Source organism: Shewanella sp. 10N.286.51.B8, assembly GCF_041469325.1.
In the GTDB taxonomy this organism is placed as follows: Bacteria; Pseudomonadota; Gammaproteobacteria; order Enterobacterales; family Shewanellaceae; genus Shewanella.
The window spans coordinates 57,672-115,342 of record NZ_JBFRKG010000049.1 but is presented as its reverse complement, the minus strand read 5'-3'; the positions used below and the strand labels follow the sequence as shown (position 1 = coordinate 115,342).

At 41.1% G+C, this 57,671-nt stretch carries 39 protein-coding genes, 1 tRNA gene and 1 pseudogene (2 of these 41 cut by a window edge); 27 read left to right on the top strand and 14 right to left on the bottom strand.

Going from position 1 to position 57,671, the window contains the following annotated elements:
• The 6 genes from AB4160_RS17365 to AB4160_RS17340 form a co-directional block, all read left to right on the top strand.
• A protein-coding gene (locus AB4160_RS17365; RefSeq protein WP_102440274.1) for a leucine-rich repeat-containing protein kinase family protein crosses the window boundary here: on the top strand, nt 1–162 show its end. Its footprint begins 1,218 nt before the window's first position; only the last 162 of its 1,380 coding nucleotides appear in the window; the start codon falls outside the window, past its left edge; its stop codon occupies nt 160–162.
• 60 nt (nt 163–222) lie between these two features.
• The gene (locus AB4160_RS17360; protein ID WP_102531537.1) at nt 223–810 is read left to right on the top strand and encodes a uracil-DNA glycosylase family protein; all 588 of its coding nucleotides are present in this window, start codon (nt 223–225) and stop codon (nt 808–810) included.
• A gap of 203 nt (nt 811–1,013) precedes the next feature.
• Nucleotides 1,014–1,099: transfer RNA gene (locus tag AB4160_RS17355), tRNA-Leu, on the top strand.
• A 676-nt stretch (nt 1,100–1,775) separates the two neighbouring features.
• Nucleotides 1,776–2,459 (top strand): hypothetical protein, encoded by a 684-nt coding sequence (locus AB4160_RS17350; protein ID WP_372005661.1) that lies wholly within the window; start codon nt 1,776–1,778, stop codon nt 2,457–2,459.
• A gap of 11 nt (nt 2,460–2,470) precedes the next feature.
• Nucleotides 2,471–3,064 carry a hypothetical protein gene (locus AB4160_RS17345; protein ID WP_372005660.1) on the top strand — a complete coding sequence of 198 codons (594 nt, stop codon included), beginning with the start codon at nt 2,471–2,473 and terminating at the stop codon, nt 3,062–3,064.
• Between the two features lie 183 nt (nt 3,065–3,247).
• A complete protein-coding gene (locus tag AB4160_RS17340; RefSeq protein ID WP_372005658.1) occupies nt 3,248–4,213 on the top strand; it encodes a hypothetical protein in 966 nt (321 codons plus the stop codon).
• A gap of 322 nt (nt 4,214–4,535) precedes the next feature.
• Here the strand turns inward: AB4160_RS17340 and AB4160_RS17335 are convergent, their stop codons facing one another.
• Nucleotides 4,536–6,419 (bottom strand): metallophosphoesterase, encoded by a 1,884-nt coding sequence (locus AB4160_RS17335; RefSeq protein ID WP_372005655.1) that lies wholly within the window; start codon nt 6,417–6,419, stop codon nt 4,536–4,538.
• A 129-nt stretch (nt 6,420–6,548) separates the two neighbouring features.
• A complete protein-coding gene (locus AB4160_RS17330; RefSeq protein WP_076539954.1) occupies nt 6,549–6,824 on the bottom strand; it encodes an HU family DNA-binding protein in 276 nt (91 codons plus the stop codon).
• Between the two features lie 239 nt (nt 6,825–7,063).
• Between AB4160_RS17330 and AB4160_RS17325 the strand changes: the two genes are divergently transcribed.
• The 3 genes from AB4160_RS17325 to rplY all read left to right on the top strand — a co-directional run bounded on the left by AB4160_RS17325 (nt 7,064) and on the right by rplY (nt 9,665).
• Nucleotides 7,064–8,491: a murein L,D-transpeptidase gene (locus tag AB4160_RS17325; RefSeq protein ID WP_372005653.1), complete on the top strand. Its 1,428-nt coding sequence runs from the start codon at nt 7,064–7,066 to the stop codon at nt 8,489–8,491.
• 150 nt (nt 8,492–8,641) lie between these two features.
• Nucleotides 8,642–9,190: a DUF882 domain-containing protein gene (locus tag AB4160_RS17320; protein ID WP_102439896.1), complete on the top strand. Its 549-nt coding sequence runs from the start codon at nt 8,642–8,644 to the stop codon at nt 9,188–9,190.
• Nucleotides 9,191–9,377: 187 nt separating this feature from the next.
• Entirely contained in the window at nt 9,378–9,665 is a 288-nt protein-coding gene (gene rplY, locus AB4160_RS17315; RefSeq protein ID WP_076539958.1) for a 50S ribosomal protein L25, read from the top strand.
• Nucleotides 9,666–9,732: 67 nt separating this feature from the next.
• Here the strand turns inward: rplY and AB4160_RS17310 are convergent, their stop codons facing one another.
• The 3 genes from AB4160_RS17310 to AB4160_RS17300 all read right to left on the bottom strand — a co-directional run bounded on the left by AB4160_RS17310 (nt 9,733) and on the right by AB4160_RS17300 (nt 15,945).
• Nucleotides 9,733–13,677: a translocation/assembly module TamB domain-containing protein gene (locus tag AB4160_RS17310; RefSeq protein ID WP_303411298.1), complete on the bottom strand. Its 3,945-nt coding sequence runs from the start codon at nt 13,675–13,677 to the stop codon at nt 9,733–9,735.
• The gene (locus AB4160_RS17305; protein WP_372005669.1) at nt 13,677–15,473 is read right to left on the bottom strand and encodes an autotransporter assembly complex family protein; all 1,797 of its coding nucleotides are present in this window, start codon (nt 15,471–15,473) and stop codon (nt 13,677–13,679) included. Before AB4160_RS17305 ends, AB4160_RS17310 begins: the two co-directional genes overlap by 1 nt.
• A gap of 352 nt (nt 15,474–15,825) precedes the next feature.
• The gene (locus tag AB4160_RS17300; protein WP_368389880.1) at nt 15,826–15,945 is read right to left on the bottom strand and encodes a hypothetical protein; all 120 of its coding nucleotides are present in this window, start codon (nt 15,943–15,945) and stop codon (nt 15,826–15,828) included.
• Nucleotides 15,946–16,173: 228 nt separating this feature from the next.
• Between AB4160_RS17300 and AB4160_RS17295 the strand changes: the two genes are divergently transcribed.
• The 9 genes from AB4160_RS17295 to hrpA all read left to right on the top strand — a co-directional run bounded on the left by AB4160_RS17295 (nt 16,174) and on the right by hrpA (nt 29,657).
• On the top strand, nt 16,174–16,320 hold the full coding sequence (locus AB4160_RS17295; protein ID WP_157936132.1) for a hypothetical protein: 147 nt from the start codon (nt 16,174–16,176) through the stop codon (nt 16,318–16,320).
• 243 nt (nt 16,321–16,563) lie between these two features.
• Nucleotides 16,564–17,592, top strand: a complete 1,029-nt coding sequence (locus AB4160_RS17290) for an isoaspartyl peptidase/L-asparaginase family protein (RefSeq protein ID WP_372005650.1) — start codon at nt 16,564–16,566, stop codon at nt 17,590–17,592.
• A gap of 773 nt (nt 17,593–18,365) precedes the next feature.
• Nucleotides 18,366–18,959 carry a hypothetical protein gene (locus AB4160_RS17285; RefSeq protein ID WP_102439886.1) on the top strand — a complete coding sequence of 198 codons (594 nt, stop codon included), beginning with the start codon at nt 18,366–18,368 and terminating at the stop codon, nt 18,957–18,959.
• Between the two features lie 80 nt (nt 18,960–19,039).
• Nucleotides 19,040–19,435 (top strand): ACT domain-containing protein, encoded by a 396-nt coding sequence (locus AB4160_RS17280; RefSeq protein ID WP_372005648.1) that lies wholly within the window; start codon nt 19,040–19,042, stop codon nt 19,433–19,435.
• A 288-nt stretch (nt 19,436–19,723) separates the two neighbouring features.
• Nucleotides 19,724–20,968 carry an NADH:flavin oxidoreductase/NADH oxidase family protein gene (locus tag AB4160_RS17275; RefSeq protein ID WP_372005646.1) on the top strand — a complete coding sequence of 415 codons (1,245 nt, stop codon included), beginning with the start codon at nt 19,724–19,726 and terminating at the stop codon, nt 20,966–20,968.
• Between the two features lie 598 nt (nt 20,969–21,566).
• Nucleotides 21,567–22,490, top strand: a complete 924-nt coding sequence (locus AB4160_RS17270; RefSeq protein ID WP_102439883.1) for a transporter substrate-binding domain-containing protein — start codon at nt 21,567–21,569, stop codon at nt 22,488–22,490.
• A 6-nt stretch (nt 22,491–22,496) separates the two neighbouring features.
• Nucleotides 22,497–24,827: a putative bifunctional diguanylate cyclase/phosphodiesterase gene (locus AB4160_RS17265; RefSeq protein WP_372005644.1), complete on the top strand. Its 2,331-nt coding sequence runs from the start codon at nt 22,497–22,499 to the stop codon at nt 24,825–24,827.
• A 455-nt stretch (nt 24,828–25,282) separates the two neighbouring features.
• The gene (locus AB4160_RS17260) at nt 25,283–25,699 is read left to right on the top strand and encodes a CBS domain-containing protein (RefSeq protein WP_372005642.1); all 417 of its coding nucleotides are present in this window, start codon (nt 25,283–25,285) and stop codon (nt 25,697–25,699) included.
• An 82-nt stretch (nt 25,700–25,781) separates the two neighbouring features.
• Nucleotides 25,782–29,657, top strand: coding sequence for an ATP-dependent RNA helicase HrpA (gene hrpA, locus AB4160_RS17255; RefSeq protein ID WP_372005640.1), 3,876 nt, complete (start codon nt 25,782–25,784; stop codon nt 29,655–29,657).
• Between the two features lie 607 nt (nt 29,658–30,264).
• On the opposite strand, the gene AB4160_RS17250 is transcribed toward hrpA, so the two are convergent.
• The 3 genes from AB4160_RS17250 to ackA all read right to left on the bottom strand — a co-directional run bounded on the left by AB4160_RS17250 (nt 30,265) and on the right by ackA (nt 34,939).
• A complete protein-coding gene (locus AB4160_RS17250; RefSeq protein ID WP_102439878.1) occupies nt 30,265–30,714 on the bottom strand; it encodes a hypothetical protein in 450 nt (149 codons plus the stop codon).
• A gap of 806 nt (nt 30,715–31,520) precedes the next feature.
• Nucleotides 31,521–33,668, bottom strand: coding sequence for a phosphate acetyltransferase (gene pta / locus AB4160_RS17245; protein WP_102439877.1), 2,148 nt, complete (start codon nt 33,666–33,668; stop codon nt 31,521–31,523).
• A 71-nt stretch (nt 33,669–33,739) separates the two neighbouring features.
• Nucleotides 33,740–34,939 carry an acetate kinase gene (ackA, locus tag AB4160_RS17240; RefSeq protein WP_102439876.1) on the bottom strand — a complete coding sequence of 400 codons (1,200 nt, stop codon included), beginning with the start codon at nt 34,937–34,939 and terminating at the stop codon, nt 33,740–33,742.
• A gap of 177 nt (nt 34,940–35,116) precedes the next feature.
• On the opposite strand from ackA, the gene yfbV reads away from it, so the two are divergent.
• On the top strand, nt 35,117–35,560 hold the full coding sequence (yfbV, locus tag AB4160_RS17235) for a terminus macrodomain insulation protein YfbV (protein ID WP_102439875.1): 444 nt from the start codon (nt 35,117–35,119) through the stop codon (nt 35,558–35,560).
• Nucleotides 35,561–35,615: 55 nt separating this feature from the next.
• Here yfbV and pflA read toward each other — a convergent pair whose 3' ends face one another.
• Together pflA and pflB are read right to left on the bottom strand one after the other, a co-directional pair.
• Nucleotides 35,616–36,347 (bottom strand): pyruvate formate lyase 1-activating protein, encoded by a 732-nt coding sequence (pflA, locus tag AB4160_RS17230; RefSeq protein WP_102519459.1) that lies wholly within the window; start codon nt 36,345–36,347, stop codon nt 35,616–35,618.
• Between the two features lie 88 nt (nt 36,348–36,435).
• Nucleotides 36,436–38,718, bottom strand: a complete 2,283-nt coding sequence (gene pflB / locus AB4160_RS17225; protein WP_303502716.1) for a formate C-acetyltransferase — start codon at nt 38,716–38,718, stop codon at nt 36,436–36,438.
• Between the two features lie 531 nt (nt 38,719–39,249).
• Here pflB and focA point away from each other — a divergent pair.
• The gene (focA, locus tag AB4160_RS17220) at nt 39,250–40,164 is read left to right on the top strand and encodes a formate transporter FocA (RefSeq protein ID WP_102439872.1); all 915 of its coding nucleotides are present in this window, start codon (nt 39,250–39,252) and stop codon (nt 40,162–40,164) included.
• A 352-nt stretch (nt 40,165–40,516) separates the two neighbouring features.
• A complete protein-coding gene (gene yfcC, locus AB4160_RS17215; protein WP_102439871.1) occupies nt 40,517–42,043 on the top strand; it encodes a putative basic amino acid antiporter YfcC in 1,527 nt (508 codons plus the stop codon).
• A 114-nt stretch (nt 42,044–42,157) separates the two neighbouring features.
• On the opposite strand, the gene AB4160_RS17210 is transcribed toward yfcC, so the two are convergent.
• Both AB4160_RS17210 and cysK read right to left on the bottom strand, forming a co-directional pair.
• Nucleotides 42,158–43,234 (bottom strand): methyltransferase, encoded by a 1,077-nt coding sequence (locus AB4160_RS17210; RefSeq protein ID WP_372005637.1) that lies wholly within the window; start codon nt 43,232–43,234, stop codon nt 42,158–42,160.
• Nucleotides 43,235–43,512: 278 nt separating this feature from the next.
• Entirely contained in the window at nt 43,513–44,478 is a 966-nt protein-coding gene (gene cysK, locus AB4160_RS17205; RefSeq protein WP_102439869.1) for a cysteine synthase A, read from the bottom strand.
• Between the two features lie 357 nt (nt 44,479–44,835).
• On the opposite strand from cysK, the gene AB4160_RS17200 reads away from it, so the two are divergent.
• Nucleotides 44,836–45,957 (top strand): beta-ketoacyl-ACP synthase III, encoded by a 1,122-nt coding sequence (locus AB4160_RS17200; protein WP_372005634.1) that lies wholly within the window; start codon nt 44,836–44,838, stop codon nt 45,955–45,957.
• A 130-nt stretch (nt 45,958–46,087) separates the two neighbouring features.
• On the opposite strand, the gene AB4160_RS17195 is transcribed toward AB4160_RS17200, so the two are convergent.
• Together AB4160_RS17195 and cysZ are read right to left on the bottom strand one after the other, a co-directional pair.
• Nucleotides 46,088–48,403 (bottom strand): DUF5916 domain-containing protein, encoded by a 2,316-nt coding sequence (locus tag AB4160_RS17195; protein ID WP_372005667.1) that lies wholly within the window; start codon nt 48,401–48,403, stop codon nt 46,088–46,090.
• A gap of 423 nt (nt 48,404–48,826) precedes the next feature.
• Nucleotides 48,827–49,591, bottom strand: a complete 765-nt coding sequence (gene cysZ / locus AB4160_RS17190) for a sulfate transporter CysZ (protein ID WP_076540003.1) — start codon at nt 49,589–49,591, stop codon at nt 48,827–48,829.
• Nucleotides 49,592–49,795: 204 nt separating this feature from the next.
• Here cysZ and AB4160_RS17185 point away from each other — a divergent pair, with 204 nt between their 5' ends.
• The 5 genes and pseudogenes from AB4160_RS17185 to AB4160_RS17165 all read left to right on the top strand — a co-directional run.
• Nucleotides 49,796–53,221, top strand: a complete 3,426-nt coding sequence (locus AB4160_RS17185) for a chromosome segregation protein SMC (RefSeq protein ID WP_102440421.1) — start codon at nt 49,796–49,798, stop codon at nt 53,219–53,221.
• A 29-nt stretch (nt 53,222–53,250) separates the two neighbouring features.
• Nucleotides 53,251–54,315: a cell division protein ZipA gene (zipA, locus tag AB4160_RS17180; RefSeq protein ID WP_102440420.1), complete on the top strand. Its 1,065-nt coding sequence runs from the start codon at nt 53,251–53,253 to the stop codon at nt 54,313–54,315.
• A gap of 65 nt (nt 54,316–54,380) precedes the next feature.
• Nucleotides 54,381–56,387 carry an NAD-dependent DNA ligase LigA gene (ligA, locus tag AB4160_RS17175; protein WP_303445935.1) on the top strand — a complete coding sequence of 669 codons (2,007 nt, stop codon included), beginning with the start codon at nt 54,381–54,383 and terminating at the stop codon, nt 56,385–56,387.
• Between the two features lie 149 nt (nt 56,388–56,536).
• Nucleotides 56,537–56,998 (top strand): annotated as a pseudogene (locus tag AB4160_RS17170) (DUF2919 domain-containing protein); the annotation flags it as partial.
• 273 nt (nt 56,999–57,271) lie between these two features.
• Nucleotides 57,272–57,671: the 5' portion of an HD-GYP domain-containing protein gene (locus tag AB4160_RS17165; RefSeq protein ID WP_372005632.1), read on the top strand. The gene runs 806 nt beyond the window's last position; only the first 400 of its 1,206 coding nucleotides appear in the window; the start codon lies at nt 57,272–57,274; the stop codon falls past the right edge of the window.

Sequence of the window (57,671 nt, the reverse complement as noted above, 5' to 3'; positions counted from 1 at the left end):
CATGATAATAACCAGCTAAGGTTAGCAACTGCAGATAGTCAGATCATTAGCCAATTAAGCCAAATAGTGTCTAGTTGTTTGCAGGCTGACGTAGCGATGCGACCTCAGTTTATTCATATCCAGCAGCAATTAGCCACCATTCAACAGCAGTTATTGGATTAACAATCGTCGCTTATATTTAGGCCCAGATAGTTAAATTTATAAACAGGATAGGGGAGCGTTATGCCTGCAGCGTCATTAACGTCGTTAGTTGCACAAGTACGTCAATGCCAGCTTTGCCAGCATGCGTTGCCCCATGGCGTTAACCCAGTGATTCAAATTGATCCGCTAGCGCGTATTCTTATTGCTGGGCAAGCTCCAGGCCTTGCGGTGCATAAGTCTGGCATCCCGTTTGATGATAAAAGTGGTGACAGGTTACGAGATTGGTTAGGCATCGACAAAGACACCCTTTACGACCCTAAACAGATTGCGATTTTACCCATGGGCTTTTGTTATCCCGGTAAGGGGAAAAACGGTGATTTAGCGCCAATGAAAATGTGCGCCCAAACGTGGCGGCAACCCTTACTTAACCACTTAACTGATGTGAAGTTAACTTTGCTTATAGGCAAGTATGCTCAAGACTATCACTTGCCAAACAGGCAACAAACGCTGACAGAAACTGTTAAACATTGGCGTAATTTACCTTCGGGCATCATTGCATTGCCTCATCCAAGTCCTCGCAACAATATTTGGTTAGCAAAAAATCCATGGTTTGCTGAAGATTTATTACCAGTAATAAAATCGACAGTGCAGAATATTTTGCATGCTTAAGTGAAATATTTAATTGAAAGGGCTAATTTAGCTATGTTTTTAGACGAATTGATTGCAAAGTCAGCACTTGAACAATAAGTTTCATTTTTTTATTGATCCATTCTGAAAAACCAGTAAAGTATGCACCAAGTTCAGCGGCAGCAAGCAATTGCAGCAATTGAAAACAGATTCCGTAGCTTGTTTCGACAAGTTACAACAAGTTTGCCCGAGTGGTGGAATCGGTAGACACAAGGGATTTAAAATCCCTCGCTTAATAGGCGTGCCAGTTCAAGTCTGGCCTCGGGTACCATATTACATACGTAAGTATGGTGCAAAAAAGCCTCGACATTAGTCGGGGCTTTTTTGTGTCTGAAATTTGCTCAATGAATGACAAGATATAACAATCCCTCATCGTTTTAAAATAGGGCGTGCCGGTTCAAGTCCGGCCTCGGGTACCATCAGTTTTATTATCAAAAATATACGTCAGTATGGTGCCAAAATGCCTCAACATTAGTTGAGGCTTTTTTGTATCTGAAATTTGCTCAATGAATGACAAGATATAACAATCCCTCATCGTTTTAAAATAGGGCGTGCCGGTTCAAGTCTGACCTTTTTGTATCTGAAGTTTGTGAAATAGCGATATTTGCTCGTTCAAGTCTGGCGAGTACCACGAGTGAACACAGCAAATTTAGCCGCGTTACATTGAAACTTTGTGTTGAAATCCTGATCCGTATCAGGTGTGTTAAAACGACGAAATCAATCAGATTCATCGACTATTGTTGACGGACTTATTTGAATTGTTCTTGCTAAATTAATGTATTAAATCAATTAGCCATATCGGATTTTTAGACGATAAAAAATCCTCTCAATCAATATCTTTACGTCGCTGGGATGAGTGTTGCCTTTAGCTTTACATATTTGACAGTACACATGCCTCTGCTAAGCTTTTCGATACCCTGAAAGTAAACAAGGTATTATTTACAGGTATGGAAGCAAACAGCAGGAACGACTTAAGTTACCTAGAACGCTTAATGAGGTTGTTTACTCATGTGCAACCGGGAGAAGGTAAGTCAACCTTGATGCTCTCCGCTAACGCCTGTTTGCTACTGTTGCTGTATTACATTTTAAAGCCTATCCGTGAAGCACTCATCCTCTCTGAACACACCGCTGAAATACGCACTTACACGATAGCGATTCAAGCATTGGTGTTAATGATATTGGTGCCTTTATACGCTAGCTGGATAAGGACTCAGGGAACGAATGAAATATTGCCCCGAGTCACCTTAGCTGTGGCTGTGAGCTTGTTATTATTCTGGGGGCTTTATTTGTTTAAGGTGCCTATTTCAATCCCTTTCTTCGTTTGGCTAGGTGTGATCAATGTGCTGTTAATTGCCCAGTTCTGGGCCTATGCTGCAGATATTTACAGTCCAGATGAGGGTAAACGCTTGTTTGCTTTTATTGCAGCAGGGGCATCTTTAGGATCATTATTAGGTGCGCAAATTAGCAAACATCTATTTAAGCTTGTTGGCGCTGAAGGCTTGATGCTCGTCGCTGCGGTTTTACTTATCGCGACTATGTGGTTACCCAAATTAATTGGACTGAAATCAAAAAAAAACAAACAAATGACTACCATGGTCATTCATTCAAAGCAGGTTTTGATACCGTACTGAATAATCGTTACTTGTTGGTGATTGCTGGGTTTGTAGTGTTACTCAACTGTGTGAATACTACAGGAGAATACATTCTGGCCAAATGGGTGCAAATTCATGCGCAGCAGGGAGCCGATGTCAAACTGATTATAGGTGAGTTTTACAGTGACTTTTACACTTGGGTAAACTTATTCAGCATGATAATTCAGTTATTACTGGTTTCTCGAATATTCCAGTGGATCCATATACATGGTGCCATTCTAATTTTACCCTTTGTCGCTTTTGTGGGCTATGGATTAGCGACTTTTATCCCTATATTCACCCTATTTAAGCTAATAAAGATTGCTGAAAATAGCATAGATTATTCATTACAAAATACTGCCCGGCATGCACTGTTTCTGCCTTTAAATCAGCAACAAATTTTTGAAGGGAAGACTGTGATCGATGCATTTTGTTGGCGTTTGGGAGATTTGGCTCATGTGGTGATCATCTTTATTGGCCTTAAAGTATTCAAGCTTGATCATTATGAGTTTGCGGCGGTTAATCTGGTGCTTTCCCTGCTTTGGATAATATTGGCATTTAACCTTGCTCGCAAGCATAAGCAATTGGTCAATGAGCATGATTAATACCTGTTTTAATTCTGATGTCTTGCTAAGCGCTAACTAATTTTAAGTAGTTGCATTGTCATAAACGGATTTATTATCTGTGGCTTAAAGAGCCTAAATATATCGATATAAGTGAAATCCATCGCCCTTTAAAATAGACTTTACCAGCGTGATATCTCATCGATTGAATAGAAGGAGCGCAATATGCAATATTTGAAGATGGCTTTTTTTCTGACGATATATTTAGTCGCTTTCTTGTCTCACGCTGTAACCGTTCCTTTAATCCGAGATGAAACGGTTATCTTTGACTTATTAAATGATGGCGATATTAATCTTTCTAAAAGTGTTGCTAAAGCGTTCACGACAAAAGAAAGTATTATGGAAATTCGCAGGGTAGGTTTAGTCAAAAATAGTGTACAGATACGTGCCGCCTTTCGAGATAAAACAGTAAAAGATTATGCTAGAGGTAACGTTGGTTTAATGTATTACGATAGCTACTACAATGAATTAGCAGCATATATTATTTCAAAATACCTTGGCCTTAATATTATTCCTGCGACAGTGCTTCGAAGTATACCAATAGGGAAAAAAGGGCTAAAACCGAGTAAAAAATTGAGAAAAGGCAGTTTGCAATTATGGGTAGAGAATAGTGTCGTGCTTTACGATTTAACTGCTCTTAGCCTGCCTTACCCGGGATCCGCCGAATATAAAAATCACCAAATAAAAGAAATCAAAACATTCGATTGTATTATTGGCAATGTTGACAGGCATGCTGGCAACCTTTTAGTCGATCTGAATGAAAGATTTGAAGACCCAAATGAAGTGACGGACAGGAAAAAAGCTTATCTTGGTAAAATTTGGGCCATCGATCACTCTAGATCTTTTTATCGAGGGCCTCGGCTAGACATCCGAACTTGTAAGCTAAGTAAGTTAAAGTCAGATGCTATTAGCATGCTGTTTATGCAAGGGATGAGAGATTGGAAAATTGAAGAACTAGAAAAAAGACTCCGAGCGAGTGGTCTATCTGAGCAACAATTAGCTCACCTCAGATTGGAATCTATTGAGCATCGCTTTCAAAAAGTAAAACAACATTTTGAGGAACAGCAGCGAAAGAGTGGCATGACTGATGAAGAATATTACAGCTCGGGGCTTTGGCATCGGGTTTGGTGAAGGTTAAGCGATTAAGTTCGAAGACGGCTTAAAAGATGACATGTCAAACCCGCTGTAATATAGCGCTATTTACAGGGGCTTACAATCTCTTGGTTACAGCCTCAGTAAATCTACAATCATTTAAGTCAATATCAGTATCTTGCCTGTTATCCTCTCTATGAGTTTGGTTAACTCTTTATCTTAATTAGAGTATTTGGCGTTTATGGGCTAGTACAGCGCTTTTGCTTAAGCTCTTATATTGAAAATAAACACGGAATTACTGACAGGTATGGCATAAATCACTTAAGCGGCTTAAGGTAGCGAGCGTAGTTAATGAGGATTTTTACTCATGTTCTGCCAGCTTTTTTAATAACAGATCACGACGTTTGAGTAACGCCTTGATTTGTTTTCTCTTGAGTAGGCCATTAGTGAGTTTATCTAGGCTTTGATAGTCTAAGTTTTTTAATTGATGTTCAATTTTTAGCGAGTGACGCAAACGTGCCGCCTTTAAATATTTTGGTGCGTGTTTGCCAGTTCTAAAGCTTCGAGAGTGGTCTATCATCCACATCATCCAATCCGCTTCTGTATAGAGAATATTGCTTTGGGTTCTATCTACATTGAAAATTAAAATATCAAACATATTCATCAGGCTGGCTTGGTATGACAGAACGCAATACTCGCTTGGATAACGTTCATCCTCGATGCGATTTTTTTCGTTAAAAGTGTCATCTATCCACAATTGTAGCGAGCCCTGTTTATTTTTGATGGTTCGAAGTACCGTTGGCGGGATCATATTCAATCCAAGGTGACGGGCTATCCTGTACGCTGCTATTTCGTATTTATAACTGTCGGTATTGCGATATTTATCTTTAGAGGCATTTCTGGGGATGATATTTTCAGTTTTAAAAATAGCTTTGAAACGCAGTCCGTTATGTTCCAAATAAGCTTTTTTCGACTGTGTCACACCAGTCCCTATAGGCTCAAGTTTAGTGATAATTGCCTGTGTTAATAACTGTTCCCAGTCCTGATAGCTGTGGCCTTGGTAAATCTCACGGTATTGACCATCGTCAACCTCAAAAGGACGCCATTGATTACCATCAAATTGTTGAAGTTCATCTTTGTTAATGGCTAATAACATTGGATTGCCCTGATAATATTTTCGGTACAGTCCAGTGTCAGTATTGATCACCTTGCCCTTCATTCTGCTTTCAAAAACGCGGCTATTCGTGGTTGTGTGACCAATCACCAATTGTTTGGCCTTATAGTGTTGCAAAACGCGATCAAGTATCTCTTCCTCAAAGATTGGATGGCAAAGAGCTGAGCCTCTATACCAGAATTGACTTTCTCCATCGAGGTAAAAAGACTGGCTGAGATTAACAAAGCTTTGGTACAAGGATTTATGTTCGTCAGAGCCTGCAGATAGTAACCGCCGTGCTATTTTTTCTTGGCGACTAAAGAAATCATCAAGGTGACTTAATGCGCCTTGGAGTTTTAATTGCTCAAAAGCTTCCATGTAATCATGTATTACTTTTGCTGATTCGTTGTTTACTTCGGCTAAGGTTGACAGAGGGAACTTGGCAGAAAGTCCACCATGGAGAAATAGCACCTCATTGATCTTTAATATACTGGGCTTGCTCAACAGCCAACGGCCATATTTACCCTTGGTAGAAAAGAGCTGCATATGGCCAAAGTAGCCGGGAGGGTATTCAGTGTTAAAGGTCGATAATAGCGATTGCTGACTCATTCCGGCACTGGTTTCAGTTGCATATGAAAGGTATTGCTGCCAGTAATTTTCGCGTACGTCCGCAGATTCATCATCCAGGTAGTGTTTATATTCATCAGTGGGTACGTAGTTAAGTTCACGGATAAGGTTCATCAATTCATGATTACCCAACACAAGATGTACTGCGCCTCCTGCTGCGGTGGCCTGTTGCTCTAAACGCATAAACAAGTCCATTACTTTGCGGGAGTCAGGGCCTCTATCCAGCAGATCGCCGACACTGACTAGCTGAGTGTCGCCAGCTTGCCAGTTCAGTTGGTCATCGATAATGCCTGCTGCACGAATTAATGTTTCAAATTCACCATAGTCGCCATGGATGTCACCAACAACAATAATTTTTGCTGTTGTTGATAGCTCAAAGCTCTCGTAGGAGGCTGAGGTTTCCTGTAATGGAATAAAAGTGCATAGCAGTAGAACAACACTTATCACAGCATGGTTAAGGTTCATGGTTGAGCGCTGGGTAAGGTGACTTTGACTTTAAGTTTAGAAGATGATTATGAAATGGTGTAGTTATTGGTAAAAGCCTTGCTGCTATTACTAGTAAAACAAGGCCTTTGAAATGGGATTATGGCTTTATTACTGATTGATGAGTTTTTTCAATCCAGGCGCAGCTTTAAAGCTTGGTTGGTTAAATCCTGGAATTTCCATTGCTTCACCGGTTTGTGGGTTGTAGCCATTTTTCGCTAAATGGTAGCGTAATTCAAATGTGCCAAATTGCGGAATGTAAACTTTTTCACCTTCGGTAAGTGCTTTATGGATCTGAGAAACAATTTGATCGATTTGAATTTTCGCTTGAGATTGTGAGATACCGATGTCCGAGGCCATCACTTGCATGAGTTGTTTTTTATTCATATTAACTGCTGTGAAATTAACGTAATAAGTATTGCGGAGTTTGTTTATAGCAGTTATGCCCATCGTTTAACAGAACTCGACTTATCACAGCTCTACCACTGTCGAATTGCTGCGCTAAATCCGCTATCTATCTCCAACTTTCGTATTATCTTTTAACAGTGTCATATTTTATGTAACACAAGGATGGTATTTCTTTGCCATACTCAAAAGCTCGTAGTCAGTATTTAGGAGGATAATTCATGGTGAAATGCTGTTTTCATCGAGTTGCGTTATCTTTTGCAGTGATATTATTCTTGTATTTTACGCCAATGACTAAGATTGCGGCTTCGGATGCGGTTTATAACACCCTTGCGCAACATGTATTATTGATTTCGTTGACTGACTCCAGTGTTCAATGGCAAGCATATTTAACGATTCTGCGCCAGGGTACAGAGGCTGAAAAGCTTGAATATATCGACACAATACAAAATGAAGTTGATAGGTTTTGGGCTGATAAGTCTGTTGAACTGCAGTATCGCAATCTTGCTTCCAACGCTTCACTTCAAAAGAAAGTTTTTTCTTTAGAGCCTCCGGTAGATGATTACTTGAGAGTTCTTAACCATATTAGACGATTAATGTGGCTTGATAACCGCCATGAATGGCAGCCAATTGTCCCCGGCGGTTTTTTACGGCCTGGCGATAGCCATCAGACTATCAGTGCTATTTCACAGCGTTTATGGTTACTTGGGGACTTATCATCTCGTTCAGAAGCGCAACATATTTATGATGACACTATAGCGAACGCGGTGGTGTCATTTCAGCAGCGTCATGGCTTAAAAGCCGATGCTGTTATTGGTCCCAATACCTTACATTGGTTAAACCAAACACCTAAACAGCGCGCCATATTACTTGCCAGTAATTTTGTGGCTAAAACCAGTTATCAACATCAACTGTCAGAGCGTTATTTATTGGTAAATATTCCCGCCTTTGAAATGGTGCTAGTCAATGATAGTCAAATCGCCATGACCTCTCGAGTAATTGTCGGCAAGGCCTATCGAAGAACCCCTGTGATGTCAGGACAAATATCCAATGTGGTCATTAATCCTACTTGGACAGTACCTAAAAAGCTGTTACGACGGGATATCTTGCCTAAAGTGGCTAAAGATGGTGATTATTTTCGCGATCGACAATTTGATGTTTTTGATCGAGCTGGGATTAAAATTGATAAAACCGCTGATGAATGGCAAATGGCCGCAACTGCAGCCTTTCCATATCGTTTGGTGCAGCGACCCGGGGAAATTAATGCGTTGGGGCGTTATAAATTTCATTTTAAAAATGATCTGAATATATACTTACATGACACACCAGATAAATGGCTTTTTAATAAGGCAAATCGAGCGCTTTCATCGGGCTGTATTCGCATTGAAAAAGTGCAGCAATTGGCTGAGTGGTTCGCGGATAATGTGGTAATAGATAAACGCACTTGGGCGCGTATGCAGTCTAATCAAAAAAATACTCAATGGTTTTCGCTGTCACAGACCATTCCTGTGCATATAGTGTATTGGAATGCTTGGGTTGGTGAAGATAACTTGGCCCAATATCGAAATGATATTTATCATTTAAATAACACAGGTAAAACAGTAGTGGCAAATAATGCAACAAGCCCATTACAGTTGGCGTCACGTTAAGTGTCTGACCTTATTAGAAGTTGCTAAACTGCACATGATTTATACATAACTTATGTTCTTTTAGAGTTGCTATTGTTTGCCATAAGCTTTAAATTCATCCTCGTTTGTGCAAAAAGTGCACAGTTTGAATTTTTAAAAAGTGGTGAGTTAATGTCGTTAGTTTGTCCTTCGCGTAGGCAGTTAATCCTTGGAATTAGTGGGGTGGCTGTCGCTTCAATGTTTTCTAATTCCGCTCAAGCAAGCCGATCTACAATAGGGCAGCGTGATCTGAGCTTTTACAACCGTCATACTGGTGAGCGCGGGCAAGGCAGTTTTTGGGTTGATGGTGAATATCGCAGTGATACCTTAACGCTTTTTAGCAATGTATTACGTGACCATAGACAAAACCAAGCGGCGCCGATGGATAAGCGTTTATATGAAATCCTGTATAAGCTTCAACAGACACTGAATAACTCAGATGAAATTCATGTGATTTCTGGTTATCGCTCTCCGATCACCAATAATATGTTAGCGGCCAACAGTAATGGTGTTGCCAAGAAAAGTTATCATATGAAGGGAATGGCAATGGATTTAGCCATACCCGGCATTGCTCTTAAAACCTTACGTGATGCAGCAATGTCGTTAAAAATGGGCGGGGTTGGTTATTACCCTCGTTCTGGTTTTATTCACCTTGATACTGGCCCGGTAAGAAGCTGGTAAAACCCACGGCCTGATATTTAGCATGATTTAAAGGCTATATAGTTAGTTCATGTGGATAAAATACCGGCGTGATGCTTGTTGACGCTATTTAGCTGTGTTAGAATCCGCGCGCTTAGTTTTATAACGAGCACGAGTTGTTATTGGTCGAAAATAACAACAAAAATTATTTTATATAAGTGAGAATTACATGTCTTATACTATCAATGCTGAAATCCGTACTGAAATCGGGAAAGGTTCGAGCCGCCGCCTACGTCATGCGAATTTAGTTCCTGCTGTAATCTACGGTCCAGGTAAAGAGCCTATTTCTATCAAATTCGCTCAAAAAGATATCATCAACCAACAGTTGAATGAAGATTTCTACACAAGCGAGTTAACTATCGTAATCGATGGCAAAGAAATTAAAGTTCGTGCACAAGCTGTACAGCGTCACGCGTACAAAATGCTTATCGAACACATCGATTTCAAATTTGCTTAATTGCTAATTTGAATGAAAAAAGCGCCTTAAGGCGCTTTTTTTGTGACTAAAATTTGGTTTATAACGCTTAATCAATATCAAAGCTATAGTAAATATCTAAGGATTGATTTAAGTTGCCTGATACGGTTTCTAGGTAAAGCTGTGAAAAAATATAATACCTTACCGTCATTTCATAGCCGGGGTTAAAAACACCAATACCGTATTTCACCATCAAGTCTTCGCCAATATAACCGCTAATGGCAAAGCGTCCTTCATCGTTGGCATCAAGTTGTACATTAGAAAAGCCCATTTTTTCAATTAAGCCCGTCGCTGTTGAGCCAATGTTGTTCATTGCGCCGCCGCCAAACTGTGAGCCTAAGCTTAACGCCGCGCTCATCATTAAAGCATTATTTTGATCATTACCAGAGTTCGCAAAGCCTGTGCCGGTGACTATGTAGGATAGAATTTCGGCTTGCTCTTTGGCAGGGTTTGAAAACAAGGTCACTACTGGCTGCATGGCTGTGCCTGTGACTCTCACGCCTGCGGTGAGATCTTCATCTTTGATTTCTTTTACTGCTTCAATATTTAAGTTGGGTACTGAGCTTGGGCCAACAAACTGCACTTCACCAGTACTGATGGTTAGGGTTTGCCCCATAAATTTATAACTGCCATTATTCACTTTAATATCACCAAATAACAGCGGTGGTTTGAAGGCTTGTTGCTGTAGCAATAATGTTCCTTCTAACTTGCCGTTTAAGCCCATGCCATCAATGTTAAGGTTCTTGCCCACATTAATATTGAGATCGGCGACGATAGCGTAAGGGCTGACTTTTTCTTCTTGTTCTGAAATCGAGTCTTTAAATACCACATCGCTAGATATCGCTACACCACCCTCAGCTAGTTGAACTAATGTAATTTCCCCGCTAGGAATATCGACAGTGCCCGTGATCGCCAGCTGATTTTTACTAAAGTTAATTTTTACATCAGGAGTAATATCCAATATTGCGATAGGGGGCTGAATAAAGGCGAGCTTTTTACCTTTTATATCAATTTCACCATTAAAGTTACCCTCTGGCCAAGCCAACTTACCATTGATATTTGCCTGGCCTTTCCCCATGGTTAAATCGCCTGTTACATTACCTTGTTGGCCAGCGAGCTCCATTATTAAATTGATATTTTCAATCAAAGTCGGGTTGTTTGTAGTGGCAATAGCTGCTTTTGATAGTGTCATTTTGCCACCGACTTCAGGCTCATTTAAAGTGCCTAATAAGGTTAAATCAGTGGAAAACAGTCCTTGTAATGTCGCCAGCTCAGGGAAGAAGCCCTGTAAGCCAGTTAAATCTAACTCGTCAATATTGATATGCCCTGATAGCTCTCTTGAAGGCTGGGTGCTGATGTTAACTTGGCTGCTGATATCTGAGATGCTATCTGCTTGCACTGATAATTGACCCGTTAGTTGCTGCTCATCTAATGTGACATGTAAGTTAACTAAGTCGTAAATGATATCGATGCGATCATTCTCTGAGCGCTTTAATTCTAATTTGCCCTCAGATAAGGTTAAATCAACATCTGCTTGTAACTTTTCAACCTCAGACCAATTCAGTTTGGCATCAAGGCTAGAGTCACCAATCCATACCAAGCGTTCGGGTAATATTGGCTGCAGTAGGCGGCCAGGTGTGCCTTGTGCAAGAATATGAATATCCCCTTGGGTACCAAAATTTGCAGGTTCAATCAGGCACAGGCTATTGCTGGGGTGATTAATGCAAAAAGGACTGGCGCTGCCAAGTTGATTGAGTTGATCCCAAACGATCGTGATGGGCTTATCTAACTGCCAATCTCCGAGCATATTGGTTAAGGATAAGGCGTTAACTTCAGTATCAAAGCGTTGTTTATCTGCCGTGTATATATTGCTCAATTGGGTGTTAATGGCTAGCTCTCCACCCGTAGACAGTTGCAATGTTTGCTGGCCAAGATCTCCTGAGGCGATTAGCTCTACGTCAGTTAAGTCCAGTTCGCTCCAGCTAAAAGCAGTACTGGCGAGATTCACGCTAAATTGATGCTCATTTAACGGTAAGTAGTGACCCGTTAATGTCAGTCTGTCGAGCTTCATATCGGCAAAATCAAAATCGGCCACTTGGCCGTTAATATCAACGATAGGTTGTTTGGCATCGCCAGTGACATCGATTTTTGCGGTAATTGACCCTTTACTATCTGGTAGCCACTGGCTGATGTCAGGTACATCAAGTAATGCATCTACATCCCATACTGTATCTGCTTGACCATTGATAAGTAGGGTTGTGCCGAGGGCTTGTGCTTGTAGGTCTTTGGCATTGATGGCGAAGTTATTATCAAATTGTACCTGACCTTTAACGCTAAGAGGGTACTGATTTAAACTGCCGCTTAAATCACTGTCTACAATATTTACTTCCCAGCTAGTATCAGAAACCTTACCTGTGGTGGTTAATATCCCACTGATGTGGCTGCTAAGCTCGGTGAGTTCATAAAGATAATCGATTTTTTCTAGCTGTAAATCAGTGGTGTCGAGTTTGGCTTGCCAGCTAAAATCATTGCCCCAATCAAGACTCGCTTGACCTGCGATATCCCCCGCATCTGAGCTAATGACAATATCTGCAATATCCACATTGGTATGTGATAGCTGCATTGCGCTATTAACTTCAAGCTGCGGGTGATAGGGGCTGAGGAATTGCCCATCAAGGACAACATGTTGTTGGTTGAAGTCACCGGTACTTGATAATGTTTTGATATCAGTGACATAGTCAGGCTTAATCAAAGGCCACTGAATTTGGGCTTTGCTTATATCAATTCGATAAGGCATTTCGGGCTTACTCAAAGTGATATTTGAGTCAAAATTAATGGTAAAGTCACCTTCAGCGGCAAGGGTAACGGCTAAATCATCAAAGCCGTTGTGTGCACTGAGTTTGATTTTTTGCTGGGTTAATTCAGGAATTTCGGCCACATTGTTAAGGCTAAAATCGGCGTTAATATTCATTGGGTAATCGTGATTTAAACGGATATCGCCTTCTAATGTTGCCTCACCGTAATCATGAGTGATGGCTAATTGCTGCACATCAATTAAGTCATCAACATAGCTGCCTGCTAAGGTTATTTTTGCGAAATCATCGGTTCTTGCTCCCAAGACCATCACGCTGTTATTACTAATCAGTTGTTCAAGGTAAATAGGGAATGACATATAAACCACTGGTAATGCTGCCATAGCCCAGTCGTCATTTACCTCAGTGGTATTGTTCGGCGCTGCAACATCATCACTGGCAAGAGGAATATCAACCAGCAAACCGTCACTATAAAGGTAATTAACTCTTAAGCCTTTGCTATTCCATAGTGCTTTGCCTTGCAAGCGGCTGGCGTTATAGCGCATGTCATTTACGCTGACCTCAACTGAGTTTAAGTCTAATTCGTTAAGGCCAATAACTACAGGTAAAATCAGCGGTTCAGGTACTTCATCTTTACTTTCATTAGTTTTATCAGTGTTAGCTGGCTGATTATCTGCTAATGCAGCTTGAGTTGTTCGAGCGTTTGCAACGGTACTTTCACTAGGCACATCATCGGCAAACTCATCAGTAGCTACTCGTACCCGCACGCCACTTGCGTGTAACTTATCGACACAAATTTGCTTGTTAAACAAACAGGTTGGCAGCCAAGATAAGCTTAAGTCATCAACCTCTACCGCTACGCCATCCATTGACCAGCTTGCATGGTTAAATTCGAGTTGCTTATTGATGGTGCCAGAGCGTAAGTCTAATGCGAGATTGGGCACAAATTGATTGGCTAACATCACTGACATACGTGCGCCGAAAGGCGTGCCAATGAGCACTGCTAGCAAAATTAAAATCAGCAGTGGAATATAGATAATCACTCGAGTGGTATGTTTGAAGTATTTCCATAATCGCGCCCAAAGCGTTAATGGCGGCTTTGCTGGCACTTTATCTAGTGGTGTAGCGTCATGGGCTTCATGGTCGTTATGATGCTGAGGTAGCTTGGATTTTTCTGTCATTACAAATCCGTCCCCATGGTTAAATGAATTCGCCAAGATCTATCGACCGTTTCTGTTTCTTTCAAGCCGACACCTAAATCGAATCTAATGGGTCCGATAGGAGAGATCCAGTGAACGCCGCCGCCGACGGAGGCAATAGGTTCAAATTTTTCTGTATCAAAAGCGTTACCCGCATCCACAAAGCTGGCAAGTCGCCATGTGTCAGTTAAATAAAATTGATACTCTAAACTGCCCACCATCAAATAACGACCGCCGACAACCTGACGTGACGTGCTACCGTCTTCGTTGGTGTATTCAATGAATGGCCCTAGCTCTTGGTAGCCATAACCGCGAATACTCTGATCGCCACCGGTAAAATAACGTAGCGAAGGTGATATTTGGGCGATATCGTCACTATCAGCAATGTTGGCGCCTAAGTCGAGTCGGGCTACAAAACGATGCCGCTCGAAAAAGGTATCAATCCATTTAAAGTTAGCTTCAAATTTTAACAGTCGAATTTCAGAGCCTAAATTAGGGTCACCATATTGCATACTGTAAATATGACGGTAGCCCGACTTGGGGTCTAAGGTGTTATCGCCGCGAACGGTTTTGCCAATACCAAAGCCTGCAAGAAGGAATTTTGAATCGTAATCAATATTGGATTGATTATAAAGCTCTTGGCTATATTCAAGTGAATAACCAAATAGCCATTGGTCGGCTAGGGTTTGTTGTCTGATCACCCCGAGTAAACGTTTCTCTGACTCTAGCTGGCCAGTGTAATCGTAGCTTCTATCTTCTTCATTATAATCTTGGGTAACGCCATATTTATCTCGCAGTAATCCAATCTTAAATTGTAGCTGATCATCTAACGGGTGCTTTAACGGAATAGTATAGGTGGTTAAAAACTTAGGCCTGTCAGGTGACCATTCCATAGTAGTTTCTTGAGTATGGCCATAGCTGTTAATTTGCGGCATCCGCCAAGTGAGCCTGACCCTTGGCTCAATGGTTTTTTCGGCATTGGTACCAATATCGGCACCCAAACCTAATTCAAATGAGTGTGTTGGTCTTGGGCTTAAGTCAACTCTGATGGGGACATCGACGTCGGTCATGGCATCAACTTGTGGTAACACTTTGATATTACTAAAGTAGCCAGTATCGATAAGGTTGCGGTTCAATCGATTTAACCGCCGGGTTGAATAATTTGAATTGGGTTTAAACGGGATGAGTTTTTTCATGAACTCATCATTGAGAGTATGACCATGAAACTCGACGTTACCCAGTTGATAGCGTCTACCTGAGTCATAATGCAAGTGGATTTTAGCGGTATTCACATCCCGATTAACCACCACTTCAGCCCGTGAGAATTTTCCATCGAAGTAGCCTCTGGCCATAGCTAATGTAACCAGCTGATTTTTTAACTCTTGGTATACGCCGTGATCTAACACATCACCAGGTTTGATAGTTAACTGATCAAGCCAACGATTAAAGCTGTTATCTTCAATCATTTGCTCACTGAATTTAATGTCTATCCACTGAACAATGGTAGGCGCACCTTCATCGATATCGATGTTAAGTTTCCAGGGGCCCTTGGTCGCTTCTTCAACGTTAATCGATACTTTTGCGTGATAATGGCCGATGGATTCCAGCGCGGCGTTAACATTGTCTTCTACAGTAAATAAATAGGCTCTGCGTTGTACTTCAGAATCGGGGTTATTGCCTAAATGCGCTTGGATATTTTTGGTTAACCGTCCTGATGCGCCCGTTACCTTGACCGTTAACCAGTTATCTTTTGCCCAAGCGAAATTAGGTACCATCATGACAATGGCAGCAAAGGCGACAACGCAATATTGAAAAGATTTAAATAACAATTATAGGATGCTTATAAAGGCCATAAACTCATACTGTATTGTCGCTAGAATATGTGAAACAGGCAAGTTGTGGATTGAAATTAACCTTTGAAATGCATAGAAAGAATCGTCTGATTAAAGCATTAATATAAAAACCAGTCATTCCAGTGCTCGGCTTAAGATAGGTTTTGGCCATGCAAGGTCAAAGCTACCTTGATTTTACCTTAATGTTGGAGTGATTTAATCGTCCAAATAAAAAAGCAGAACTAATTACTGTTCTGCTTTGTTGTTTAGTGTTGGTGAAGCTATTAAATTAAGGTTTTTAGAGTTGTCTTAACAAAGAGAATGCTTGTTGAGTACAATCTCGAGTCACCACAAATCCCACCATGTTATCGGCGCTGTCATAGCCTTTAGCGACAATCCCTTGTGATTGAACATCAATATTCCAACGTGATACTGAGGCTGCATCAGTTTTACCACCAATTTGAATCGGGTAATTAGGGGGGGAACCTTGACCATCATATTGGGCAGTTTCACGCTAGTCACTTCACCCAATAAGGTTTTTGCTAATGCAGACGCACTGATTAAGGTCGGTTGTAAATACGCTTTTACTTGCCCTTCAAATTCAGCGCAATCCCCTAAAGCGTAAATATTAGCATTAGACGTTTGCATGAACTCGTTAACACATATGCCGCGGTTAACCTCAAGCTTGGCAAGTTATTTAGCTAATAGTGAAAAACTGACTGCGATCGCCAAACCGCTGGGCTTGAGTGCAGGTAAATTACATCGATTAATGAAGCGGCTTAATTTAAAGTAAATAATGCCTTCATTAATCTAAAACGATTTAAGGATTTCTGTGGGTTCAAAATTACCCGTAGGGTGGAATATGGCGCATTTGTGCTGGCTGGGCTTATTATCATGGCTTCGTCACTATCACTATCTCAAAGTGATGAGTTGCAGCTTTGATTAATATTACTTTTCCCATAGAATCAATTCACTTAGAGTATAATTTAGGGCTATAACTTAGACTGTAAGCCCCTTGATAAATATGAGAATAACAATGAATAAATTAACCATGTTGTCATGTATCACCTTGCTGGTTTCGTCTTTTGGCAGTGTTGCCAATGACAAGCCGTTTGCCATTGCGATCCATGGCGGAGCAGGCACGATAAACCCCAGTAGTTTTACTCCTGAGCAAGAACAAGCCTATCGCGCTAAATTAAAAGAGGCCGTTGATACGGGTTATGTGGTGTTAGAAAAGGGCGGTTCAAGCCTTGAAGCAGTAACTCAAGCTATTAATGTTTTAGAGGATTCGCCATACTTTAATGCAGGCAAAGGGGCGGTTTATACCCACAATGAACAGCATGAAATGGACGCCTCTATTATGGATGGAAAAACCATGAATGCAGGCGCTGTATCGGGGGTTAAGCACGTTAAAAATCCCATTGATTTGGCGCGTTTGGTGATGGATAAATCAGTACATGTGATGCTCTATGGCGAAGGCGCTGAAGAGTTTGCCTTAACCCAAGGGGTGCCGCTGGTTGCCAATGAGACTTTTAATACTCAACACCGCTATGAATCATTGCAACGGGCTAAAGCTAAAATGGAGCAAGCAAAATTAGATAATAAAGACTATATCGCTTCCCATAATGCACTCGATGTCGAATTTAAAGTGGGCACAGTGGGCGCGGTAGCTCTGGATAAAAGTGGCAATATTAGTGCGGGTACATCAACAGGAGGCATGACCAATAAGCGTTATGGTCGTATTGGTGACGCACCCGTTATTGGCGCAGGCACTTATGCTGAAAACGGTGTCTGTGCAGTATCAGCAACTGGCCATGGTGAATATTTTATTCGCTACCATGTGGCTGGGGATATTTGCGCCAAAGTGAAATACCAAGGTAAATCCATTATTCAAGCTGCCGATGAAGTGATTAATCAGCGCCTTATCACTGCGGGTGGCACCGGCGGGGTTATCGCTATTGATCATCGCGGCAATATTGCCACACCATTTAATACCGAAGGTATGTACCGTGCGACCCGTAAAAAGGGTGAACAAGCCCAAGTGATGATTTGGCGAGATAAGTAAGCCCTTTAGTGCGTTTTTTAATACAAGTATTAAGCACTAGCTAAAAAGGCATCAAGTATTCACTTGGTGCCTTTTTTCTTTTAAGCCTTGTTTAAAACTGTTTAAAACTGTTTAATGTGATTGTGCTTGATTATTAATCACTTGAGGCGGGCAAATATTCCCTTTATCTTAATAGGGTTATTCAAATGTTGAGCTTGTAGTGAATTGTATTAGCAAGATCAATGCTAATAGGTATTACATAAGCGTGAGTCAGCGGTAAGCGATTAAAGTTTCTATAGTGCAAATAGAAAGTGATTGATGGTAACTCGTTAGCTGTTGTTGGACTATAGTTAATAATTCTATTTTTGAAATAAAATGGTCGTTGCTTTGTGTTTTTGTTGCAAAGTTTACAGCTTGTTTTGTTACTGCTTTATGGCTGTTGTACATAAGTATAAAAGTCGAGTTTATATGAGCTAAGCCTCTAAATTATCCGTGAGTTAGATACACAAAACCGTATAGTTATACTGAATTATGATTATGTACCAGCCTCAATAACAAGCTAGCTAAGCACAACACTAAACATAGGTTGTGAGACACAAGCTAAGTAAATGAATATTGAAGGTAGGCGATTAATGGGAAAGTCATTTTTCACATTGAATTTGAATGAATACACGCAAGTTGTGATTTGAAGTAAAAAGGCTACAAATACCTAAACGGCGCTGTTAGCCAGTAATGCAAAGACGATATGTAGTATTTAGGAATTTCTTTAAGATTAAGTATTATTAAGGCTAGTTATGAAAGTGGTTAAAGATGGTGTTTACGAGACGGCAAAAATGAACGTTGTGATTGAGGCTAGCTCTGTCATTAAAACATTCAAAAAGGTGAAGGATTACAAGAAGCGCTACTTCAGAGAAAAAATAGCCTTACAACGATTAATCGGGCTCGATAATTTCCCAAAACTACTTCATTTCGACGATGAAAATACCACGCTGACCATGAGTCGTTTAAAAGGTACTGCACCAGAAACCTTATCAGTGAAACAAATTATCCTGTTACGGGAAATGGTTGCCAATATGCTCGCTCAAGGTGTCGCGCGCCATGCAATGCCTGTGCGAGATTTATTAGCAGACAGTGATGAGAACCTGGGCATGGTTGATTTCGAAAGAATTACATTTCGAAGCTTTGAATGGTCGCCAATTTGGTTGATTGCCAAAAAGGTCAGTCATTACCATTTATATCGTTTAATACGAACTTATCAGCCGCAACAATTAACTGAACAAGAATATGCTTTTCTTGCAAAAACTGACACTATTCGTGATTATCTAATGAAGCTAAAACCATTAAAATTAAAACTAAAAAACATGTTTAAAAACCGCAGTAATAAGTAAGTATTAACTTGCCCCGTGATATAGCGATTTATGCCAAGCTTTAGGTTTAATAATAGCGTGTCAGCAATAGAGCGGTCATCATGTCAGGTATTACAGAATTAAATGCACTATTAAAGTCGATGGAGCCACAACTGCTGCCAGCAGAATTTGTGTTCTGTAAGGTTTCAGGTACGTTAGTTGATTATATTTCCCTTAATCCTGTCGCCACATTTTGTGAAGCAGAAGGATTAACGTTAGTGTTGGAAAAAACTGCCGCCCAACAAGCAGGTTTAGGGTTTGAAGGCTCATTTCGCCAAATAACCTTAACAGTGCATTCAAGTCTTGAAGCTGTAGGGTTAACCGCGGCGGTATCTGCCAAATTAACGGCTTATGGTATTAGTGCTAACGTCATTGCGGCTTATTATCACGATCATATCTTTGTTCCATCAGCTAAGGCCGAGTTGGCTCTTTTAGCCTTAAAAGAGTTTAATGCATAAGGATAAATTCTTTTATCAGCCTGCTTGCGTGGGCTAATACCTCGCTTACTTTTACCTCTCTTACTTTAATTTAGTCGTCATTTTGAAGCGCATCTAAACACCAATCGAGTTTGTTCTATCTGAACTGTTCTACATCTGTCCAGTTTTGCTGGTCACCCAGCCTGTTAATATTTTTTGAATCAAAAACAGCGCTTAAATGGGTCATAAAGGCGCTAAATACTCGGAACTATTGGTAAAATAGCGCATAATCACTCATCAAATAAAAATAATATAACAGTAAGAGTTAGTATGAATTCGATAAATCTCAGTGAACCTTTTTCTCTCAAAAATGGCCAAGTCATTAAAAATCGTCTGTTTAAATCGGCGATGAGTGAGCAGCTCGGCGATAAGCAGCATAATCCAACTACTGGTTTAGTCACTCTTTATCAAAGCTGGGCTGAAGGTGGTATTGGTTTATCTATAACCGGTAATGTCATGGTGGATAGAAGTGCACTTGGTGAACCTAAAAATGTCGCTTTAGATGAGCAAAGTGACTTAGCATTATTTAGTCAGTGGGCTAGTGCAGGAAAGCAAAATAGCTCACAAATATGGATGCAACTTAATCATCCAGGTAAACAAATCCCTAAATTCTTATGCGCTGAGCCCGTCGCTCCTTCTGCAATATCTTTAGGGCGTGGATTAGAAAAAGGCTTTAATACGCCGCGCGCACTCAATGAAACCGAAATTCATCAAATCATAAATAAATTCGTCACTAGCGCCAAGCTTGCAAAACAAGCGGGTTTTACTGGAGTACAAATTCACGGTGCTCATGGTTATCTTGTCAGCCAATTTTTATCAGCAAGGCACAATCAAAGAGATGATAAATGGGGCGGCTCATTAGAAAACCGACTTCGATTTGTACTCGAAGTCTATCGCGCAATACGTAAAGAAGTGGGTGATGATTTTCCTGTTGGAATTAAGCTTAATAGCGCCGACTTTATGAAAGGCGGCTTCACCGAAGAAGAGTCGATGCAGGTTGTGCAAACACTGAGTGATCAGGGTATCGATTTAATCGAAATATCGGGTGGTACTTACGAAAGCCCGTCGATGATGGGCTCTAAAAATAAAACTGAACCTGTAAAGGCAAGCACAATAAAGCGTGAAGCTTATTTTATGGATTACATGGTACAAGTGAGAACGCTGGTTAGTACTCCGCTGGTGGTAACGGGTGGCTTTCGAAGTGCGCCGGCGATGAATGAAGCACTAAATACTTCGGCTACAGACTTTATTGGCATTGCACGAACTATGGCGGTAGACCCTGATTTTCCCAATAAGTTAATTGAAAATCCAAACTATGGCATGCCGCTAACTGTTCCAACTACTGGCAAACCTGCGCTAGACAAAATAGGCATGGTTGGACTGGTGTGGTATGAACACCAAATGTGGCGTATCGCCGCAGGTAAAAAAGCCGACCCCAAATTAAGTGCCCTTGGTGTGGTGTTCAAAACTATTCTAAGTGCTGGTTTACATGCGTTTAAAAAGCGCCGGGCATAGGCAGAAAGCACATAAAAGAACAGGGCTTTATTCATCGATGTCGTGACTCTACCCTCAACGAAAATGTTGCTCGGACATGTTGTAACGTCGATGAGTTCAGCTCACATTTATGTAAGCGGGGCATGTTAAATTCTAAACATCGACCCTAAACTCTAAACATTAGCTGAGATAGGTAATGGATTAGATTAAAGCAAGAACAATTAAGTACAGCTTTGGCTAGCCTCGAGCATAATCATCGAGCTTTCCATTTCGGGAAGCAAAGCCCTTTATAATGATGTGCTAATCAAATCTCTGATAAATTTTATTTTGAATATCTTGTATTAGCTTTTTATCTCCTGTCTGTATACATCCTAAGTAACCTTCTGTTTTTAAGTTATTTAATTAATTTTAAATGAGCCTAAATTAATATTTTTTGTCAAGAAAGCATGAAGCTAAAATAAGTTTTTGTTACTCCGGGAATAGAAAATAATTGACTGATGAACCATAATGTCATTTGAAGTGACATTGTTATCAAAGATAACAAGATGAATATCGTCTATATTGATGTGGTGAGTATCTATTTGTATTAAGTGGGTAGTTTAAATTAGTTGGAAGTAAAATGTTAAATAAAAGAAGCCATATAAACTTATTAAATACATTATGGTTGTTTTGTATTGTTATTTTTAGTCCTCAGTCTCTTGCGTATGATCTTCAAGAGGTTAAGGAATCAGGGGTGCTCAGGCATATTGGCGTTCCCTATGCAAACTTTGTCATTCAATACCCACAAAACGAGAAAACAGTCCTAACAGGTCTCGATGTGGAGCTTATGCAAGGCTTTGCAGAATATTTAGATGTTGAATATCAATTTGTTGAAGCATCTTGGAGCAACCTAATTGGTAAAATTAATGGCCAAAATGCAATCTTTGTAGACAAAAATATTCAGTTAGGATCAAAAGAAGCAATACAAGGCGATGTTATTTCTAATGGATATACCATTCTTGATTGGAGGACTCAACTTGTCGATTTTTCCGAAGTGTATTTTCCATCGGCAGTATGGCTAGTCGCGCGGACAGATTCTAGCTTACAGCCAATTAAGCCTAGTGGTTCGATTACTACTGATATTCAAACGGTAAAATCAAAGCTTTTGGGAAGAGATGTTTTGGCAATGAAGCAATCTTGCTTAGATCCAGATTTATATAATATGGCGCAAACAGGGGCCAATATTATCTTGCCAGTAAAGGCGCGCAAGCTAAATGAAATGGTTCCCGCTATTCTAAATCAAGATGCTGAAAGTACCTTGCTTGATGTACCAGATACACTGATTGCACTGCAAAAGTGGTCGGGCGAAATAAAAGTCATTGGCCCAATATCTGAAGAGCAGCGTATGGCTGTCGCATTCCGTAAAAATTCACCTGAATTACGAAAAGCATTTAATACTTATTTTAAAACAACATTAGTTGACGGCAGTTACATAAAGTTAGTAAAAAAATATTATCCCGATGTCTTCTATTTTTATCCTCAATTTTTTGAAACGTTAGATTAATAGCTGATGAAAGTGATAAAGTTTTTTAGTACTAAAAGTATCATCATAATTGGTGCCGCTATTCTGATTGCGTATCTTGGGTTAATTCTTACTGTCACTCATTTTGGGCAGAGTAAACTCCAAAAATCTCAGGTTAACGTATTGCAGCTTGAGGTCAGTCAATATGTAAAAACCATTGAGTTTATTCTTTCAGTGAGTCAACAATATGTCATTGATTTAGAAGATGATAAAACGGTTAGTACTTTTTTTGCTAATCTCCATTCCGGTATGTCTATGGAGTATGGGCTTGGTTCAAGTTTAACTAATTTACAAAGGCAGTTAGGTTCTTTTGTTGTAAATAGTCAATTAGATGAGCATAAAATATTCAATCGTGTGGTGTTAATTGATTTGTCTGGCAATGCAATCGCAGATACTCATACTGATTTATTTTTTGATAAGGCGAACATTTCAAAGGAAAAAAGCCTAGAACAACAAAGTGAGATTTTTGTAGTAGAAGGTTCCAACGGATTAAAAATACAGTTACATAAAACCGTTTTTCATCAAAGAAAACCTGTTGGAGTATTTGTTGCTGACCTTAATTTACACTTGGTCATCAATCAACTTAAATTACAAAATACTGCTGACCGTCATAGTCGTTTGCAGCTGACAGCCCCTAATGGTAAATCATTACTCATCTGGGACTCTATTTCATCTGACAATAAAAATAATCTCACTTTAAAGCCTGAATTAGCCAATAACATTGCAATTGATAATGAAATTGCAGGTGTTGATTTGTATTTAGAGAGTTGGTTTGAACCTATTTTTGATCAAGATATTCTTACTTCTTCTAATTTCACTTTAATCCTTTCTTTTCTTGCTATCCCCTTGTTATTTGGTCTTTATTACTTATTGAAAATTGATAAGAGTAATACCATTTTACGCACTCAAATTAATGTTTCGGTTAAAGAGCAAGATAAATTAAGTCAGCAAAATGTTTTGTTAGAACGTGAAATAAAAAGGCGTAAACAGTCGGAAAGTCAACTCGCTTATCAAGCAACCCATGACGAACTTACCGGCTTGGTAAATAGGAATGTTAGTCATACATACTTAAGTCAAACTATTCAGCAATCACAAATAAACAACACTGAAATATTAGTCATGTTTATTGATTTAGATAACTTTAAGAAAATTAATGACACACTAGGCCATGCAGCTGGAGACGATATCCTTAAAATGGCAAGTCGTCGCCTACTTGATACCGTGTATGAAACGGATATGGTTGCCCGGTTGGGAGGTGATGAATTTTTACTCATTGCTCAGTCTCAAATGAATATAGGTAGAGCAACAGATCTGGCAACTAAAATTCTTAGTATTTTTGATGAACCATTTATCGTAAATGACTTTGAATTTTTTATAACGGCGAGCATTGGCATGTCTATGTATCCAATGGATGGATATGACCCTGAAACATTGCTGAAAAATGCAGATATGGCCTTGTATCGTGTGAAAGACTCTGGCCGGAATGACTTTAGTTTTTATGACTCAAGTTTAAATGAGTCTTTACAGCAGAGTGTTTTATTAGACAAGCGTTTACGCTTAACCATTAACAATAATGACATTGAGATGTACTATCAACCGATTATTGAGCTAAAAAGTGGCAAAATTGTCGCAGCAGAAGCCCTTATGCGATGGCATGATAACGAGTTAGGCTTTGTTGCACCTGATATATTTATACCGTTGGCAGAAAAAAACGGTTTGATCCATCAACTTGGTGAATTGGCACTTTTGCAAGCTTGCTATAATACGGCAGAATGGCAAGAAATTACCCCAATAAATATAGCGGTTAATTTTTCTAGTGTGCAATTTAGGTATTGTAATGCTCTCCTCGAAAAAATTGAAACAGCCTTAAATGAGAGTCAACTCCCTGCAGATAAATTGACCATTGAAATTACAGAAAGTCTCTTGATCGATCATAATAAAGACTTACTTAATATGCTTAATAAGGTTGATAAACTTGGCATCGGTCTGTCTATTGATGATTTTGGTGTGGGGTATTCATCATTAAGTTACTTACAAAAATTTCCATTTTCAAAACTTAAAATAGACAAAGCATTTATGGATGGTTTGCAAACGAATGCAGCTAATCGGTCATTAGTGACAGCAATATTCGCAATGGCAAATGCACTAAATTTAAAAGTGATCGCTGAGGGAATAGAAGAGCCATATCAAGCGAAATATTTAGCCGATATGAAATGTGAATTTGGTCAAGGGTATCTGTTTAGTAAAGCGGTAACCGCTGATGAATTTAAACAGTTATTACTTAAAGATAAACAACACCCTTTAGGCTTGGTCATTTAACCAACGGATTATACATGGCTTACATAGTCATTTTATATGATTCAGCTAGACCCTTTCTAACTCCTATTGAATCTAGTCGTCATTCAGTGGTTTAGCGATTATCCATTTGCGATTATCCATTTGCGACTATCCATTTGCGATTAACTGGCCAAAGGGGATAGCGAATCAAAGTGACCAAACGTGTCTATCTAAATATGAGTTTTAACTAACTTCTCAAGCGGACAAAACGTAAACTAAACTCCCCCATGTATTCACAAACACAAATTCCTGTTACCGCAATCGACTTATTCAATCAACGAATGTTGTTAAATTTGACTACACTCAATAAGAGTACTTAATGAGTACATTGAAAATAGCTGTCATAGACACAGCAAGCTAGTTTATTGAGCCAATAAGGTAAGCACCAGTGGCTCAATAAATCACCAGCGCGTTATGAATGAGTTAAGGGGTAATATATGGATTCAATAAAAATATCTGAATATATGGATCGACAACCCGTACTGTTAAAAGCCGATATGTCACTGGCTACAGCTGTGGAGCATTTATTAAGCAACAAAAAAGCGGGCGCCGCCGTTATTGATAATAGCGGCGCATTGGTAGGCTTTTTATCTCAGCAAGATTGTATGTCGGTAATGCTTAAAAGTAGTTATCACTGTGATATGACAGAAACTGTGAAAGATTGCATGCAAACAGAGGTACTAACCGCATCGCCCGATGGCAGTATTTTACAACTTGCAGAGCAAATGCTGGGGGCGAAACCTAAAATTTATCCGGTAGTAGAAGGCGGTAAAGTGATTGGCACCATTAACCGAACCAATGTACTAAGTGCGATGAATTTGTACATGCAGCAATGTTATTTAACCCCAGCATAGGCAGGAAAAGTCTAAACTAATACCATTCAGTCTAGTTCCTTGCTAGGATCGCATTTTTTGAAATACTTGCTAGGAATTAGATTTGAATTCAGATCAACACCCGCTCTCTAAAGCATACCTAAACTCATGTTATCAAACCGATGCGGCTAAAATTCGTCGTCGGTTGTTTCAGTTAAAAAAAGAGCCGCAATCTGAAAAGAAAGATCAACTCCTGGCTAAGTTATCAGAGCAAGCCGTTAAAGCGTTTGATAAAGCCCAATATAGGCTTAATAACATTCCTAAAGTGAGTTACCCTGACTCGCTACCTGTATCGCAAAAACGTCATGATATTGCCTCTGCCATTGCCAATAACCAGGTGGTGATAGTTGCTGGTGAAACCGGCTCAGGTAAAACCACTCAGTTACCAAAAATTTGTTTAGAGTTAGGCCTTGGTACCCGTGGCTTAATTGGTCATACCCAGCCAAGACGATTAGCCGCAAGAAGTGTGGCAAATCGCGTCGCTGAAGAGATAAACAGCCCGCTAGGCGAGGTTGTTGGCTTTAAAGTCCGTTTTGCTGATGCCATTAGTCCAGATAGTTACATCAAGCTAATGACCGACGGTATTTTATTAGCGGAATTGACCTCTGATAAGTTCTTGAATCAATACGATGCCATCATCATTGATGAAGCTCATGAGCGTAGCCTCAATATCGATTTCATTTTAGGCTACTTAAAACAAGTGCTTAAAAAGCGTCCTGATTTAAAAGTTATTATTACCTCAGCAACCATTGATGTTGAGCGCTTCTCGAAGCATTTCAATCAAGCCCCTGTCATTGAAGTATCTGGACGTACTTTCCCGGTTGAGACTCGCTACAGGCCATTAGTCCGTGATACCGATGCAGACCTAGATGTCAGTGACGGTATTTTTTCTGCTGTTGATGAGTTAATGGCAGAAGGCCCTGGTGATATCTTGATTTTCATGAACGGTGAGCGAGAAATTCGTGATACCACCGAAATGCTGCGCAAGCAAAATTATCGCGATACTGAAGTGCTGCCGCTATATGCGCGTTTATCCTATGGCGAGCAATCAAAAGTCTTTAAAAGTCATGTAGGCCGCAGAATTGTATTGGCAACCAATGTCGCTGAAACATCATTAACGGTACCTGGGATTCGCTATGTTATTGATCCCGGCACAGCGCGTATTAGCCGCTACAGTTACCGCACTAAGGTGCAGCGTTTACCTATTGAACCAATATCACAAGCCAGTGCTAATCAGCGCCAAGGTCGTTGTGGTCGTGTTGCGGCGGGTATTTGTATTCGTTTATACGATGAATTGGATTTTATGCAGCGTCCGGAATTTACCGACCCTGAAATCCTGCGTACTAACTTAGCATCGGTTATTTTGCAGATGTTAGCCATTGGTTTAGGCGATATCGCTGGATTCCCGTTTATTCAGCCGCCAGAAGAGAAACACATCCGTGATGGTTTCTTATTGCTTGAAGAGCTACAGGCGGTTAAAAAGCAGCGCAAAGATCTGGTGCTGACAAACTTGGGTCGAAATCTCGCTAAAATCCCGTTAGATCCTCGCTTAGCCCGTATGGTGCTTGAAGCAAAAGATATGAATTGTCTACATGAAGTGATGGTTATTGCTGCTGGTTTGTCGATTCAAGACCCACGCGAAAGACCCATAGATAAGAAGCAAGCGGCGGACGAGTGTCACAAACGCTATACCGATAAAGACTCTGACTTTGCCAGTTGGGTTAATTTGTGGAATTACATTAAAGATCAAAAAAACGAGTTATCGGCAAGCCAATTTAGAAAGCAGTGCCGTGAAGAATATTTAGCCTATTTACGGGTACGTGAATGGCAAGATTTATACACCCAGCTTAAACAAGCCGTGCATGACTTAAAGTGGCGTTTAAATGATACCCCTGCAAGTTATGACAACCTGCATAAAGCCTTATTGTCAGGTTTGTTGAGTCATATTGGTTTTAAAGATGCCAATAACGAGTACCTTGGTGCCCGTAACCGTAAGTTTTTTGTGTTCCCGGGGTCACCACTGGCTAAAAAAGGCCCTAAGTGGATCATGGCAGCAGAGCTAACTGAAACCTCGCGTTTATTTGCTCGCTGCTGCGCAAAAATTCAGCCTGAATGGTTAGAGCCTCTTGCTGCGCATTTGATTAAGAAAAATCATATCGAGCCGCACTTTGAAGCCAAACCCGCCAGTGTTATCGCTTTTGAAAACCAAGTGCTTTACGGCTTAACCGTGGTTAATCGCCGCCGAGTGCAATATGGCCCGATAGAACCTGTGGAAGCGCGGGAGATATTTATTCGCAGCGCATTAGCAGAAGGGCAGTTACAAACCAAAGAACCGTTTTTTGTTAAAAACCAGCAGCTACTTAATGATATTGAATCCCTAGAGCACAAATCACGTCGCCGCGATATTTTAGTTGATGAACAAGTGCTGGTGGATTTTTACGAACCGATAATTCCGCAAGGGATTTATAACGCGCCACTATTTTTTAAATGGTGGAAAGAAGCCCGTAAAGCCTCACCTGAGTTACTTGATTTTAACCAAGAGCTGTTAATGCAGCGCAGTGCTGACCATGTTTCAGCATTGGATTTTCCTGAGATTTGGCATAAAGCCAACTTGGGCTTAAAAGTGAGTTATCACTTTGAGCCCGCGGCGGTTGATGATGGCGTGTCTATTCATATTCCTGTGGCGTTAATTAACCAAATTGATACTGCAGACTTTGATTGGTTAGTGCCGGGGTTACGCGAAGAAAAAGTAGTGGCGCTGATTAAATCATTACCTAAAACCCTGCGTCGTAATTTTGTACCCGCACCTGATTATGGCCGAGCTTGTGTACAAGCGATGGAGCCGTTTGCAATGCCAATGCTTGATTCTATGTGCAAACAGTTATTAAGAATGACAGGTACCCGTATTAGCGCTGATGATTTTGATTTAAGCCAGGTAAGCGCGCATCTGACAATGAATTTTAAAATTGAAGATGATAAACATCGCTTGGTAGATCAAGGTAAAGATCTCGATGCCTTGAAAGATAAACTGCAAGGTGTGGTGGCTAAAGCCATTCGCAATGTCGCTGAAGATGGCATTGAAAAGAAAGATATTACTACTTGGTCATTTGGCGACTTACCTAAGCAATATCAAAAACGCAGAGGTAATTATGAAGTTAAAGCTTACCCAGCGTTAATCGATGACAAAACCCAAGTATCGATTAAGCTATTTGACGATGAGTTTGAAGCAGAGCGACATCATAGAGCAGGTTTAAGACGCTTATTGCTGATTAACATTCCGTCACCGGTTAAGCATTTACAAAAAGCATTGCCTAACAAAGCCAAGCTTGCGATGTATTTTAATCCGTTTGGACAAGTACAGTTGTTAATTGACGATATAATTTCGGCATCAGTGCAGCAACTACTTGATGAAAAACAATTAGATGTGCGCAATGAACAGCAATTTGAGCAAGCTAAAGATTGGGTTAGACAAGAGCTTAATGGCTATGCTGAACAAATCTCACTGCAAGTGGAGCAAGTGCTGACTATCTATCAACGCATCAAAAAACGCTTAAAAGGCAAGATCAGCTTAGATATTGCCTTTGCGATGAGTGACATCAACAACCAGCTTGATAAGTTAGTGTTTAGAGGTTTTGTTGAGCATTGCGGTTGGAAACGGCTCGCTGATGTCGGCCGTTACCTTAAAGCGATAGAGAATCGCCTTGAAAAGCTGCCTGTTGACCCAACCCGTGATCGCTTACATATGGTGAGCATTAGTAAACTTCAGGACTTACTTTCAGCGCAATTAGCCAAGGTACCTAAAACTCAACCAGTGCCAGAAGCACTGCTTGAAGCCCGCTGGATGATAGAAGAATACCGAGTGTCTTGCTTTGCGCAGGTACTTGGTACAGCTTATCCAATTTCTGAAAAACGGGTCGTCATGCATATAAAGCAGGCATGATGGGTGACTAATCCTGTTTGTTAAGTTTAAATACCAATAAAAACGCGTAATTTACGCGTTTTTTTATGGGTAAATTTTGCGCCGCCGCGAGTGACAAGTGTTTAAATGCCCTGACAGTGAAATCTGTTGTTGAAGTTAAAATTCTAACAATTTAATGCTAATTTGTGATCTTTTATGAAAGACTTTCAGTTTTAGGAGCGTAAAAATCGTATATAAACGAATACCTTGTATATTGAACATACGATTTGGTAAGTTTTTCGTAATTATTGGTATCATTAAAAGTGTTGGCTTGCTACAATTAGCCTTAAGAAGACCGATGGTTGCGCTTCTCTGTATTGGTAAATGTCACCCCTAATTATAGACATGCCATGCACCTTACAAACGACCTAAGATTGATAGGAGTTATTATGGAAGTTCATGAATATGATAATGCTTATTACCAAGTAAAAGACGATGTTTTAGAGTCGTTACCTACTGAAGAAGAATAAGCGGATCGAACTAATAGTATTAGCTCTTTCACAAGCATAAAAAAAGCAGCCTCAGCTGCTTTTTTTATGCTTAAAATTCGCGAGTCGAGCTAGCTTAACTCACGTTGGCTAAAGACCGCTTACAGGTCAATGCGGCCCTTTTCAGTTATTACGCCAGTGATGGTCCAACGGTTACCGTTTTTAATGAGTTTAATGGTACGGTCATCAACCCAAGGGTTGCCGCCTTTTAAGCCTTCCATTTTAACTTTTACATCAACTTCATCGGTAAATTTGCGGAAAAAGTCGATATTGATATCGTCAACACTCATATTAACCTCTGTCATGGACAGCCCCAACACATGGCGCTGTACTGCTGAGGCAATATGGTAATGGGAGATGATATCTTTTAATTCTTGATTGACATAAATCATGGCTTGATTGATATCTCTATCAACATAAATAGCATTAAAGAATCCCAATGATACTTCTTCAGGGGAGAGTGGTTTTTCTAATCGGCCTTGAGGGTTTTGTTCAGAAGGACTGCAGGCACTTAAAAGTAATAAACAGATAATAACAACGATTTTATGCATGATGAGTTGATAAGGTAAAATAAGATGATTGAGTATCGCTATTTAAAGGCTCAGACACAAGAATAACGCAAATATTCCAGAAAATATTAAATAGATCTTGACTGAAAAACTCAGCCGTGGCATATCTTAGTAACTCAATACTTCGACTGCTATGTATAACTTCATGTTATCCACAAAATCTGTGGACAACTATGTTGAAGACTATATTCTGCCTGCGTAACGTCATGAAAATTAACAGTTATCAATGCTGGTTAAAAAATAACATCATAATTTCCCCCTCGAATCTTTTTACTTTTCACTTGCTTTTTTATCATTTTATCCTTGCATTTGGGTAATAAATCCTTTTAGGTCGTTGAAAATTCAACCCTTGTTTAATGCTGAAACCCTATGCATATTCATGTCATAAATGCAGTGTGAATAGCGGCGTTCTTGCTGGGGATATTTAGTGGCTTACAGACCACAACAGATTTTTATTACTCGATGACGTATGACGTGCATGGATGAGCAATTTACTGATAATGGCATAGGTTTTTTACCATAGAAGGTTACTGAGGTATTTTTAAGGTGGTAGCGGTTAATGGCAGGGTATTTTAAGTAGGGGAAGTGAGAGTAGCAAGTTGTAAAGTCGCCTGCTTGTTAGCTTAAATTTTGGTTTTACAGCCTAATAACAGTGCTGTCATTGTTCAGCTTTTGTAATTACGGCTTAGTTTTAAATGAATTTGGCCCCAAAAAAAAGCACTAGCGTTAGACGTTAGTGCTTTTCGGCTTAAAACTTAGCGCAGCTTACATCGCGCTACTTAAAGTCATTAAGCTTGTTCGTTTTGTTTAGCTTGAATCGCAGTCAATGCGATGGTGTAAACAATATCATCGACCAATGCGCCGCGTGATAAATCGTTTACTGGTTTGCGCATACCTTGCAGCATTGGACCAATACTGATCAGATCAGCACTACGCTGTACCGCTTTGTAAGTCGTATTACCAGTATTTAAGTCTGGGAATACGAATACCGTCGCTTTACCAGCTACAGGGCTGTTAGGCGCTTTAGAACGGGCCACATTTTCCATCACTGCCGCATCATATTGTAATGGACCGTCAATGACTAAGTCAGGGCGTTTTTCTTTCGCGATACGGGTTGCTTCACGTACTTTATCAACATCAGAACCGGTACCTGAAGTACCCGTTGAGTAGCTGATCATCGCAACGCGCGGCTCAATACCAAATGCAGCAGCAGATTCAGCTGATTGAATGGCAATATCTGCTAATTGATCAGGGTTTGGATCTGGGTTAATCGCACAGTCACCATAAACAAGTACTTGATCAGGCATCAACATAAAGAAGATAGATGACACTAAGCTTGAGCCTGGCGCTGTTTTAATTAACTGCAGCGGTGGGCGAATGGTATTGGCAGTGGTATTTACTGCGCCTGAAACGATACCGTCAACTTCATCTTGCGCCAGCATCATGGTGCCTAACACCATGTTATCTTCTAACTGCTCTTTAGCGACAACTTCAGTAAGGCCTTTGTGACGACGTAAATCAAGCATACCTTCTACATAGCGCTCACGTGCTTGCAGTGGATCGATGATTTGTACGCCTTCACCTAAAACCACATCTTGTGATGCAGCAATACGTTGAATTTCTTCTGCATTACCTAAAAGTACACAACGGGCAATGCCACGTTCAGCACAAATAGCGGCAGCTTTAATGGTTCTTGGCTCTTCACCTTCAGGCAGGACAATGGTCTTTTTCGCAGCGCGAGCAAGTTCAGTTAACTTGTATCTAAATGCTGGTGGCGATAAACGATGTTCTCTTGGCGAGTTTTCAGTAACGCTTTCAATCCAGCTTTGATCAATATGACTGGCAACATATTCTTGAACGTAGTCAATACGTACAGCGTCATCAACCGGTACTTCATGGTCAAAACGTTGAATATTAAGCGATGTCTGCCATGTGTTACTGTCTACAAGGAATACCGGTAAACCGGTATCAAAGGCACGTTCACACAATGCCATGACTTCTGGTTCAGGCTCGTAACCACCAGTCAGTAATAACGCACCAATTTTCACGCCGTTCATGGCGGCAAGACAGGCTGCGACAATCACGTCAGAGCGATCCCCTGAGGTGACCAATAATGAGTCGGTGCGCATATGAGTAACCATGTTTGGAATACTACGGGCACAGAAGGTCACTTTACGTAAACGACGGGTGTTCATTTCACCGGCATTGATGATTTTGGCATGTAAATGCTTGGCTAAATCAGATGCACGTGGAGACACTAAGTCCAGGTTATATGGCACGCTACCTAAAATGCGTAATGGGCTTTTACCTGGCAGTTGGAACATCGCTGATGAATCAGCTTTGTTAATGTCGGTGTGATCAAATATCTCTGATAAGTCAGGACGTGTTGCGCCTTCTTCATCAACAGGTGCACCAATTTTATTGATGATAGAACCAATAAGACGTTTGTTTTTAACGCCGCCCCAAGAGTTATAAGCGATTTCTAAGCGGTTCATTAGACCGTTAGGTGAATCGTTACCCGGAGTCGCGATGAAAATGATATCCGCATCTAATGCTTTAGCAATTTCAAAGTTAATGTCATCTGAGAAAGGGTGGTTACGCGTTGGCACTAAACCTTCAATAACGATGGTCTCAGTGTTTGATGCACATTCACTCGCGCGAGCAATGATTTGCTCCATGAGTACATCAATTTGCTCTGCACGGATCAGGTTCTCAGCATGTTCCATTGAAAATGGCTCAAGCGGGTTAACCGTTGGAGAGTGACTTAAAATGGTGGTTGAACGTTCAGGGCCGGTATCGCCGTTACGGATTTGCGCGATAGGCTTGAAAAATTGAACTTTAACACCTTTGCGCTCTAAGGCACGTACCATCCCAAGGCTTAATGAGGTTAAACCTACACCTGTGCCGATTGGAATTAACATGATATTACGAGACATAAAAACCTCTAATATAAATTGAACAAAGCCTGTTTAATAACAGGCTTTAAAAAGAATTAAGCAATTAACGATTAAGCAGTGATCAGCTTGATAGCATCTTCTGCGATAACCCATTCTTCGTTAGTTGGGATAACCATCGCAACTGTGCTGCCTTCTTCAGTGATAATACCTTCATTACCGAAACGCGCTGCAGTGTTCTTTTCTGCATTCACTTGGAAGTTGAAAATTTGCAGCATGTTAAGTACTTTTTCACGGATGAGATCTGAGTTTTCACCGATACCACCAGTGAAGATAACAGCATCTAAACGACCTAATGGCACAGTGTAAGAAGCAATGTACTTAGCTAAACGGTAGCAGAAAATTTCTAATGCTAAGGTTGCGCCTTTATGGCCATCTTTATAACCGTCTTCAATACCGCGGCAGTCGTTAGTCAGCTCTGAAATACCTAATAAACCACTTTGCTTATTGATTAAGTTATGAACTTCATCAAGGGTGTAACCTAATTGGTTCACTAAATGGAACACGATTGAAGGATCCATATCGCCACAACGTGTACCCATTACTAGGCCTTCAAGTGGTGTTAGACCCATTGAAGTATCAACGCTCTTTCCGCCTTTAATGGCAGTAACAGATGCACCGTTACCAAGATGGGCAACGACAACATTAGTATCAGCAACGTCTTTGTTTAATACTTTAGCGGCTTCGCGGCTAACAAATAAGTGGCTAGTACCGTGCATGCCATAACGACGAATACCATGTTCACGGTATAGTTTGTAAGGAAGTGCATAAACATAAGCACGCTCAGGCATGGTTTGGTGGAAAGCTGTATCAAATACCGCAACTTGAGGAAGTTTTGGGAATGATGCAATAGCAGCGCGAATACCAATTAAATGTGCAGGGTTATGAAGTGGTGCCAGTGATGCACAGTCTTCGATACCTTTGATCACATCTTCAGTGATAAGCACTGAACGAGAGTATTTCTCTCCACCATGAACAATACGATGACCAATAGCTTGGATTTGAGCAGCAAGTTCTGGCTGACCAGCAAGAATATCTTTAACAATAAATTCAACCGCTTCACGGTGAGCAGTAAATGCACCTAAACTAGCTTCATTTTTCGCGCCGTTTACTTTCCATTTAATACGTGAATCTTCTAAACCGAAACATTCCGCAAGACCAGAGATATAATCATCACCTGAAACGGCATCAATAACGGCAAATTTTAAAGAAGAGCTACCACAGTTGAGAACCAATACGAGTTTTTCTGACATGTTGAGACCTTTACATTCTAATCGAACAAAATTTAAATTGATGTGAAACCTTGTTATTTCAACAATCAATCATAGTTAATGATTTACAAATTAGCCGATAAATTTAGCTGAAATTTGGGGCTAAATAGGGCTGTGTGCTATTGTGCATGTATCTATTAATTGATTTAGGGCATACCGTTGAACGTAAAAGTATTCAAAATCATCGGTGATGGTCGACGTTATATGAAAACGTGGCCAATGATCCGACAACTTGGGTTTTATTTCCCTGAATACCGCGTTGTAAGGGCAACCCATTTAGGCATCATGTTCATGCCTTTTTTTGCTATTTTGGCTGCAATGAGCCAAGTGTATGTCAATGGATGGGCGTTTTTGCCCCAAGCCATTGCCATTTTATTATTTTTTATCAGCTTACCTGTTCAAGGCTTGCTGTGGTTGGGCTGGCGTGCAAGACACCCGTTGCCACTGACCTTATTTGATTGGGCTAACCAACTCAGTGCAAAGCTAACCGCAATGGGGATTAGCAATAAACCGTTGGGCCCTAAAGCGTGTTACTTAGATATGGCAGTGATTTTAAAAGTGGCCTTTGACCGTTTAGATCGCAGTTACTGGGAAGAGCTATAGCCTTCAAGGGTTACACACTTTAAAAATGACTGAGTCAATCATAAGTTAGCGAAACTTAATAATTGGCACTTATTCCACGCTCGACGAATACCGCTTTAATGGCTTCCATAGTTTCTTTACTTGGCGGCTCTACACCTTCTAACGGATAGGTTTCACCGAAAGCTTCCCACTTATGGGTGCCAAGCTGGTGGTAGGGCAGTAATTCAACTTTCTCAACGTTTGTCATCGGCTTGATAAAATCTGCCAAGGCAATGGCTGAGTCGATATCTTCAGTAAAACCGTTAACCACAACATATCTAACCCAAGTTTTTTGCTGACGTTTAGCAAGGTGCTGTGCAAATTGCAGTGTGCGTTGGTTGCTCACTTTGGTTAAATCAATGTGTTTGGCATCATTCATTTGCTTGATATCAAGCAATACTAAGTCGGTGTTATCGAGTAGTTCATCGATAATCGGTGTGTATTTTCGAACGAAACCATTGGTATCGAGACAGGTATGCAAATCGTTTTGTTTACAGGCTTTAAAGAGCTCGTTTACGAAATCAGCTTGAAGAATCGCTTCTCCACCAGTTGCTGTAACGCCACCTGATTTTAAGAAAGGTTTGTAGCTGATGATTTGGCTCATGAGTTCATCAACACTGACCTCTTTACCACCATCTAAATCCCAAGTGTCACGGTTATGGCAGTATTGGCATTTCATTAAGCAGCCTTGCATAAAGGCAACGAAACGAATGCCTGGGCCATCTACTGTGCCAAAAGACTCGATTGAGTGAATGCGACCTGTGGTCATGAGAACTCCGAACAAACAAATGAAAAAAGGTTGTGCTAATTAGCAATAGTGACATCACTTATATTAGCACAACCGATTTTAGTTGATATTACATGCTTTTAGTAAAGGTACGTGTAATAACATCTTGTTGCTGTTCAGGTGTTAACGCGTTGAAACGTACCGCATAACCAGACACACGAATGGTTAACTGTGGGTATTTGTCAGGGTTAACAATCGCGTCTTCAAGCATTTCGCGGTTCATTACGTTAACGTTTAAGTGTTGACCACCTTCACTGTTAGCGTTGCTCATGAAGTAACCATCCATCAATGATGCAAGGTTAGCACGACGTCCAACTTCATCTTTACCTAGTGCATTTGGCACGATAGAGAATGTGTAAGAAATACCGTCTTGTGCGTGAGCAAATGGCAGTTTAGCTACTGATGTTAATGAAGCGATTGCGCCATTTTCATCACGACCATGCATTGGGTTAGCACCCGGAGCAAATGGTGCGCCAGCTGGACGACCATCAGGTGTAGTACCCGTTTTCTTACCGTATACAACGTTAGAAGTAATAGTAAGAATAGACTGTGTTGGAATCGCATTACGGTACATTTTCATGGTACGGATCTTAGCCATGAAACGCTCAACTAAGTCACAAGCGATGTCATCTACACGTGGGTCATTGTTACCAAATTTTGGATATTCACCAGAAATATCAAAATCAATTGCAATGCCGTCTTCGTCACGGATTGGCTTAACAGTACCGTATTTAATTGCAGATAGTGAATCGGCTGCAATTGAAAGACCTGCGATACCACATGCCATGGTGCGACGTACATCACGGTCATGTAATGCCATTAATGAAGCTTCGTATGAATACTTATCATGCATGTAATGGATAGAGTTAAGTGCTGTCACGTATTGTGTCGCTAACCAATCCATTAAGCCGTCTAAACGACCCATTACATCATCAAATTCTAATACTTCTGATGTGATTGCATCTGCTTTAGGTGCAACTTGGATTTTTAGTTTTTCATCAACACCGCCGTTGATAGCGTAAAGCATGGTTTTCGCTAAGTTGGCACGGGCACCGAAGAACTGCATATGTTTACCCACAATCATTGGGCTAACACAACAGGCAATTGCGTAATCATCTGATTCGAAATCAGGACGCATTAAGTCATCATTTTCGTACTGGATTGAGCTCGTATCGATTGATACTTTTGCACAGTAGTTTTTGAAACCTTGTGGCAGCTCATTTGACCATAATACGGTAATGTTTGGCTCAGGGCTTGGGCCCATGTTGTAAAGCGTGTGTAAGAAACGGAAGCTTGATTTAGTTACCAAAGTACGACCGTCTAAACCCATACCAGCAATTGATTCAGTTGCCCAGATTGGGTCGCCTGAGAACAATTCATCGTATTCAGGAGTACGTAAGAAACGCACCATACGAAGTTTCATTACGAAATGGTCAACCATTTCTTGTGCTTGTTCTTCAGTGATAACACCGTTAGCGATGTCACGTTCAACGAAGATATCGATGAAAGTAGAAGTACGGCCCAATGACATTGCTGCGCCATTTTGGCTCTTAACAGCTGCAAGGTAACCAAAGTAAGTCCATTGGATTGCTTCTTTTGCATTCGTCGCAGGAAGAGAAATATCACAGCCGTATTTTGCTGCCATTTTCTTGATTTGACCCAATGCACGATGTTGCTCTGCAATTTCTTCACGCAGTTGCATTGTGTAAGTTAAATCTTCGCCAGCTTCAAAACCTGCTTGAAGTGAAGAGAACTGAGCGTATTTATCTTGCATTAGGTAGTCAATACCGTAAAGCGCGATACGACGGTAATCACCAATGATACGGCCACGGCCATATGCATCAGGTAAACCAGTTAAAATACCAGATTTACGACAAGCCATAATTTCAGGAGTATAAATATCGAATACACCTTGGTTATGGGTTTTACGTAATTCAGAATAAGTGTATTTAACGTCTGCGTTTAATTCGCGGCCATAAGCTTTACAAGAGCCTTCAACCATACGAATACCACCATTTGGCAGCATTGAACGCTTAAGCGGCGCATCAGTTTGCAAACCAACGATAGTTTCTAAATCTTTATTGATGTAACCAGCATCATGAGAAGTAATGGTCGAAACCATTTCTGTGTCGAAATCAACAGGTGCGTGGGTTGCATTTTCTTGCTTGATGCCAACCATCACTTTTTCCCAAAGTGATTCAGTAGCTGCGGTAGCGCCAGCTAGGAAAGATTCATCACCTTCATATGGGTTGTAGTTTTTCTGAATAAAGTCACGAACGTTGACTTCTGTTTTCCAGTCGCCAGCTTCAAAACCTTGCCACGCATTTGCAAATAACTCTGTTTTATCGGTCATGGTAATTTACCTTCTCGTCAATTAACTGCTGCTGAACTGCGACTTGATGTTAGTTGATGTCTATTACAAACAAGTTAGCAGAACAAAAATTGAGATCCCTATTGATGGATGATCGCAAGGGCATCTAATCCGTTGGCTTAACCGTTATCGTAATAGCGATTAAGCTAAATTTCCCATTTATCTAAATTGGTAAGACCAATTTACCCTGCAAAGATTAACATAGCTTTGGGTTAACTTCACTTAAAAAAATAAAATTTGGCTATGCTAACAGTGAAACTGTTAAGTGCTTAACAGTTTCTGAGCAAAAAATTTTTTATTTAATCAATTGGGTCTATTCTTGCTAACCTTTTGCAAGCGTGCTGCTAAGGCTGCTTAGCCCTATATTGCTTGCTATACTGATTTATAGCACCTTTTAGCAAAACTGATACTTAATTAGTGGCTGTTAATCTAATTGGGTCATGGTGCTGGTAGATTTTTTAATCTTTGCTCTTGGTCATACCAATTTAACTTATAGTTTTACTCGGGGTTTTTATGAAAAATGCATCTGGCGATCAACAGCAAATTGCTGCGACGCCAACCACCTTCCAAAATGCTGAAGCATTTGGTTTAGCTAAAGTTGCTAAAAGCCCTTGGCAATCATTTATGTTATCGATATTTGCCGGTGCATTTATTGCGATTGCATTTGTGTTTTACATTACAGTGACTAACGGCAGTACTATGGGCTGGGGCATGACACGCTTTATTGGCGGTATTGCGTTTAGCTTAGGATTAATTTTAGTTGTGGTGTGCGGCACAGAGTTATTTACTAGTACAGTGTTAACCTCGATCCCTTGGGCGCAGAAAAAAGTCAAAACAGCGACCCAATTACGTTGTTGGGCCAGAGTTTATGCGGGCAATTTAGTCGGCGCACTATTGATGGTGTTTCTGATCATGAGTGCGCGCATGTTTGAACTCAATGATGGTCAATGGGGGTTAAGTGCAATGAAGCTTGCACAGCACAAAATTCATCACACTTGGTCACAAGCATTTACCTTAGGTATTTTATGTAACATGTTAGTGTGCTTAGCTGTGTGGATGACCTTTGCCACCAAAGATCTCCTGACGAAATCCTTACTGATGATCCTGCCTGTAGCCATGTTTGTGAGCAGCGGTTTTGAGCATAGTATTGCCAACATGTTTATGGTGCCAATTGGTATTGCTATCCATTCATTTGCACCGGATAGTTTTTATGTAGCACTTAACCTAGACCCGCAACAATTTGCCGATCTTACTGTGAGTAACTTCGTGTTTCATAACCTGATCCCTGTAACCTTAGGTAATATAGTGGGTGGTGGGGTGTTTGTTGGCATCGGCTTTTGGTTAGTTGAACAAGGTAAATTAACCCTTGGCACTGACGGCGCAAGTCACGGCACTATTACAAGCCGTGTTGAGCCTAAAAACGATTAAGCCCCTTAGAGTATGAAGTCTGCATAGAACTACTGTCAGTCTTAATTTGAATGCCCAGCCTTTGCTGGGCATTTTTGTAGCTAGCCTTTTTTACCAAAGCAATTTCAAACTCAGCAGCATTTGATATCAAGCAATAATATCATCAGGCTTTTATTGTTGACTGGTTTTTATTCGATTAAACTTTTTCAATAACAAACGAATATGCGTTAAGGCTACTTTTTAGGCGCTAATATATTGTTAACCTGCCATTTTTAGATATTTTAACTAAAAGTCTGCAATATTTAAGACTATTTAAATGCTAGTATTTTATAAATAAAACCTACCTGATAATAACAATAACAGTGGTAATGAAATGTTAGAGCAACAAATAGCCAGTAATCCCCCCCAAACAACCAAAGTAATGCCTGATACCTTAGTGATCATATTCTTTGTTGCCTTTGCTGCAGCACTGTTGACCTATGTGGTGCCCATTGGCTCCTTTACTACCCAAGAGGCACATTATGTTGTCGATGGTGTGGAAAAGACACGCAGTGTTGTCGACCCTAATTCGTTTAGCTATGCAACAGATGAACAAGGTGAGCCACTACTTAGCCCAATGGGGCTATTTAAAGGTGATGGTGGCATGGGCTTTTTTAACTTCGCCTTTGAAGGCTTAGTTTCTGGTTCTAAGTGGGGCAGTGCCATTGGCGTGATTATGTTCATGTTAGTGATCGGCGGCTCATTTGGAGTGGTGATGGCCACTGGCACCATTGATAACGGTATTTTACGCTTAATCGATAAAACCAAGGGCAACGAGCAGTTATTTATTCCGGTTATCTTTAGTTTATTTTCTTTAGGCGGGGCGGTTTTTGGTATGGGCGAAGAGGCAATCGCCTTTGCAATTATCATTTGCCCGTTAATGATCCGCCTTGGTTACGACGGCATATGTACCGTGATGGTGACTTACGTTGCGACACAAATTGGTTTTGCCAGTTCGTGGATGAACCCATTTAGTGTGGCGATTGCTCAAGGCATTTCAGGGGTGCCGGTATTATCTGGGGCAGGGGTACGCTTTGGGCTTTGGGTTGGCTTTACCTTAATTGGGATTATTTTTACCATGCGCTACGCCAGTAAAATTCAAAAGCAACCCAGCTTGTCGTTTAGTTTTCATAGTGATCAGCATTTTAGAGATAACCAGCAAGGAACAGTAAAAGACAGTCGCTTTAATATGGGTGACATATTGGTATTACTAACCATTGCAGCAACCATAGGCTGGGTTATCTGGGGCGTGATTGCTCATGCGTGGTTTATTCCTGAAATTGCCAGCCAGTTTTTTACCATGGGCATTGTAGTCGGTATTATTGGCATATTGTTCAACCTAAACGGCTTAACCATGAATAAAGTAGCTCAAAGCTTTAAGCAAGGTGCAGGCACCATGCTCGAGCCTGCACTATTAGTGGGTTTAGCTTCTGGCATTTTATTATTAATTGGCAGTGGCGGGGCAACAGAACCGAGCGTGCTAAACAGTATTTTGCACAGTGCAGGTAGCGTGATTGGCCAGCTACCGAATGCCTTATCTGCTTGGTTTATGTTGTTATTCCAGTCGGTATTTAATTTCTTCGTCACCTCAGGCTCAGGCCAAGCGGCGTTAACCATGCCCTTGATGGCGCCACTGGCAGATCTTGTGGGTGTGACTCGTCAAGTATCAGTACTGGCGTTTCAGTTAGGCGACGGCTTTACCAATGTGTTAGTGCCTACTTCAGCGTCGCTGATGGCGACTTTAGGCGTATGCCGAGTGGATTGGGGTGATTGGGTTAAGTTTATTTGGCGCTTTATGGTAGCGCTAATGGTGCTTTCGAGCATTGCAGTGATTACGGCCCATTATTTAGGCTTCAGTTAAACAAGGCGCGATATTATTTATTATAAATGGCATTTATTAAAAACGGCATCAATGAATTGATGCCGTTTTTTTATTGTGATAACGACTAAATAAGTCATTAACTTAAAAATGAGCTTAACAAGGCTTTTTCTTACAGCGTAACAAAGTATGACCTATGCCAATGTTATCTATATCTTCATCCACATAAAGGCCTGCTTCACTGATCATTTTTAGCATATCTTTACTGTGATACATGCGGCTATTACCATTCGCTATTGCAGTAAAATATAGTGAGGTGGCGTTAACACAGTAGGCACCCGCTTCGTATGGTTGTCTGTCCCAGTAAGTCTCTAAGATACACAACTCACTATCAGAGCGCATAGCAGCAGCGGCGCGTTTTAAAATAGTGACAATTTGCTGTTTTGAGAAACAATCCAAGAATTGGCTCATCCAATATAAATCAGCATGTTGATAGAAAGGTTTATCACTATCAAGCAAATCGGTTTCAAGTGGATGCACTTGATCGGCAACCTTATTTATCTTGGCATTTTCCATCGCTACAGTTAACTGCCCCGGCAAGTCCATAATGGTGATGTTGACTTGGTCATCATAGCCTGTGCAAGCAAACGCCCACTTACCTGTATTGCCGCCCACATCAACAATATGTTGTGGCTTAGATCGAAAAATTAACGGTAAAAGACTATCAAACGCATGATCGGAATAGTAATGGTCAAACTCAAACCAGCTGCGTTTAACCTGCTCAGGTAATTGGCTTAATCCCGGGTAAATGGTGTCCCAATCGCCAAGGTATTTTAAGCCTTCAGCTTTGCCATTACGAAGAGATGCTTCTAATTCAAACAAACCTTGGTAACAGACATCGTGAATAAAGTTAAGATTCTTTGCAGCCATATCATCATGTAATAAGAAATGTCCTGTTTTATCTAAGCGGTAAAGCTCATCTTTGCACCAAAGTAGACCCATACTTAGACCCATATCTAGCAAAACATGAATAGCATACTCAGATACGTCAGCATCATTTACTAACTGCGCTAAGCTAATACCTTGATCGCCTGCTGCATCAATTTGTGCCAGTAGGCCGAATTGGCTAAGGCAACGGGCCACTTGAAAGCTTACAGGTGCGAAGGCTATTTTTTGTGCTTCGAATTTAGCATCGTAGGCGGATATTTTTTTCGGTGATTGATAAAAAGACATAAAATGAAGATTGCTCTAGCAGCAGGAGAAAAAGTGCTGCGATATTAGCAAACACTATTAAATAGGAGCTTGATCTAGCTCTAGGTGTTGAGCTTGTTAACGACATGCTAGGGCGGGATAATGCATTTTTGGGACACAAGCCTTAGATGTTGCAGATAGTTGAATTGAAACTTACTTATGTGCAGGTAGTTACGTTTGTTTAAACCAATAAAAAAGCCCTGTAAATACAGAGCTTTTAAAGTGTTTAGCGATTTTTAGCAATCAGTCACTAAATATGGTTACTGTACGTTTTCGCTATCGCTAAATTCGCCAGCAAATAGTGCTGATGATAAGTAACGCTCTGCAGCTGAAGGCAAAATAACAACAATATTTTTGCCTGCATACTCTGGCAGTTCAGCAATACGATTCGCTGCAACTACAGCTGCACCTGAAGAAATACCCACTAAGATACCTTCTTCTTTCATTAAGCGGCGCGCCATATCAATTGCATCTTCATTGCTAACAGCTTGCACAAGATCAACCAAATCTAAATCTAAGTTGCCAGGGATGAAACCTGCGCCAATACCTTGAATTTTGTGCGGTCCAGGTTGCAGAGGCTCACCTGCTTTAGCTTGAGCAATAACTTGAGAATCAACTGGCTCAACCGCCACTGACACAATATCTTTATTCTGACTTTTTAAGTAACGGCTCACACCCGTAATAGTACCGCCAGTACCAACACCTGCTACGAATACATCGACTTTACCATCGGTGTCATTCCAGATTTCTGGGCCTGTGGTTTTTTCATGAATTTCTGGGTTCGCAGGGTTACTGAATTGACCGAGAATAAGGTACTTTGAAGGATCAGATAAACGAATTTCTTCTGCTTTATCAATCGCGCCTTTCATGCCCTTAGCGCCTTCAGTTAACACAAGGTTAGCACCTAATGCTTTTAATAATTTGCGGCGCTCAAGGCTCATGGTGTTTGGCATAGTAAGTGTTAGCTGGTAACCGCGCGCGGCAGCAACATAAGCTAGTGCAATACCAGTATTACCTGAGGTTGGCTCAACTAATTCGATACCAGCTTTGAGGGTACCTTTCTTTTCGGCATCCCAAATCATGTTGGCACCGATACGACACTTAACACTGAAACTTGGATTGCGTGCTTCTATTTTTGCTAGCACATTACCATTGCTTACTCGATTAAGGCGCACTAGTGGGGTATTACCTAGCGTATATGAATTGTCTTCGTAAATGTTGCTCATGGTTTAGCTCCTTGTTTGCATTGTCTAATGATAATCGGTTTAGGTGGCTTTAACAGTGACAGTTAGTTATTCGTTATTCCTTTTAGTTATTAAAGCAAACTCTACTATAATAATAAAGCATCTTCTTAATTAACAATCATTTACTTTTGCTGCAACAGTTAAGCACATTATTACTCGCTTAGATGGTCAGACCTTTAGCAAATCGTCAATTAGTGCTTAGCGAAAATGCCAGAACCCAATAGACTTGTTTTAATTGTAAAATTTTCCCTGTATTAACCAGATGGCCAAAAGTTATCAGTATGGCAATGTCGAGGTGGGAAACTTGTTACTCCCCAATACCTTAATGGCAGATATAATATGAACAAAGTGGTGATTTCAGGAAGTGGACTTTACACCCCACCCCATAGCATTAGTAATGAAGAGCTAGTAACAAGCCTTAATCGTTACGTCGACCAATATAACAGCCAGCATGCTAGCTTAATCGCGAATGGTGAATTAAACGCATTAGCCCACTCATCGGCTGAATTTATCGAAAAAGCCTCAGGAATTAAGCAGCGTTATGTGATGGTCAAAGAGGGCATTTTAGAGCCTGACATCATGATGCCTTTGATAAAAGATCGCCCAAGTACCGAATTATCTATGCAGGCTGAAATGGGTATCGCGGCGGCGAATAAAGCCTTAGAACAGGCTAAACTGCTCGCCAGTGACATTGACTTAGTGATTGTTGCCTGTGCTTATACTCAGCGCTCATACCCTGCAATTGCTATCGAAATTCAGCAAGCCATGGGCACAAAGGGCTTTGCCTACGACATGTTGGTGGCGTGTTCGTCAGCTACATTTGCCATAGTCAATGCGATCAATGCCGTGCAGTCAGGTACAGCATCTAGGGTATTGGTGATTAATCCTGAAATATGTTCGCCGCAGGTTAATTATCGCGATCGCGATAGCCACTTTATTTTTGGCGATGTCGCAACCGCAGTTGTGGTTGAAAAAGCGAACAATGCTCACACTGAGTTTGCTTTTAATGTGCTGTCGAGCAAATGCGTTACTGATTACTCTAATAATATCCGCAGTAATTTTGGCCATATGAATCGCTGTGATCCGCTCAATGCTAACAGCAGTGATAAGTTGTTTCATCAACAAGGGCGCAAGGTATTTAAAGAGTTGTTGCCAATGATTTATCAGCATTTAGACAAGCAACTCGAACAAGAGCAGATACAAGCTAATGAATTTAAACGCTTGTGGTTACATCAAGCCAATATCAATATGAATCAGTTTGTGGTGCGTAAACTGCTTGGTGACAATGTGGATGCAGCGCAGGCACCAGTGGTATTAGATGAATACGCAAACACGGCTTCAGCGGGCTCGATTATTGCTTTTAATAAATATAATCACGACTTTAAAACTGGTGATTTAGGTCTGCTTTGCTCGTTTGGAGCAGGCTACTCTGTTGGCAGTATTATTTTAGAGAAGACTTAATTTTAACTGTGTACTTTCAACTAAATCAAAAAGACTGCCAAGGCAGTCTTTTTGATCATCAATGGGTAAAATCTTAAACAACTAACAACTAACAACTAACAACTAACAACTAACGACTAACGACTAATAACTACAGTAACCAGGCATAACTTACTTTCATAAAGTAGGTTTTATCTTTTTGGGTTAATGAATCGATTTCATCGGTAGCAACCAAGCCGTCGGAATAACCCAGATAAAATACACTTTGTGGATTTAGCTTATAGCCATATAAAATTTCATTGCCTAAATTCTGACTTTGCTTATTCGGCGATTGGTATTGATATAAACTTGGATCGCGCTCAATATCGGTATAGACACTGCTTAAACGTAAAAAACTATTTAAGCTGATTTGCCAATTGAGACGTAAATCAGTCAGGTTAGCGGTAAACAAAGTACCTTCATCAACATCAAGGGTTTGGTAGCGATGATTCACATCTAAGATGATTGACTCAGTTAGCTTCCACTCCACCGCTGGGTTAAACATAGTCACAGTAGCCGCACGGTCGTTGGCGTAATCAATATCATCACCGTAGTTCATATCAATTTCTAATTTCAGTGACTGTATCGGGGTAAAGTTGGCGTACAACCAATTGAAATTAATATCGTACATGGTGGTATTGCCATCAATGGCCAGTGATGAGCCATCATGGCGTCTACCTACGCGGTCTTTGTGAACAAAACCGGTTGAGATGTAACTTTGTAAGCCGCCGTTAAACTCAATATACACCTCAGCTTCTTGTTCAATTTTTTCATTATTTTGATTGTGGGTAATGTCCCAATCGCCGCCAAATACCACTTTGTTGAAAAAGTTTTCCATTGGGTACCAAACATAATTACCGCCGACGACAAACTTACTGGCATCAATTCGGTCAATAAAACCTAAGTCAGCTCTAAAGTCTTCACCAATGGATTCATAACGGCTAAAGGCGCGCCAGTTACGACGAATATGGTCGTAGCTTACCCGGTACATACTGTCGGAAAAGTTATCTTGCTTGTTAGTGCGTAGCACGCGTTCATTGTATTCACAATTACCCAACTCACAGCTTTGTGGCGGTGCGCTGCAATCCTCGCCTTGGCAAAACTGTTGAAACAAATCATCAGGATATTGCGTGTCTGAAAATACATATTGCCCGGTAAAAGTATCTTGCTCAGTGGGCTGATACTTGATATCAACACTGGCAACATAGTTATGGTAATTCTCTGAGGTTTTAGCGGTAACCAGACCACCAAAAGATAGCTTCTTGTTGGGATCAAAGCGGTACCTTGCTGCAAGGTTATAGCTTTCTTCGTTAATGGTGGCGATATCTGAGCTTAAGTTACCCGGGATTAAAAACTGGGTATTTTCGTCATTAGCCGCCAACACAGCTAAAGTGTGATCATCAGTTTTACTGGTAAGCTTTACCCCATAGTCAGGTGAGGCAATATTACGAGTGTGTAATAGGCTTAATTGGGTATCGAAATAATCTTTATTATCTAAAAAGAAAGCACGTTTTTCAGGGTAAAATAACGCAAAAGTATTGTTAACATCTAGCTGACCAGAATCGGCTTCTACTTGGGAAAAGTCAGGATTAATGGTGGCATTTAATAACGTTGTAGGGGTGATGCCCCAACGTAAATCGAGCCCTGCTTCAACATGATTATCATCTTCCCAAGGCTGGTTAGGATTAAGATTACGTTGATTATTACTGGTTGCCACCACTGATGGCGTAATTTGAATATCTTTACCTTGCTTAGCGCCTTCAAGGCCTGTTGCGGTGCCGAGTTGGCATAATTGACATGACACATTACGATCAATTTTATGGCTTGATATACGATGGGTTTCATTTCTTGGGTAAAAGCGAATTAATTCAATGCCCCAAGTTTGCAGGTCTTTATTGTCATCAAAGTTAAATAGTCTTAATGGTAGCTCTAGTTCAACTTGATAACCTTGGGCTGTGATCTGACCACTAGCATACCAAATACCGTCCCAGGCATCACTTTCTTCACCTGTTAACTCATTTTCAATAGAGTCATTTTGAACCCCATAAGGGTTGATAAAAAACTGATAGGCAAGGCGGGCATTATTAAAGGTGTCGAGCTTAATACCCACTTGATCATCACCCCATGAGCTATCGCGGTCACGTAAATTACTGCGGATCTGTTCAGGGTTTGGGTCATTAGCCAAAAAGGCAACAAACAAACTGGTTTCTGTGGCAAATATTTTCGCTTCAGTGCTAACGGGGGCGGCAATGTTTTCACCCGGTGAGGTTTCATATTTAAGCTGCATAGTGGCAGCTTGTTGCCACTGTGGCTCATTCAACTCGCCATCGATTTCTACAGCCTCGGATAAGGTTGGAATGGCGATATTAAATTGACTTGCATCACCAGCGATAACAGAAGCAGGGAGCAGAAAAGTGCTAAAAAACACGCTTAAAATAGCTGCGCTTCTAATGGTGGAATTTGATAGAAACAAAGGTGTTGTCAGGTATTTTTTCACAATACTTCTCATGATGAATCTGTAACTTATTGTTAGTTTGCGAGATTGTCGCAGAAAGTCATACTAAAGTCGTTAATTTTATGTGATTAAAATGTTTTTAATTGTTACTTGCGTTTGAGGGCTTGGAATTAACAATTGATAAATATTTACTTGTTAAAAACTAGGATGACGCATGCTCGATAGGCCGCTTCCTAACGTTAGCCTCATATGCATACTTAAAGGCAACAGCAAATAATCAAAGTATTAGTCACAAACCTCAGTAAGAGACAGATATGCAATAAAAAGCCTCAACAAAATGTCGAGGCCTCTTGATATCAATACCGCAGAATCAACAACGGTATTCTAATTGCGAAACTATTCAGGTGCTATTTCTGGATGCTTATAAGCATCACGGTATTTATCAACCCACATGGCGGTGGCGCCGCAAATAGCTACTGGCATGACGATAAAGTTCACTATCGGGATCATTGAAAACAGCGTTACTGTGGCGCCAAAGGTGTAGCTGGTGCCTTTAGTTTGATTGAGGGCAAACTTCATATCCTCAAACGGCACTTTATGGTTATCGAATGGGAAGTCGCAATACTGAATTGCCATCATCCATGCACTGAATAAAAACCATAAAACGGGCGCGGCGGTTTGGCCAACAACAGGCACGATAAATAACACTAGAAACAGTAATGCTCTAGGCAGGTAGTATTTTAATTTAGTCCACTCTCGGCCCATTATTCGCGGCAAATCTTTAATTAAATCTACCGTTGTGCCAGAGTTAAGTGACTTACCGGTTAAGTGCATCTCAACTTTTTCAGCCAGCAGGCCATTAAAGGGCGCAGCTATCCAGTTCATCACTGAGCTAAAGATAAAAGACATCACCACTAATAAGCTCACAACCGCCAGTGGCCACAGGAAAAAATTTAACCATGTGAGGTATTCGGGGATTTGGCCGTTCATCCAAGCAAACATTTCATCTAATTTACCAATGGCAAAATAAATGACCGTTGAGAATAAAACTAAGTTAACCATTAATGGAATGAAGACAAAGGTTCGTAGCCCCGGTTGTTTTATGAGCTTAAACCCATCCATAAAATAATTAACACCACTTTTCATTGGTTTAATTGGCATCGATTACATCCTTGAAAAAACTAGTTATGATGATTGTGGTGATGCATTGAGCGGAAAACAAGCCTTAAAGTGTGTTTAAGTCATAAAAATCGTTACAAAATGCAGCGCGATTGGTAAAGTTGTACTTTATCCGTCTTACGCAGACGAGATGATTATTCATCGACGCTTCTTAATCAATCTCACTGGAACAACTTCACAAGCACAATGCGATTAAAACAAATAAAACTTGCTGGCTTTAAGTCGTTCGTTGACTCCACCAAAATTCCCTTCAACCAACCTTTAACGGCCATTATAGGCCCCAATGGATGTGGTAAATCCAATGTCATTGATGCCGTGCGCTGGGTGCTAGGCGAAAGCTCTGCTAAGCATTTGCGTGGCGACTCGATGATGGATGTGATTTTTAATGGCTCTAGCGCCAGAAAACCCGTGTCAGTTGCCAGCATTGAGTTGAGCTTTGAAAATCTCGATGGTCGATTAGCAGGCCAATATGCCAGTTATCAAGAAATATCGGTAAAAAGACAAGTCAGTCGCGATGGTGACTCAAATTACTTTTTGAATGGTCAAAAGTGTCGCCGTAAAGATATTACCGATTTATTTATGGGCACAGGTTTGGGCCCACGAAGTTATGCCATTATCGAGCAGGGGACGATTTCGCGTCTTATTGAATCTAAACCCCAAGAACTGCGGGTTTTTATTGAAGAAGCAGCAGGCATTTCCCGTTATAAAGAACGCCGCCGTGAAACTGAAAACCGTATTCGTCATACCCGTGAAAACTTGGAGCGATTGGGCGATATTCGCTTAGAGCTCGGTAGCCAAATCGACAAGCTTGAACAACAAGCGCAGGCCGCCAAGCAATATCGTGAGTTTAAGCAACAAGAACGTGACTTACATGCGCAATTGTTGGTGATGCGCTATCAAGAGCTTAAAAACCAAAGCGACAATATTGCCCAAGAGATTTTACAACTTGAAGTTAATTTAGCTGCTGCCAATGCAGATGGTGAAACCACTGAATTAACCCTTACTCAGCTTAAAACCCAAATTGCAGAATTAACCGCTGCTGAGCAACAGCTGGTGGCCGAGTATTATCAAGCAGGCACAGAAATCGCTAAGCTTGAACAACAGCTTAAACATCAACAGCTACAAGATAATCAGCTGGAAAAACAATTAGCAGATCTCATTTCGCAGCAGCAAGTTGCTAGTAATGCGTTGCAAACCTTGATGCTGCAAGAGCAACAATTAACGGCGCAGTTAGCTGAGGGCAAACCTGAACTTGTTGCAGCAGAACAAGCGCTGGGCGTTATTGATGCTCAGCTGCAAGATGTTGAGCAAAAAGCGGCAGACTTACAGCAGCATTTATCGGTGTTATCTGATGGCGCGGCGAATGCCAAAATGGCAGCGGCACTAACCCAGAGCAAATTGCAGCATCAACAACAAATGCTGTCGCAGCAACAAAAGCAGTTAATCGAACTTAGTGCTGAGCAGCAGCGAAATACTGAGTCTGACTCACAAGCTGAATTAACCGCACTTGACCTCAAGTTAACCGCCCTTAAAGAGCAACTTGAATTAGAAGATGAAATCAAACATCAACTCACTGATGAACTTGAAGATAAGCAACAACAGCTAGCTCAGGCAAGTGAAGATTATCAGCAGCAAAAACAGCAGTTATCGTCACTAAGCGCCAGAAGTGAGCTGATTGAGCAATGGCTAACCAGCAATGACGATGATCAGCAAGCTTTATGGCAAACCATTGAGGTAACGCCAGGCTGGGAAAAGGCTGTTGATGTATTACTGCAAGGCATTTTAGCCACCAAAGTGATTGATGCTGGTGGTGCAATTGGCCCATCAGTGAGTGGTTTTATTGCCACAGGTGAGGTGAGCGCGCTGAATCACCAAATTAGCGCTGCGGTTAATTTATCCCCTTGGCTTCACCATGTAAGCTGGTGTGCCAGTGTTGATGAGGCAAAAGCGCAGCTTAAGCAGTTAAGCTCAGATGGCATTTTTGCCACTCAAGATGGTTATTTAGTGGGTCATGGCTTTGTCTTTAAAAAAGCCGACTCTAAGCAATCACAGCTGGCACTTAAAAATGAGTACCAGCAATTACAAATACAAATTAGCCAATTAAATGAGCAATTGTTGAAGTTGCAGCAGCAAGTGAGCTTACAAACTCAGCAAGTTGGCGATGCTCACGCGCAATTGAGTCAATCTCAACTTAAACATCACCAGTTGCAATTAGATTGCAGTAAGCTTGATGCTCAGAGCCACAGTTTGGTGCTGCAGCAACAAGACAGATTACGCCGACAAAAAAGCCTTGATGAACAAGTGGCTCAGCTGCAAGGACAAATTGGCGCAGGTCAACAAGCGATAGAGCGATTAACTGCCGAGCTTGAGTTATCCCAGCAAACGCATCAACAGCAGTTGGCAACCCAGCAGCAAGTAAATCAAGATTGGCAAACTGCCAGTCAGCAGCTACGAGATTATAAAGCTAACCGCAGTCAGCAAGAGCGTGATAGCAATAGTTGCCGGCAAAAAATGCAACAATTGCACACTCAAGTAGCAGTATTACAAGCCAATATTAGCCAGCAAACCCAGCAGAGCGAGTCCACCACAGCGCAAATCAAGCAGCTGCGGGAATCTTCGCAGCAAACTAATGCCAGTTTAGGTGAGCAGCAATTACAACAGCTGCAAACACAATTAAACGCGCAACTCGACATTCAGCAAGCTAAACAACAATTACTGAATTCAAATCGTACACAGCAGGCAGAGTTACAAACTCGGCTCGATAGTGCGGTATTGATTCAAAAACAACAGCTTGGTGCACTGCAAAACTTGACTCAGTCTCTCAGCGGGTTAAAGTTACGTCGTGAAGGATTAAAAGGTCAGGCCGATGGCCAATTTCAGTTACTTGAAGAACAACAGATAAAGATTCAAGATGTGATAGCGCATATTCCTGAAACAGCTAAAGTCATTGTATGGCAGCGAAACCTTGATAAAGTAAGAGCTCAAATCAGTCATTTAGGGGCCATTAACCTCGCGGCAATCGAAGAGTTTGAGCAGCAAAGTGAACGTAAGGCTTATTTAGATAATCAAGATAATGATTTAAATAAAGGCTTAGCCACACTTGAAGAGGCCATTCGTAAAATCGATAAGGAAACTCGCACTCGATTTAAAACCACTTATGATGCGGTCAATGCGGACTTATCAAAGTTATTCCCTAAGGTTTTTGGCGGTGGTAAAGCCTATTTAGCCTTAACGGATGATGATTTACTTGAAACGGGTGTGACCATTATGGCGCAACCACCCGGCAAGAAGAATAGTACTATTCACCTTCTTAGTGGTGGAGAAAAAGCCTTAACCGCTTTATCATTAGTATTTGCCATATTTAGACTAAATCCAGCACCATTTTGTATGCTTGATGAAGTTGATGCACCCTTAGATGATGCCAACGTTGAGCGTTTTTGCCGCTTATTAAAAGAGATGTCACAGAGTGTGCAGTTTGTTTATATTAGCCATAATAAAATCACCATGGAAATGGCTGATCAATTAATAGGTGTCACTATGCATGAACCGGGCGTTTCACGTATAGTCGCAGTCGATATCGAAGAAGCGGTGGCACTTGCCGACGCTGAATAAATAGAATAAATAGGATTACAGGGTCACCAATGGAAGATTTTCAACTGGTTTTGTCAATACTAGGCGCAATAGCGATTATCGCAGTATTGGTACATGGGTTTTGGTCTATTCGTAAACAACAACCTAAAACGTTAAAAGACAACCCAATGACGGGGTTTTATAAAGGCCAAGCAGAGCAGCGTGACTCACAGGGGTTTGACGCTGATGGTATTGGTGAAGTGAGACGGGTTAAAGCTGACGAGGTCTCAGTTGAGCCTGTTATGAGACAGTCGAAGGTTAGCCCACATTTAAAGCCTAATGTAAGCAGCAGTCAACTTGATAGTGCAGAGCTAGAAATTACTGCAGCGGGTTCAAAAAAGGGCATTGGCCTACAAAACCAATCAGCAGTGAATGTGCAAGCGCCAAGTTACCATCCGGGTAGAAAAGATCCCGTAATGACTACCGCTGCCAAAGAACCAGAGCATATACCAACCCAGCAAGCGCTGTTTGGTGAAGAGTTTAATGATGACTCTAATGAACCTTTTATTGACGACCCTATTGAAAAAGCCTCAGTAACCAAAGCTGAATCTAATGTGAGCTCTGCAAGTGTTCATTCGCCAGAACATCAAACCTTAGCACAAGAGCCGCTCACTCCTGTTGTCGAAACTGCGCCAAAGGCTGAGCCAGTAGAAGAGCCACTTGGCGAGCCGCAAGATGTATTAGTACTGCATGTGGTTGCCCGTGACGGTGAACAATTACAAGGCGCCGAGCTATTACCTTGTTTGTTATCGCTTAACTTTAAATTCGGCGATATGGATATTTTCCATCGTCATCAAGATAATGCCGGTAATGGAAAAGTGCTATTCTCCATGGCTAACATGTTAAAGCCTGGGGTATTTGACCCTGACAATATGGAACAGTTTGCCACTCAAGGTGTGGTGTTATTTATGACATTGCCTTGCCATGGCGATGCGTTAAGAAATTTCTCAATTATGCTTAATTCAGCCCAGCAACTGGCTGATGACTTAGGCGCTGAAGTGTTAGACGACAAGCGTAACGCCTGGACTGATACTAATAAACAAGCATACTTAAGCCGAATTCGAGCCGTTTCTTAAATTTTATTATATTTTACAATGAGGCCGCACTTGCGGCCTTGTTTGCTTTTTAGATGAGTGATTTTATGCAAGACATTAAAACAGAAATACAGCAAATTAGCAGTGAACTACACCGTCATAATATTCTTTATTATGTGGATGATGCGCCGAGTATTCCTGATGCTGAGTATGACCGTTTAATGCAGCGCCTTATCGCGCTTGAAACGGCTCATCCTGAGTTGATTAGCATTGATTCTCCCACCCAAAGAGTTGGCGGCGCGCCACTGGCCAAGTTTGATCAAATTACCCATTTAAAGCCGATGCTCAGTTTAGATAATGCCTTTGAGCAAGCAGACTTTGAAGCCTTTAATAAACGTATTAGTGATAAAGTAGATACGGTCAGTTACTGCTGTGAGCCAAAGCTTGATGGTCTAGCGGTGAGTATTTTATATCGTAATGGCGTATTAGAGCGCGCAGCAACGCGAGGCGATGGCAGCGTAGGTGAAGACATCACAGATAATGTGCGCACCATTAACTCGATTCCGTTAAAGCTTCGGGGTGATGATTTCCCTGAACTGATGGAGGTGCGTGGGGAAGTGATCATGCCTAAAGCAGCATTTGATGCGCTTAATCAGCGTCAACAGGCCAAAGGCGAGAAGACTTTTGTTAACCCACGTAATGCCGCCGCTGGCAGTATTCGTCAATTAGACAGCAAAATCACCGCCACGCGCGCATTAGGCTTTTACGCTTATGCTCTAGGTGTGGTCGAAGGTGAAAGCTCGACAATGGCACAGAGTCACTTTGGCCAGCTTACCCAATTAAGACAATGGGGCTTACCTGTTAGTCAAGAAGTTAAAGTCTGTGACAGCTTACCTGAAGTGTTTGCTTACTATAGCGATATTATGACGCGCCGCAGCAGTTTATCTTATGAAATAGACGGAGTGGTAATTAAAGTAAATGATATTGCCAAACAAACAACCTTAGGCTTTGTCGCTAGAGCGCCGCGCTGGGCCATCGCCTATAAGTTTCCCGCGCAAGAAGAGATGACGCTACTTGAAGAGGTTGATTTTCAAGTCGGCCGCACCGGTGCGGTGACGCCGGTTGCGCGTTTAAAACCGGTGTTTGTTGGCGGGGTTACTGTATCAAATGCCACGCTTCACAATGCTGATGAAATTGCGCGTTTAGGCGTAAAAGTCGGCGATACGGTGATTATTCGCCGCGCGGGTGATGTTATCCCGCAAATTGTTGCCATTGTGGCTGAAAAGCGCCCTGATGATGCTAAAGAGATTACCTTCCCGACAGCATGCCCAGTGTGTGACAGTTTAGTCGAGCGGCTTGAAGGTGAAGCGGTAGCACGTTGCAGTGGTGGCTTATTTTGTGAAGCCCAGCGTAAAGAAGCCATTAAACATTTTGCCTCTCGCAAAGCATTAAACATCGATGGCATGGGCGACAAAGTGGTTGAGCAACTGATTGATAAAGAATTAGTACAAAGCCCTGCTGAGCTGTTTACCCTTACAGCATCGATGATCACCATGCTAGAACGTATGGCAATGAAGTCGGCGACTAAGCTGGTTGCCGCCATTGATGATGCCAAAACCACTACCTTATCAAGATTTATTTATGGCTTAGGTATTCGTGAAGTTGGTGAAGCCACCGCAGCCAATTTAGCCAGCCATTATAAAACCCTTGATGCCATTAAAGCGGCCAGCATTGATGAGTTAATTGAAGTGGATGATGTCGGCGTGATTGTTGCCAAACATATAGCGCATTTTTTTGCTCAGCCCCATAACCTTGAAGTGATTGATAAGTTAGTCGCTGCGGGTGTAAATTGGCCTGCTCTTGAAGCCGTTGATGAGTCAGCCTTAAGCCTTAAAGGCCAAACCTGGGTATTAACAGGTACCTTAACTCAGTTAAATCGCAACGATGCTAAAGCGCAGTTACAAGCGCTGGGGGCAAAAGTGGCCGGCAGTGTTTCTAAAAACACCGACTGTTTAGTCGCGGGGGAGGCTGCAGGTTCTAAGTTAACCAAAGCCCAAGACTTAGGCGTGAAAGTGATTGATGAACAAGGCTTATTAGATTTGCTAAGTCACTAATTATTAATTAACAAACACTAATCACTAACAATTAGTCGCTTTAAATAATCTTAAAAAGTAGCTACTGGCAATTTATTAATAGCATAAGTTAAGGCTTACCTAGCTTCGAACTAAGCAAGTAAGCCTTTACCTAATAAACTGGATACCCTGTGAATTTTAGCAATATCACTTGGCTTGATGACAAGGGCCATATAAAACCGCCGATATTTTTGTATTTAATGCTGATCTTTCTCGCCCGTGGTTGGTGTGTCTTTATTGCATCGTTAACCCAATTTAACGATCGCACTGGGCTCGTGAGACTATTTTATCCTGAAAAAAGCGATTTTTTACTGGCATTAGCGAGCGGGGTTGGTGCGGTAATTATTTATGGATTAGTGATTGCGGAGCGAAAACGCAGCCCACAGGTATTAAGGCCGCTATTTAATCAGATTAAGTACATTCTATGGCTACTACTGATTGTTGATGCTTTATTACTTAGCCAACGCCTGGTTCACGATCATTTTGTTTTCAAAGTCAGCTTTGCACTTGATGCATTATTTATCTTTTGGTCAGCTATTTATTTATTAAAATCAAAACGATTGCAGCATTATTTTAAAGATTGGCAAAATGAAGCCGATTATATGGCAGTAGAAGCTGAACTTGCCATGGCGAAAGAACAACAAGATGCTCAACTTTATGAGCCAGATGAACAGTCACAAGCCGCGCAGCATACTCAAAAGATTGTCGAGTCAGCCAAACATAATCGAGGCGTGTCTAATAAAGTTATTGCAACAGAAATAACCGACTCGATAAAGGTGAATAAGTAAAACATGTTAAGTCATAGTAGCTGACAGAAATAAAAACCAATACCAGCGGCTGCTATGGCGGTTAAAAAGGATCTTATCTTGGCTAAAGTAGTGGCTAAAACTGAGCCTATCAATATACCGTTATCACAACTGGTGGTCGGTATGACGGTAAAACTGCCGTTATCGTGGTTTAATAATCCGTTTTTTCGTAATAAAGTACTGATTAGCTCCCAAGCAGAAATTGAACTGATTAATAGCTTAGGCATTAACTATGTGACTGTGATTGACGGTCAGCATTTATTTGTTGAGCCCGTTATCAGTCAACCTGTGGTTGCTGCGGAAGTAGCCCCCGCGTTTGATATTAACGCCATAATCAAAAAGTCAGTAAATACAAGTCGAGTTCGCTTCAGTAAAGCCTGCAGTAATCTTCGCCCCGCATATAGTAAAGTCATTAGTGATCCGCCGGTATCACATCGAGAAGCTGTGACAGTCGTGGAGT

Coding starts and splice junctions, on each gene's coding strand:
- AB4160_RS17360 (WP_102531537.1), top strand. CDS start 223: ATGCCTGCAGCGTCATTAACGTCGTTAGTTGCACAAGTACGTCAATGC.
- AB4160_RS17350 (WP_372005661.1), top strand. CDS start 1,776: ATGGAAGCAAACAGCAGGAACGACTTAAGTTACCTAGAACGCTTAATG.
- AB4160_RS17340 (WP_372005658.1), top strand. CDS start 3,248: ATGCAATATTTGAAGATGGCTTTTTTTCTGACGATATATTTAGTCGCT.
- AB4160_RS17335 (WP_372005655.1), bottom strand. CDS start 6,419: ATGAACCTTAACCATGCTGTGATAAGTGTTGTTCTACTGCTATGCACT.
- AB4160_RS17330 (WP_076539954.1), bottom strand. CDS start 6,824: ATGAATAAAAAACAACTCATGCAAGTGATGGCCTCGGACATCGGTATC.
- AB4160_RS17325 (WP_372005653.1), top strand. CDS start 7,064: ATGGTGAAATGCTGTTTTCATCGAGTTGCGTTATCTTTTGCAGTGATA.
- AB4160_RS17320 (WP_102439896.1), top strand. CDS start 8,642: ATGTCGTTAGTTTGTCCTTCGCGTAGGCAGTTAATCCTTGGAATTAGT.
- rplY (WP_076539958.1), top strand. CDS start 9,378: ATGTCTTATACTATCAATGCTGAAATCCGTACTGAAATCGGGAAAGGT.
- AB4160_RS17310 (WP_303411298.1), bottom strand. CDS start 13,677: ATGACAGAAAAATCCAAGCTACCTCAGCATCATAACGACCATGAAGCC.
- AB4160_RS17305 (WP_372005669.1), bottom strand. CDS start 15,473: ATGATGGTACCTAATTTCGCTTGGGCAAAAGATAACTGGTTAACGGTC.
- AB4160_RS17295 (WP_157936132.1), top strand. CDS start 16,174: ATGAACTCGTTAACACATATGCCGCGGTTAACCTCAAGCTTGGCAAGT.
- AB4160_RS17290 (WP_372005650.1), top strand. CDS start 16,564: ATGAATAAATTAACCATGTTGTCATGTATCACCTTGCTGGTTTCGTCT.
- AB4160_RS17285 (WP_102439886.1), top strand. CDS start 18,366: ATGAAAGTGGTTAAAGATGGTGTTTACGAGACGGCAAAAATGAACGTT.
- AB4160_RS17280 (WP_372005648.1), top strand. CDS start 19,040: ATGTCAGGTATTACAGAATTAAATGCACTATTAAAGTCGATGGAGCCA.
- AB4160_RS17275 (WP_372005646.1), top strand. CDS start 19,724: ATGAATTCGATAAATCTCAGTGAACCTTTTTCTCTCAAAAATGGCCAA.
- AB4160_RS17270 (WP_102439883.1), top strand. CDS start 21,567: ATGTTAAATAAAAGAAGCCATATAAACTTATTAAATACATTATGGTTG.
- AB4160_RS17265 (WP_372005644.1), top strand. CDS start 22,497: ATGAAAGTGATAAAGTTTTTTAGTACTAAAAGTATCATCATAATTGGT.
- AB4160_RS17260 (WP_372005642.1), top strand. CDS start 25,283: ATGGATTCAATAAAAATATCTGAATATATGGATCGACAACCCGTACTG.
- AB4160_RS17250 (WP_102439878.1), bottom strand. CDS start 30,714: ATGCATAAAATCGTTGTTATTATCTGTTTATTACTTTTAAGTGCCTGC.
- pta (WP_102439877.1), bottom strand. CDS start 33,668: ATGTCTCGTAATATCATGTTAATTCCAATCGGCACAGGTGTAGGTTTA.
- ackA (WP_102439876.1), bottom strand. CDS start 34,939: ATGTCAGAAAAACTCGTATTGGTTCTCAACTGTGGTAGCTCTTCTTTA.
- pflA (WP_102519459.1), bottom strand. CDS start 36,347: ATGACCACAGGTCGCATTCACTCAATCGAGTCTTTTGGCACAGTAGAT.
- pflB (WP_303502716.1), bottom strand. CDS start 38,718: ATGACCGATAAAACAGAGTTATTTGCAAATGCGTGGCAAGGTTTTGAA.
- focA (WP_102439872.1), top strand. CDS start 39,250: ATGAAAAATGCATCTGGCGATCAACAGCAAATTGCTGCGACGCCAACC.
- yfcC (WP_102439871.1), top strand. CDS start 40,517: ATGTTAGAGCAACAAATAGCCAGTAATCCCCCCCAAACAACCAAAGTA.
- AB4160_RS17210 (WP_372005637.1), bottom strand. CDS start 43,234: ATGTCTTTTTATCAATCACCGAAAAAAATATCCGCCTACGATGCTAAA.
- cysK (WP_102439869.1), bottom strand. CDS start 44,478: ATGAGCAACATTTACGAAGACAATTCATATACGCTAGGTAATACCCCA.
- AB4160_RS17200 (WP_372005634.1), top strand. CDS start 44,836: ATGAACAAAGTGGTGATTTCAGGAAGTGGACTTTACACCCCACCCCAT.
- cysZ (WP_076540003.1), bottom strand. CDS start 49,591: ATGCCAATTAAACCAATGAAAAGTGGTGTTAATTATTTTATGGATGGG.
- AB4160_RS17185 (WP_102440421.1), top strand. CDS start 49,796: ATGCGATTAAAACAAATAAAACTTGCTGGCTTTAAGTCGTTCGTTGAC.
- zipA (WP_102440420.1), top strand. CDS start 53,251: ATGGAAGATTTTCAACTGGTTTTGTCAATACTAGGCGCAATAGCGATT.
- ligA (WP_303445935.1), top strand. CDS start 54,381: ATGCAAGACATTAAAACAGAAATACAGCAAATTAGCAGTGAACTACAC.